The sequence below is a fragment of the Streptomyces sp. NPDC002730 genome (genome assembly GCF_042888805.1).
GTDB lineage: Bacteria > Actinomycetota > Actinomycetes > Streptomycetales > Streptomycetaceae > Streptomyces.
Map to the genome: position 1 here is coordinate 1 of NZ_JBIAQG010000009.1, position 57671 is coordinate 57671.

The 57671-nt window shown below is 68.9% G+C and carries 47 protein-coding genes (1 of these 47 running past the window's edge); 26 read left to right on the forward strand and 21 right to left on the reverse strand.

The window, feature by feature from the left end:
* Window positions 1-468, forward strand: a complete 468-nt coding sequence (locus ACFYXH_RS22785) for a hypothetical protein (RefSeq protein ID WP_389565845.1) — start codon at window positions 1-3, stop codon at window positions 466-468.
* Window positions 469-575: 107 nt separating this feature from the next.
* On the opposite strand, the gene ACFYXH_RS22790 is transcribed toward ACFYXH_RS22785, so the two are convergent.
* A complete protein-coding gene (locus tag ACFYXH_RS22790; RefSeq protein ID WP_389565848.1) occupies window positions 576-1103 on the reverse strand; it encodes a hypothetical protein in 528 nt (175 codons plus the stop codon).
* Between the two features lie 643 nt (window positions 1104-1746).
* Between ACFYXH_RS22790 and ACFYXH_RS22795 the strand changes: the two genes are divergently transcribed.
* From ACFYXH_RS22795 to ACFYXH_RS22805, 3 genes are all read left to right on the forward strand, one after another.
* Complete coding sequence (locus tag ACFYXH_RS22795) at window positions 1747-2739, forward strand: SCO0930 family lipoprotein (RefSeq protein ID WP_389565851.1); 993 nt, start codon at window positions 1747-1749, stop codon at window positions 2737-2739.
* A gap of 207 nt (window positions 2740-2946) precedes the next feature.
* Window positions 2947-3759 carry an SAM-dependent methyltransferase gene (locus ACFYXH_RS22800; protein WP_327327423.1) on the forward strand — a complete coding sequence of 271 codons (813 nt, stop codon included), beginning with the start codon at window positions 2947-2949 and terminating at the stop codon, window positions 3757-3759.
* On the forward strand, window positions 3759-5924 hold the full coding sequence (locus tag ACFYXH_RS22805) for a putative bifunctional diguanylate cyclase/phosphodiesterase (RefSeq protein WP_389566763.1): 2166 nt from the start codon (window positions 3759-3761) through the stop codon (window positions 5922-5924). The genes ACFYXH_RS22800 and ACFYXH_RS22805 overlap by 1 nt, the downstream gene beginning before the upstream one ends.
* A gap of 103 nt (window positions 5925-6027) precedes the next feature.
* Here ACFYXH_RS22805 and ACFYXH_RS22810 read toward each other — a convergent pair whose 3' ends face one another.
* Window positions 6028-6918 carry a LysR family transcriptional regulator gene (locus tag ACFYXH_RS22810; RefSeq protein ID WP_389565855.1) on the reverse strand — a complete coding sequence of 297 codons (891 nt, stop codon included), beginning with the start codon at window positions 6916-6918 and terminating at the stop codon, window positions 6028-6030.
* An 85-nt stretch (window positions 6919-7003) separates the two neighbouring features.
* Here ACFYXH_RS22810 and ACFYXH_RS22815 point away from each other — a divergent pair, with 85 nt between their 5' ends.
* The 5 genes from ACFYXH_RS22815 (at window position 7004) to ACFYXH_RS22835 (ending at window position 12004) form a co-directional block, all read left to right on the forward strand.
* Complete coding sequence (locus ACFYXH_RS22815; RefSeq protein WP_389565857.1) at window positions 7004-7708, forward strand: succinate dehydrogenase; 705 nt, start codon at window positions 7004-7006, stop codon at window positions 7706-7708.
* A 1-nt stretch (window position 7709) separates the two neighbouring features.
* Window positions 7710-9692, forward strand: a complete 1983-nt coding sequence (locus tag ACFYXH_RS22820; protein ID WP_389565860.1) for a fumarate reductase/succinate dehydrogenase flavoprotein subunit — start codon at window positions 7710-7712, stop codon at window positions 9690-9692.
* Window positions 9689-10435: a succinate dehydrogenase/fumarate reductase iron-sulfur subunit gene (locus ACFYXH_RS22825; RefSeq protein WP_389565862.1), complete on the forward strand. Its 747-nt coding sequence runs from the start codon at window positions 9689-9691 to the stop codon at window positions 10433-10435. Before ACFYXH_RS22820 ends, ACFYXH_RS22825 begins: the two co-directional genes overlap by 4 nt.
* 321 nt (window positions 10436-10756) lie before the next feature.
* Window positions 10757-11161: a tyrosinase cofactor gene (locus ACFYXH_RS22830; protein WP_389565865.1), complete on the forward strand. Its 405-nt coding sequence runs from the start codon at window positions 10757-10759 to the stop codon at window positions 11159-11161.
* 15 nt (window positions 11162-11176) lie between these two features.
* Entirely contained in the window at window positions 11177-12004 is an 828-nt protein-coding gene (locus ACFYXH_RS22835; RefSeq protein WP_389565868.1) for a tyrosinase family protein, read from the forward strand.
* Here ACFYXH_RS22835 and uvrA read toward each other — a convergent pair.
* The gene (uvrA, locus tag ACFYXH_RS22840; protein ID WP_389565871.1) at window positions 12001-14430 is read right to left on the reverse strand and encodes an excinuclease ABC subunit UvrA; all 2430 of its coding nucleotides are present in this window, start codon (window positions 14428-14430) and stop codon (window positions 12001-12003) included. The two genes, ACFYXH_RS22835 and uvrA, sit on opposite strands and share 4 nt — an antisense overlap.
* An 11-nt stretch (window positions 14431-14441) precedes the next feature.
* The gene (locus ACFYXH_RS22845; RefSeq protein ID WP_389565874.1) at window positions 14442-15461 is read right to left on the reverse strand and encodes an LLM class flavin-dependent oxidoreductase; all 1020 of its coding nucleotides are present in this window, start codon (window positions 15459-15461) and stop codon (window positions 14442-14444) included.
* A gap of 49 nt (window positions 15462-15510) precedes the next feature.
* Here ACFYXH_RS22845 and ACFYXH_RS22850 point away from each other — a divergent pair, with 49 nt between their 5' ends.
* Window positions 15511-16002: a hypothetical protein gene (locus tag ACFYXH_RS22850; protein ID WP_389565877.1), complete on the forward strand. Its 492-nt coding sequence runs from the start codon at window positions 15511-15513 to the stop codon at window positions 16000-16002.
* 67 nt (window positions 16003-16069) lie between these two features.
* Here the strand turns inward: ACFYXH_RS22850 and ACFYXH_RS22855 are convergent, their stop codons facing one another.
* Entirely contained in the window at window positions 16070-16285 is a 216-nt protein-coding gene (locus tag ACFYXH_RS22855; RefSeq protein WP_326654052.1) for a dodecin, read from the reverse strand.
* A 275-nt stretch (window positions 16286-16560) separates the two neighbouring features.
* Here ACFYXH_RS22855 and ACFYXH_RS22860 point away from each other — a divergent pair, with 275 nt between their 5' ends.
* From ACFYXH_RS22860 to ACFYXH_RS22870, 3 genes are all read left to right on the forward strand, one after another.
* Window positions 16561-17811, forward strand: a complete 1251-nt coding sequence (locus ACFYXH_RS22860) for an extracellular solute-binding protein (RefSeq protein ID WP_389565880.1) — start codon at window positions 16561-16563, stop codon at window positions 17809-17811.
* A gap of 180 nt (window positions 17812-17991) precedes the next feature.
* Entirely contained in the window at window positions 17992-18819 is an 828-nt protein-coding gene (locus ACFYXH_RS22865) for a GNAT family N-acyltransferase (RefSeq protein ID WP_389565882.1), read from the forward strand.
* A complete protein-coding gene (locus ACFYXH_RS22870) occupies window positions 18816-19685 on the forward strand; it encodes a lysophospholipid acyltransferase family protein (protein WP_389565885.1) in 870 nt (289 codons plus the stop codon). Before ACFYXH_RS22865 ends, ACFYXH_RS22870 begins: the two co-directional genes overlap by 4 nt.
* Here ACFYXH_RS22870 and egtD read toward each other — a convergent pair.
* Genes egtD through egtA form a run of 4 tightly spaced genes read right to left on the reverse strand, consistent with a single transcriptional unit; the run spans window position 19580 to window position 23881 of the window.
* The gene (gene egtD, locus ACFYXH_RS22875; RefSeq protein ID WP_389565887.1) at window positions 19580-20542 is read right to left on the reverse strand and encodes an L-histidine N(alpha)-methyltransferase; all 963 of its coding nucleotides are present in this window, start codon (window positions 20540-20542) and stop codon (window positions 19580-19582) included. The genes ACFYXH_RS22870 and egtD overlap by 106 nt on opposite strands.
* Window positions 20539-21294: an ergothioneine biosynthesis protein EgtC gene (gene egtC, locus ACFYXH_RS22880; protein WP_389565890.1), complete on the reverse strand. Its 756-nt coding sequence runs from the start codon at window positions 21292-21294 to the stop codon at window positions 20539-20541. Before egtC ends, egtD begins: the two co-directional genes overlap by 4 nt.
* Window positions 21294-22610 (reverse strand): ergothioneine biosynthesis protein EgtB, encoded by a 1317-nt coding sequence (gene egtB / locus ACFYXH_RS22885; RefSeq protein ID WP_389565892.1) that lies wholly within the window; start codon window positions 22608-22610, stop codon window positions 21294-21296. Before egtB ends, egtC begins: the two co-directional genes overlap by 1 nt.
* Window positions 22607-23881 carry an ergothioneine biosynthesis glutamate--cysteine ligase EgtA gene (gene egtA / locus ACFYXH_RS22890; RefSeq protein WP_389565895.1) on the reverse strand — a complete coding sequence of 425 codons (1275 nt, stop codon included), beginning with the start codon at window positions 23879-23881 and terminating at the stop codon, window positions 22607-22609. The genes egtB and egtA overlap by 4 nt, the downstream gene beginning before the upstream one ends.
* Before the next feature lie 126 nt (window positions 23882-24007).
* Between egtA and ACFYXH_RS22895 the strand changes: the two genes are divergently transcribed.
* On the forward strand, window positions 24008-24841 hold the full coding sequence (locus ACFYXH_RS22895) for a TIGR02452 family protein (protein WP_389565897.1): 834 nt from the start codon (window positions 24008-24010) through the stop codon (window positions 24839-24841).
* Here ACFYXH_RS22895 and ACFYXH_RS22900 read toward each other — a convergent pair.
* From ACFYXH_RS22900 to ACFYXH_RS22910, 3 genes are all read right to left on the reverse strand, one after another.
* Window positions 24826-25299: a type II toxin-antitoxin system PemK/MazF family toxin gene (locus ACFYXH_RS22900; protein WP_389566766.1), complete on the reverse strand. Its 474-nt coding sequence runs from the start codon at window positions 25297-25299 to the stop codon at window positions 24826-24828. The two genes, ACFYXH_RS22895 and ACFYXH_RS22900, sit on opposite strands and share 16 nt — an antisense overlap.
* Window positions 25300-25367: 68 nt before the next feature.
* Window positions 25368-26816, reverse strand: a complete 1449-nt coding sequence (locus ACFYXH_RS22905) for a flotillin family protein (RefSeq protein ID WP_389565899.1) — start codon at window positions 26814-26816, stop codon at window positions 25368-25370.
* Between the two features lie 72 nt (window positions 26817-26888).
* The gene (locus tag ACFYXH_RS22910) at window positions 26889-27107 is read right to left on the reverse strand and encodes a hypothetical protein (RefSeq protein ID WP_385308847.1); all 219 of its coding nucleotides are present in this window, start codon (window positions 27105-27107) and stop codon (window positions 26889-26891) included.
* Between the two features lie 160 nt (window positions 27108-27267).
* On the opposite strand from ACFYXH_RS22910, the gene ACFYXH_RS22915 reads away from it, so the two are divergent.
* The 3 genes from ACFYXH_RS22915 to ACFYXH_RS22925 all read left to right on the forward strand — a co-directional run bounded on the left by ACFYXH_RS22915 (window position 27268) and on the right by ACFYXH_RS22925 (window position 30015).
* Window positions 27268-28290: a LacI family DNA-binding transcriptional regulator gene (locus ACFYXH_RS22915; protein ID WP_389565902.1), complete on the forward strand. Its 1023-nt coding sequence runs from the start codon at window positions 27268-27270 to the stop codon at window positions 28288-28290.
* A 77-nt stretch (window positions 28291-28367) separates the two neighbouring features.
* Complete coding sequence (locus ACFYXH_RS22920; RefSeq protein ID WP_389565905.1) at window positions 28368-28637, forward strand: hypothetical protein; 270 nt, start codon at window positions 28368-28370, stop codon at window positions 28635-28637.
* A gap of 193 nt (window positions 28638-28830) precedes the next feature.
* The gene (locus ACFYXH_RS22925; RefSeq protein ID WP_389565907.1) at window positions 28831-30015 is read left to right on the forward strand and encodes a thiolase family protein; all 1185 of its coding nucleotides are present in this window, start codon (window positions 28831-28833) and stop codon (window positions 30013-30015) included.
* Window positions 30016-30048: 33 nt separating this feature from the next.
* On the opposite strand, the gene trxA is transcribed toward ACFYXH_RS22925, so the two are convergent.
* Window positions 30049-30444, reverse strand: a complete 396-nt coding sequence (gene trxA / locus ACFYXH_RS22930; protein ID WP_327327444.1) for a thioredoxin — start codon at window positions 30442-30444, stop codon at window positions 30049-30051.
* Between the two features lie 117 nt (window positions 30445-30561).
* Here trxA and ACFYXH_RS22935 point away from each other — a divergent pair, with 117 nt between their 5' ends.
* The 4 genes from ACFYXH_RS22935 (at window position 30562) to ACFYXH_RS22950 (ending at window position 39205) form a co-directional block, all read left to right on the forward strand.
* Entirely contained in the window at window positions 30562-31992 is a 1431-nt protein-coding gene (locus ACFYXH_RS22935; RefSeq protein WP_389565910.1) for a dihydrolipoyl dehydrogenase family protein, read from the forward strand.
* A gap of 399 nt (window positions 31993-32391) precedes the next feature.
* Complete coding sequence (locus ACFYXH_RS22940; protein WP_389565913.1) at window positions 32392-32955, forward strand: TIR domain-containing protein; 564 nt, start codon at window positions 32392-32394, stop codon at window positions 32953-32955.
* Complete coding sequence (locus ACFYXH_RS22945; RefSeq protein ID WP_389566769.1) at window positions 32955-38747, forward strand: tetratricopeptide repeat protein; 5793 nt, start codon at window positions 32955-32957, stop codon at window positions 38745-38747. The genes ACFYXH_RS22940 and ACFYXH_RS22945 overlap by 1 nt, the downstream gene beginning before the upstream one ends.
* Window positions 38748-38854: 107 nt before the next feature.
* Complete coding sequence (locus tag ACFYXH_RS22950; protein WP_389565915.1) at window positions 38855-39205, forward strand: VOC family protein; 351 nt, start codon at window positions 38855-38857, stop codon at window positions 39203-39205.
* 246 nt (window positions 39206-39451) lie between these two features.
* Here ACFYXH_RS22950 and ACFYXH_RS22955 read toward each other — a convergent pair whose 3' ends face one another.
* Together ACFYXH_RS22955 and ACFYXH_RS22960 are read right to left on the reverse strand one after the other, a co-directional pair.
* Entirely contained in the window at window positions 39452-40954 is a 1503-nt protein-coding gene (locus ACFYXH_RS22955; protein WP_389565917.1) for a hypothetical protein, read from the reverse strand.
* 282 nt (window positions 40955-41236) lie between these two features.
* Window positions 41237-42196, reverse strand: coding sequence for a (2Fe-2S)-binding protein (locus ACFYXH_RS22960; protein ID WP_389566772.1), 960 nt, complete (start codon window positions 42194-42196; stop codon window positions 41237-41239).
* 237 nt (window positions 42197-42433) lie between these two features.
* Between ACFYXH_RS22960 and ACFYXH_RS22965 the strand changes: the two genes are divergently transcribed.
* The 4 genes from ACFYXH_RS22965 (at window position 42434) to ACFYXH_RS22980 (ending at window position 48440) form a co-directional block, all read left to right on the forward strand.
* Window positions 42434-43627 (forward strand): acetyl-CoA carboxylase biotin carboxylase subunit family protein, encoded by a 1194-nt coding sequence (locus ACFYXH_RS22965; RefSeq protein ID WP_389566774.1) that lies wholly within the window; start codon window positions 42434-42436, stop codon window positions 43625-43627.
* A 2-nt stretch (window positions 43628-43629) separates the two neighbouring features.
* Window positions 43630-45396, forward strand: coding sequence for an IucA/IucC family protein (locus ACFYXH_RS22970; protein WP_389565919.1), 1767 nt, complete (start codon window positions 43630-43632; stop codon window positions 45394-45396).
* Between the two features lie 69 nt (window positions 45397-45465).
* On the forward strand, window positions 45466-47238 hold the full coding sequence (locus ACFYXH_RS22975) for an IucA/IucC family protein (RefSeq protein WP_389566777.1): 1773 nt from the start codon (window positions 45466-45468) through the stop codon (window positions 47236-47238).
* Window positions 47235-48440 carry a type III PLP-dependent enzyme gene (locus tag ACFYXH_RS22980; RefSeq protein ID WP_389565922.1) on the forward strand — a complete coding sequence of 402 codons (1206 nt, stop codon included), beginning with the start codon at window positions 47235-47237 and terminating at the stop codon, window positions 48438-48440. Before ACFYXH_RS22975 ends, ACFYXH_RS22980 begins: the two co-directional genes overlap by 4 nt.
* A gap of 28 nt (window positions 48441-48468) precedes the next feature.
* Here ACFYXH_RS22980 and ACFYXH_RS22985 read toward each other — a convergent pair whose 3' ends face one another.
* The 6 genes from ACFYXH_RS22985 to ACFYXH_RS23010 all read right to left on the reverse strand — a co-directional run bounded on the left by ACFYXH_RS22985 (window position 48469) and on the right by ACFYXH_RS23010 (window position 56619).
* Window positions 48469-49137 (reverse strand): hypothetical protein, encoded by a 669-nt coding sequence (locus ACFYXH_RS22985; RefSeq protein WP_389565924.1) that lies wholly within the window; start codon window positions 49135-49137, stop codon window positions 48469-48471.
* Between the two features lie 35 nt (window positions 49138-49172).
* Window positions 49173-50453, reverse strand: a complete 1281-nt coding sequence (locus tag ACFYXH_RS22990) for a DegT/DnrJ/EryC1/StrS family aminotransferase (RefSeq protein ID WP_389565927.1) — start codon at window positions 50451-50453, stop codon at window positions 49173-49175.
* A gap of 3 nt (window positions 50454-50456) precedes the next feature.
* Window positions 50457-51557 carry a thiamine-monophosphate kinase gene (locus tag ACFYXH_RS22995; RefSeq protein ID WP_389565930.1) on the reverse strand — a complete coding sequence of 367 codons (1101 nt, stop codon included), beginning with the start codon at window positions 51555-51557 and terminating at the stop codon, window positions 50457-50459.
* The gene (locus ACFYXH_RS23000; protein WP_389565933.1) at window positions 51554-52663 is read right to left on the reverse strand and encodes a Gfo/Idh/MocA family protein; all 1110 of its coding nucleotides are present in this window, start codon (window positions 52661-52663) and stop codon (window positions 51554-51556) included. Before ACFYXH_RS23000 ends, ACFYXH_RS22995 begins: the two co-directional genes overlap by 4 nt.
* 66 nt (window positions 52664-52729) lie before the next feature.
* Entirely contained in the window at window positions 52730-55990 is a 3261-nt protein-coding gene (locus ACFYXH_RS23005; RefSeq protein WP_389565935.1) for an AIR synthase related protein, read from the reverse strand.
* Between the two features lie 41 nt (window positions 55991-56031).
* Complete coding sequence (locus ACFYXH_RS23010; RefSeq protein ID WP_389565937.1) at window positions 56032-56619, reverse strand: GNAT family N-acetyltransferase; 588 nt, start codon at window positions 56617-56619, stop codon at window positions 56032-56034.
* 171 nt (window positions 56620-56790) lie between these two features.
* On the opposite strand from ACFYXH_RS23010, the gene ACFYXH_RS23015 reads away from it, so the two are divergent.
* A protein-coding gene (locus ACFYXH_RS23015; RefSeq protein ID WP_389566779.1) for an AEC family transporter crosses the window boundary here: on the forward strand, window positions 56791-57671 show its 5' portion. The gene runs 37 nt beyond the window's last position; the window shows 881 of its 918 coding nt (coding positions 1-881); it begins with the start codon at window positions 56791-56793; its stop codon lies beyond the right edge, outside the window.

The window sequence follows — 57671 nt, forward strand, 5'->3', positions numbered from 1 at the left end:
ATCCGTAACGACAACGGGATCCGTAACGACAACGGGATCCGTAACGACAACGGGATCCGTAACGACAACGGGATCCGTAACGACAACGGGATCCGCAATGACAACGGGATCCGTAACGACAACGGGATCCGCAATGACAACGGGATCCGTAACGACAACGGGATCCGCAATGACAACGGGATCCGTAACGACAACGGGATCCGTAACGACAACGGGATCCGCAATGACAACGGGCTCCTCGGCGACTTCGGGATCCGTAACGACAACGGGCTCCTCGGCGACAACCGGACGGTGGCGACCGCGCAGTTCACTGTCCTGCCGGGCCGAGGCGCGCTCGGCGGTCTCGGCGGCTCGGTCGGTCCTAGCGCCACCGAGATGGCGGTCGGCGCCGGCCTGGTCGCCACGGCGGCCGTCGGTGGCAGCCTGTTCATCGCCCGCCGCCGTCGTATGGCCGGCGGAAAGGTCTGACCGGCCGAACCTCCCGGTCGGCCCCCACGCCCGTCGCCCCGAGTCCTGGCCAGGACTCGGGGCGACGGGCGTATACGGGGTATGAGGAGCCGGTACAGGCGGTTGCGTCAGTGCTGACGGTTCAACGTACGCCGCCGTACGACATAGATGGTGGCGGTGGCCGCGGCGACGATCAGTGCGGTGCCTCCGGCCAGCTCCCCGGCGTTCAGTCCGCCGATGCTGCCGCCGAGACCGCCTCTGACGGCTCCGACGGCTCCGGGCCCGACGGTCGTGGTGGAGCTGATGGTCGGATTCGAGCCGCCGCCGGCGATGGCGAGAGCGAACGTTCCGACCTGCGATCCGCAGGTGAAGCGCACCGTGTACACGGTGCCCGGATTGGCGTCCGCGTCGACCGTGGTCGAGGTGGACGTGCCCGGGTTGACGGTGACGGGGTCGAAGACCCCGGACGTGGCAGTGGCCGTGGTGTTGCATCCGCTGGCGGACAGGGTGACCCGGCCGCCCGGCGGGACGCTAGAGGGGCTCACGGTGAAGAAGGGCTGCGTCAGCCGGCTGTCGGTCGCCGCCGCGGTGGGGGCGGTCAGTGCGAGTGAGGCCACTCCCAGCAGAGCGGCGGATGCGACACGAATCGCGCGCATGGTCAATCCTCCGGGTCTCCGAGGAGCAGCTGCGGAACTGGTTTCCACAAGGGTCGGGGAATGCACCTCGATGACCGAAACGCTAGGAGCGGCCTTGATCGCCCGCGATCGCTGTCGCGCGAATGGGGCATCGATGTCCCCCATGCGGCGGACAGCCAAGGGCGTCGCGGCGTTGGTTCCGGCGATGGATGCGAGGGGGCCGGCGGCAAGAGTGCGTACGACCGGCGTGTCGCGTCGCCGGAACACTTCCAGGCCGAGGGCTGCACCGAGGGTGCACGCGGATACTGCGACCCGGACCGCTACCGCGCTGTCCTCTTCGACAGCACGGCCGCGGGCGCAGCCCGCCGCATGCTGCCGAGGACCGGTGCGCCTGGGAGGACGCCGTGCGGTCCCAGGAGCCGAACGGCTCGCCGCATCGTTGCGCAGACGGAGTGACTGGTGGAGCCAGTGGTGCGGATGAGATCAAGCCAATCCGTCTTGGGGTGAATTCCCCTGATGGAAGCCGGATTTCTACGATTCGCGTTGGCGACTCCGAAGATTTTTTCAAACGGGTTGAACACGCGGAGCCCCCCTGTCCGTACCTAGGGCCATGAACACGGCGCACCTGGCGTCGCAACAGGCTCGATGGACAACAGGAGTGGACATGAACACCTGGCGTAACGCCTCGCTCGCGGTGACTGCGGCGGCCGTACTCGCGCTGACGACGGCGTGCGGTCAGGACAAGGGCACCGAGACCCCCAATGGTCAGACGGTCGGCGCGGCCAAGCCGGCCCAGCCCGGAAACGGCGGCTACGGCTCGGACTACGGCTCCGGCGCCGGCGCCGCGGAGCAGGCGGCGGCCAAGCCGGCCGGCCAACTCGCGGTCTGGGACAGCAAGGAACTCGGCAAGGTCGTCACCGACAGTGCCGGCTTCACGCTCTACCGCTTCGACAAGGACACCGCCAGCCCGCCGAAGTCGAATTGCGAAGCCGAGTGCGCGAAGGCGTGGCCCGCCGTGTCCGCCGGCGGCGCCTCGGCCGCGCCCGGCACCGACGCCTCGCTGATCGGCGAGGTCACCCGGGCCGACGGCAGTAAGCAACTCACCATCGGTGGCTGGCCGATGTACCGCTACGCCAAGGACGCCAAGCCCGGTGACGCGAAGGGGCAGGGCGTCGGCGGCACCTGGTTCGCGTCGGCCCCCGACGGCAAGAAGGCACTCGGCGGCGGCGAGGGCGCCGGGTCCGGATCGGGCTACGGCGACGGTGGCGAGGAGGCCGGCGGCGAGCCCGCCGACCTCGCCGGACTCTCCGTCCGCAAGGACCCCAAGCTCGGCGAGATCATCGTCGACAAGAACGGCATGACCGTCTACCGGTTCAAGAAGGACTCGGCCTGGCCGATGAAGTCGGCGTGCACCGGCGAGTGCCTCAAGAAGTGGCCTGTTGTCGCTCCGGTCGACAAGAACGACACCGAGGGAATCATCAAGAAGGGCTTCGTCACCTTCGACCGTCCTGACGGCATCAAGCAGCAGTCGATCGACTGCTGGCCGATCTACACCTTCGCGGGCGACAAGAAGCCGGGCGACACCAACGGCCAGGGTGTGGGCGGTACTTGGTACGTCGTATCGCCCCAGGCCAAGCTGGTCGGAGCGCCCAAGTAGTCCCCACGCTGCGCGTCCGGCCCGACCGGCCCGTCTCACGCCCCCCGCGTGATGGCGGGCCGGTTGCTATGCCACCGGCGTGTGACCAAGAACGGACCGCTAATTTCCGTTTGGGCTCGCTCTCTTGGCGGGCGATCAGTAGCCTCGGCTCGAACACCGGCCGTGAACATGGCCGAACTCCCCCGTGGCGACTTGTTGGAGACATCGATGGAGCGTCCCGCCTGGGCCCCGCAGGGCATCGACATATCGGTGCCGAGCGTGTCTCGCATTTACGACTACTACCTGGGCGGCTCGCACAATTTCGAAGTCGACAGGGAAGCCGCCCGCAAGGCGATGGAGTTCATGCCCGGCCTCCCCAAGATCATGCAGGCGAACCGGGCGTTCATGCGCCGGGCCGTGAATTACGCGGTGAGCGAGGGTGTCACGCAGTTCCTTGACATCGGCTCCGGGATTCCGACCTTCGGCAATGTCCACGAGGTGGCGCACAAGGCCGACGCCGCCTCCCGCGTGGTCTACGTCGACCACGATCCGGTCGCCGTCGCGCACAGCAGGGCCGTTCTGGACGGCGACGAGCAGGCCGTCGTCGTCTCCGCGGATCTGCGCAAGCCGCAGCAGATACTCGACAGCCCCGAGGTCGGCGGACTGCTCGACCTGGAGCGGCCGGTGGCGCTGCTCCTCGTCGCCGTACTGCACTTCCTCGAGGACGAGGACGATCCGCAGAGCGCCGTGGCCCAGCTCCGTGACGCACTGGCACCCGGCAGCCTCATCGTCATCACCCACGCCTCGTACGAAGGAATACCGCTGCCCGAGGAGCAGGCGGGCGGCGCGGTCGACGTCTACCGGAACATACGCAACCCGCTGGTCATGCGCTCGCGCGAGGAGATCGCGCGGTTCTTCGAGGGGTACGAGATGGCCGAGCCCGGTCTGGTGTCCATGCCCCACTGGAGGCCCGACGCGCCCGCCGAGCAGGAGGACCCATACGCCTTCTCGGGCTTCGCCGGGGTAGGGCGCAAGGCGTGATGGCGCCGACGGAGGTGACGGATTCCGCGGTGGACCCGGACGGCCTGGAGGACAGACTCCGGCGGTTCGCGACGATCTGGAGCCGGGCCATCTTCCCGGTGACGGCCACATCGATGACCCGGCCCGAGCTCGAGAAGCATCTGCTGCCGCTGGCCCGGCGGTTGAGGGAGTCGCTGCACGCACGGCCCTTCGACCCACAGGCCGCGCAGCGGGTCGGAGCGGCCCTGGTCGAGGCCCACTGCACGGACCCCGAAGCACTCAGCCGCACGCTCGGCGTCGTCGACGCCTATCTGGTCCTGTACTGCGGCGCCGGTGACCCGGAGCAGCCCGCCGAGGAGAGCCGGGCCCGCTGCGCCCGGCTGCAGCACGCGGTGGCCGCCGGCTTCGCGCAGGGACTGCGCGAGCGCACACTGGCCGAGCAGGAGGCCATCGCGCGCTCCTCGCTGGTGGCCCGCAGCGACGCGGTGCAGGCGCTGCACGCCACCGAGGCCCGCTTCCGTGCGGTGTTCGAGGGCGCTGCGATCGGCATCGGGATCGCCGACCTCGACGGCAATGTGCTCGAGGTCAACGAGACCCTGCTGCGGATGTTCGGCGGGCTCGAGCACCATGTGCGTGGCAGGAAGGTGACCGACTGGGCCCATCCTGAAGACCGGCCACACGTCTGGGAGTTGTACCGGGAGCTGGTGAGCGGCGAGCGCGACGACTACCGCGTGGAGAAGCCCTTCTTCCGCAACGACGGCACGGTCCTGTGGACCAATCTGACGGTCTCTCTGCTGCGGGACCCCGACGGCCGGCCGGAGTACCAGTTGGCGCTGATGGAGGACACCACCGAGCGCCGGCTGCTCAATCTGCGGCTGCGCTACGAGGCCACGCACGACGCGCTGACCGGGCTGCCCAACCGCACACTCTTCTTCGAACGGCTGGAGAAGGCGCTCTCCGCCGGCGACGGCGCCCGCTTCGGCCTCTGCTACCTCGACCTCGACGGCTTCAAGGCGATCAACGACAGCCTCGGTCACGCGGCGGGCGACCGGCTGCTGGTGGAGGTCGCGGACCGGCTGCAGAGCTGCGCCACCGCGCCCGGTGAGATGGTGGCACGGCTCGGCGGCGACGAGTTCGTGGCGCTGACCACCGGACCCGACACCCAGCGCGAGGTGGACGACCTCGCCGCCCGTATCCTCGCCGCGCTCGCCTCGCCCATCCGTGTCGACGGCCGGGAGTTCACCGTCCGCGGAAGCATCGGCATCGTCGAAGGGCCCGCGGGCGAGCGCACCACAGCCGAAGTGCTGCGCAGCGCCGACATCACCATGTACCGCGCCAAGTCGGCGGGCGGCAACCGCTTCGAGCTCGCCGACCCGGAGGCGGACGCCCGCGCCATCACCCGGCACGGGCTGACCACCGCACTGCCGGCGGCCCTGGAGCGCGGTGAGTTCTTCATCGAGTACCAGCCCTTGGTCCACCTGGGTGACGGAAGCGTGCACGGGGCCGAGGCGCTGGTGCGCTGGTGCCATCCGCAGCACGGCGTACTCGGCCCGGACCGGTTCATTCCGCTCGCCGAGCACACCGGACTGATCGTGCCGCTGGGCCGCTGGGTGCTCCAGGAGGCCGTGCGCCAGGCTCGCTACTGGCAGAGGCGGCACTCCGACGGCGGCCCGCTGCGGATCAACGTCAACCTCTCGCCCGCGCAGCTCCACCACCCCGGACTGGTCGCCGACACGGTCGACGTGCTCCAGCGCTCCGGCCTCGAACCGGGCGCCCTGTGCCTGGAGGTCACCGAGTCCGCGCTGATCGGCGCGGACGAGGATCTACTCAAACCGCTGCGCCAGCTCGCCGAGATGGGTGTGGACATCGCGCTCGACGACTTCGGCACCGGCTATTCGAACCTCGCCAATCTGCGCCGGCTGCCGGTGAGCGTGCTCAAACTGGACCGTTCCTTCACCCAGGGCATGCAGCGGCACCCGGCCGACCCCGTCGATCTGAAGATCGTCGAGGGGATCGTCTCGCTGGCGCACAGTCTGCAGCTGGCCGTGACGGTGGAGGGCGTGGAGACCGGCGCCCAGGCGGAGCAGCTGCGCGAGCTCGGCTGCGACACCGCACAGGGCTGGTACTACGCGAGGCCCGGGCCGCCGGACAAGCTGCACGCGCTGTCGCTGGCGGACGCGGTGTAGTTTTCCCGGGGCGCCGCCCCGGCCCCGCGCCTCAATCGCCGCACCATCAAGCCCGTCCGGCGATTGAGGACAACGGCCCAAGGCCGTGCTCCGACGACGGCGGTCAGTCGGCCGCTGCGCGCGAGTTCAGCAGCACCCGCTGCAGCTCGCGCGCGGCCCGCGGCGGGGCGACATCGCTGCGGTGGGCGAGCGCGATCGTACGGCGCAGTCCCGGCCGGGCGAGCGGGGTGACCCGCAGATCGCGCCCGGCGCGCTCCGCCACCATGCTCGGTACCACCGCGACGCCGAGCCCGGCCCGTACGAAACCGAGTACGGCGTCCATCTCGCCGCCCTCCACGGTGAAGGCCGGCTCGAAGCCCTCCGCGCGGCATGCGGCGACCGTCAGCTCGCGCAGGTCGTAGCCGTGCCGGAACATCACCAGCGGCTCGCCCTGCAGATCGGCGATCCGCACCGGCCGGTGCGGGGCCTTCGCCGCAGCCGGCGACACCACGACCAGATCCTCCCGCAGCAGCTCGACCGTGGTCAGCGCGGGGGAGGCGGGCGGCAACGGCAGCACGATCAGAGCCAGATCGAGCGACCCGCGGGCCAGCTCCCGTACGAGATCGTGCGAACCGCTCTCCTCGATCAGCAGCTGGATGCCCGGGTGCAGATCGTGGAAGGTCCGCAGCACATCCGGCAGCAGACCGGTGCAGAGGCTCGGCGTCGCGCCCAGCCTGACCCGGCCGCGGCGCAGCTGTGCGAGCTCCTGGACCTCATGGCGTGCGGTGTCGGTGTCGGCGAGGATGCGGCGCGCCAGCGGAAGCAGGGCCTCCCCGGCGTCCGTCAGGGCGATATTGCCGCGGGCCCGGCTGAACAGCTCCGCCCCGAGCTCCTTCTCCAGCGCCCGGATCTGCTGGGAGAGGGACGGCTGGGCGACATGCACCCGCTCGGCGGCGCGGGTGAAGTGGCGCGTCTCGGCGACCGCCACGAAGTACAGAAGCTGCTGGAACTGCATGCCATCCACGATAGGACATGTCTATGGAAATGAGCCGAATCATGTCTTGGACCTCTTGGGTCCTCCCGCCCTAGCGTCTCTGTACATGGCTCTGGCAACGCGGACGGATCGAAAACCGTCTCTCACGCGCACGTTCTGGGGATCGACGGTCGGCAAGAAGACGGTCATGGCCGTCAGCGGCCTGATCATGCTCGGCTATCTGGTCGCGCATGTGATGGGCAACCTCAAAGTCTTCTTCGGGGCGGGGGAGTTCAACGCCTACGGTCACTGGCTGCGCACCATGGGCGAGCCCGTCCTGCACTACTCCTGGGGGCTCTGGATCGTCCGCGTGGTGCTGCTCGCGGCCGTCGTGGGCCACGGCGTATCGGCGTACCAGCTCAGCAAGCGGGATCTGAAGGCCAGGCCCGTCCCGTACGCGCACAAGCGGCGCCGGGCCGGCTACGCCACCCGCACCATGCGCTGGGGCGGCATCATCGTGGCGCTGTTCATCGTCTGGCATCTGCTGGACCTGACGACGCTCACTGTCAACGAGAACGCCCAGCCGGGCCATCCCTACGAGAACGTCGTCGCGACCTTCTCCACCTGGTACGGCAACGTGATCTACATCGTCGCGATGCTCGCCGTCGGGCTGCACATCCGGCACGGCTTCTGGAGCGCCGCCCAGACCCTCGGCGTGGGCAACGCCACCCGCGACCGCGTCCTCAAGACCGTCGCAGACGTCCTCGCGCTGGTACTGACCGCGGGCTTCATCTCCGTACCCGTCGCCGTCATGACCGGAGTGGTGAGCTGACATGAACTACCTGAACTACACGACCGGCGCTCCTGTCGCCGACACCAAGGCCCCCCAAGGACCCGTGGCCGAGCGCTGGGACCGACGGCGCTTCGAGGCCGGACTGGTCAACCCGGCCAACCGCCGCAAACACACCGTCATCGTCGTCGGCACCGGCCTCGCCGGTGGCGCCGCGGGCGCGACCCTCGCCGAACAGGGCTACCACGTCGTCCAGTTCTGCTACCAGGACTCACCGCGCCGGGCGCACTCCATCGCCGCCCAGGGCGGAATCAACGCCGCCAAGAACTACCGCAACGACGGCGACTCGATCCACCGCCTGTTCTATGACACCGTCAAGGGCGGCGACTTCCGCGCCCGCGAGTCCAACGTCCACCGGCTCGCCCAGATCTCCGTGGAGATCATCGACCAGTGCGTGGCGCAGGGTGTGCCGTTCGCCCGCGAGTACGGCGGCCTCCTCGACACCCGGTCGTTCGGCGGTGTCCAGGTCTCCCGTACTTTCTACGCCCGCGGCCAGACGGGACAGCAGCTGCTGCTCGGCGCCTACCAGGCGCTCTCCCGGCAGATCGCCGCCGGCACCGTGGAGATGCACGCCCGGACCGAGATGCTCGATCTGATCGTCGTCGGCGGACGTGCCCGCGGCATCGTCGCACGCGATCTGATCACCGGCGAGGTCTCCAGCCACTTCGCGGACGCGGTGGTGCTCGCCTCCGGCGGCTACGGCAATGTCTTCTATCTGTCGACGAACGCCATGAACTCCAATGCCACCGCGATCTGGCGGGCCCATCGGCGCGGCGCCTACTTCGCCAACCCCTGCTTCACCCAGATCCACCCCACCTGCATCCCGCGCACCGGCGACCACCAGTCCAAGCTGACACTGATGAGCGAGTCGCTGCGCAACGACGGCCGTATCTGGGTCCCCAGGGCGCGCGGCGACGAGCGGCCGCCGAACGAGATCCCCGAGGACGAGCGGGACTACTACCTGGAGCGGATCTACCCCTCCTTCGGCAACCTCGTCCCGCGCGACATCGCATCGCGCGCCGCGAAGAACGTCTGCGACGAGGGCCGCGGCGTCGGCCCCGGCGGCCAGGGCGTGTACCTGGACTTCGCCGACGCCATCCGGCGGATGGGCCGGGACAAGGTCGCCGAGAAGTACGGAAACCTCTTCGACATGTACGAGCGGATCACCGCCGAGAATCCGTACGAGGTTCCCATGCGGATCTATCCGGCCGTGCATTACACGATGGGCGGCCTGTGGGTCGACTACGACCTGCAGACCACCGTCCCGGGGCTCTTCGCCATCGGCGAGGCCAACTTCTCGGACCACGGGGCGAATCGGCTGGGCGCGTCCGCGCTGATGCAGGGTCTCGCCGACGGGTACTTCGTCCTGCCGTCCACGATCAACGACTACCTCGCCCGCAATCCGCACCCGGAGAACGTCGACGCCTCGCACCCGGCGGTGGCAGAGGTGCTCGCCGAGACCGAGGACCGGCTGAACCTGCTGCTGGCCGTGGACGGCGACCGCACGCCCGATTCCTTCCACCGTGAACTCGGCCAACTCATGTGGGAGTTCTGCGGAATGGCCCGGACCGATGAGGGGCTGCGCAAGGCGCTCGACCGGATTCCGCAGATCCGCGAGGAGTTCTGGCGCCGCATCAAGGTGCCGGGCAGCGGTGAGGAGTTCAACCAGTCGCTGGAGAAGGCCAACCGCATCGTCGACTATCTGGAGCTCGCCGAGCTGATGTGCCTCGACGCACTGCACCGCGTCGAGTCCTGCGGCGGCCACTTCCGCGAGGAGTCGCAGACCCCGGACGGCGAAGCCGCGCGCAAGGACGAGGAGTTCGGCTACGCGGCCGCCTGGGAGTACCGGGGGCCCGGCGGTCGTCCCCCGGGAGAGCACAGCGGCGGGACCGGCGAGACGCCCGTCCTGCACAAGGAAGACCTCGTCTTCGAGTACGTCCACCCCACTCAGCGGAGCTACGCATGAAGCTCACCCTGCGCGTCTGGCGCCAGCAGAACCCCGACGCCCCCGGCGCCATGGTCACCTACGAGGTCGACGGCATATCGACGGACATGTCGTTCCTGGAGATGCTCGACACCCTCAACGAGGAGCTCATCCTCAAGGGCGACGAGCCGGTCGCCTTTGACCACGACTGCCGCGAGGGCATCTGTGGCGCCTGCAGCCTGGTCATCAACGGCGACGCCCACGGTCCGGAGCGCACCACCACCTGCCAGCTCCATATGCGGTCCTTCAAGGACGGCGACACCATCGACGTCGAGCCATGGCGGGCCTCCGCCTTCCCGGTGGTGAAGGACCTGGTCGTGGACCGCTCGGCCTTCGACCGGATCATCCAGGCCGGCGGCTACATCAGCGCCCCGACCGGCTCCGCTCCCGATGCCCACGCCACGCCGGTTCCGAAACCGGATGCCGACTTCGCCTTCGAGCACGCGGAGTGCATCGGCTGCGGCGCCTGCGTCGCTGCCTGTCCCAACGGCTCCGCGATGCTCTTCACATCGGCGAAGATCAACCACCTCAATGTGCTGCCACAGGGCGCGCCCGAGCGCGAGACCCGGGTGCTCGAGATGGTCGCGACGATGGACGAGGAGGGCTTCGGCGGCTGCACGCTGACCGGTGAATGTGCGACGGCCTGTCCGAAGGGGATCCCGCTGCCGTCGATCGCGGCGATGAACAAGGAGTGGCTGCGGGCGACCCGGAAAGTCCGTCGCTGAGGCCGATGTTGCGGTCGGAGCCAGGAGATTCAGGACAGCTTTCGTGTGTGAGGGCGCCCACGCTTCCCCGCCCCCGGCAACAAATTATTCATGTAACTGTCACATCAGCCGCAGGATTTACGCCCTGGGGAGCGATCGAGCCCGTGGACAGCAAGATCAACTTCGTTCAACTCTGCACTGTGTATCGCGACATGTCCGCATTGCAGCCACCCAGTACCCGGAGATTTCCCCGGCGTTCGGGTGAGCCGGTAGGCATGGCTGGGTAACGGGCGCCGACCACGCTCGTGCCCTACCAAAGCACTGCCAACTCTGGGGGTTGCCATGCCTGAACTCACCCGCCGACGCGCCCTGGGCGCCGCGGCGACCGCACTCGCCGGACTCGCCGTCGCGGATCTCGCGACCACAGTACTGTCACACCCGGCGGCGGCCGCCCCGAACGCCTCCGACCCCGCGCCGTTCGACGAGGTCTACCAGGGACGCCGCATACAGGGCGGGCCCTCGCACGGCGGCGGACACCACGGGAACGGGCACCACGGGAACGGACACCACGGCGCCGGCTACGCGGTGCGCATAGACGGCGATGAGCTGCATGTGATGCGCAATGCCGACGGCACCTGGATCAGCGTCGTCAACCACTACGAGACGTTTGCCACGCCCCGCGCGGTGGCCCGCGCCGCCGTGGTGGAACTCCAGGGCGCCGAGCTCGTCCCCCTCGTCCTCGCCTGATCCGGGAGCACCGCCATGACCGTACGCAAGAACCAGGCCCGGCTGACCGCCACCGAGAAGCGCCGCTTCGTCGACGCTCTGCTCGAGCTCAAGCGCAATGGGCAGTACGACACCTTCGTCACCACCCACAACGGCTTCATCATGAGCGACACCGACAACGGCGACCGGGTCGGCCATCGCTCGCCGTCCTTCCTGCCGTGGCACCGCAGGTTCCTCATACAGTTCGAGCAGCAACTCCAGGCCGTGGACCCCTCCGTGGCGCTCCCGTACTGGGACTGGACGGCGGACCGTACCGCGGGCTCCTCCCTCTGGGCGGCGGACTTCCTCGGCGGCACCGGCCGCAGCAGGGACGGCCAGGTGATGGACGGCCCGTTCGCGTCCGCCGCGGGCAAGTGGCCGGTGAACATACGCGTCGACGGTCGCGGCTATCTGCGCCGGGAGCTCGGCGCGGGCGGACGACAGCTGCCGACCCGGGCCGAAGTCGACTCCGTGCTCGCCATGGCCACCTATGACGCTCCGCCGTGGAACAGCGCGTCGGACGGCTTCCGCAACCACCTGGAAGGCTGGCGCGGCGTCAACCTGCACAACCGGGTGCATGTGTGGGTAGGCGGCCAGATGACCACCGGAGTCTCCCCGAACGACCCGGTGTTCTGGCTGCACCACGCCTTTATCGACAAGCTCTGGGCCGACTGGCAGGCCCGCCACCCGGGCTCCACCTATCTTCCGGCCGCCGGGACCGCCAATGTCGTGGACCTCCAGGACACGATGCGCCCGTGGAACAACGTGACCCCTGCCGACATGCTCGACCACACCCGCTACTACACATTCGACACAGCGGCCTAGCGGAGGGACCGCGCGAGGTAGGGCGCGGTACGGCTGCCGGCCGTGCCCGCCACTTCGCCCGGTGTACCGGCGGCGACGATGCGACCGCCTTCGTCGCCGCCGCCCGGACCGAGATCGATGACCCAGTCCGCGCCCGCCACCACCTCCATGTCGTGCTCGACGACCACCACCGAGTGGCCCGCGTCGACCAGACCGTGCAACTGCCGCATCAGCACCTCGACATCGGCGGGATGCAGCCCGGTCGTCGGCTCGTCCAGCACATAGAAGGTGTGCCCGCGCCGCACCCGCTGCAGTTCGGTGGCGAGCTTGATGCGCTGAGCCTCGCCGCCCGACAGCTCGGTCGCGGGCTGGCCGAGGCGCAGATAGCCGAGCCCCACATCGAGCAGGGCCCGCAGGCTGCGTTCGGCCGCGGGGACACCGGTGAAGAACTCCGCCGCGGCCTCGACCGTCAGGTCGAGCACCTCGGCGATGTTCAGGCCCCCGTAACGGACTTCGAGCGTCGCCGGGTTGTAGCGGGCACCGTGGCAGTCCGGGCACGGGGCGTACGTGCTGGGCAGAAAGAGCAGCTCCACCGAGACGAAGCCCTCGCCCTGACAGGTCTCGCAGCGCCCGCCCGCCACATTGAAGGAGAACCGGCCCGCCTTGTAGCCGCGTGCCTTGGCCTCGTCGGTCGCGGTGAAGAGTTTGCGGATGACGTCGAACAGACCGGTGTACGTGGCGAGATTGGAGCGCGGCGTACGGCCGATGGGGCGCTGGTCCACCTGGACCAGACGCTGCACGGCCGCCAGCCCCTCGACCGAGACGCACCCGCCCGCCGACGCCGCGTCCGTCCCGTCGCTGTCCGGCGCATCCGAGCCCAGCCGTTCCGCGAGAGCGCCCGCGAGCACCTGCCCGACCAGAGTCGACTTCCCCGAACCCGAGACACCGGTCACCGCGGTGAACACCCCGAGCGGGAACCGCGCGTCCACGTCGCGCACATTGTGCCGCTCGACCCCGTTCAGCCGCAGCCAGCCCGCCGGCGCGCGGGCCTCGCGCACCGGCGCGGACCGCCGCTCGAACAGGAACCGCCGAGTCGCCGACGTGTCGACCCCGGCCAGATCCGCCACCGGGCCGCTGTGCAGCACAAGACCGCCGTGCTCGCCCGCATGCGGCCCCACATCGACGAGCCAGTCCGCGCTGCGTACGACATCGAGATGGTGCTCCACCACGAAGACCGAGTTGCCCGCTGCCTTGAGCCGCTCCAGAACCACCAGCAGCGCCTCGGTGTCCGCCGGATGCAGACCGGCCGACGGCTCGTCGAGTACGTATACAACGCCGAACAGACCGGAACGCAGCTGGGTGGCCAGCCGCAGCCGCTGCAGCTCTCCGCTGGACAGGGTGGGCGCGGTGCGGTCCAGGCTGAGGTAGCCGAGCCCCAGTTCGGTGACCGTGCCGATCCGGGCGAGGAGATCGGCGGTCAGCACCCGTGTGGTCTCGGAGCCGCCACCGGCGCCCGATTCGAGCACCTCGGCGAGTCCGGTCAGCGGCAGCGCCGCCAGTTCGGCGATCGTACGGCCCGCGAACGTCACCGCCAGCGCCTCGGGACGCAGCCTGCTGCCCCCGCACGACGGACAGGGCGCACTGACCAGGAACCGCTCGGCCTTGGTGCGCAGCGTCTGGCTCTTGGAGTCCGCGAAGGTGTGCAGGACATAGCGCTGGGCGCTCATATACGTGCCCTGGTACGGGCGTTGGATACGGCCCGCCTCCCGTACCGGATGCACCGTGACGACCGGCTGCTCGTCCGTGAACAGGATCCAGTCCCGGTCCTTCTGATCGAGCTCGTGCCACGGCCGGTCGATGTCGTACCCCAGAGCGTCCAGCACATCGCGGAGGTTCTTGCCCTGCCAGGCCCCCGGCCAGCCCGCTATCGCGCCGTCCCGGATGGACAGCGACAGATCGGGGACGAGCAGCTCCTCGCTGGTGCGGTGGATGCGGCCCAGACCGTGGCACTCGGGGCAGGCCCCGGCGGCTGTGTTCGGCGAGAAGGCGTCCGAGTCCAGGCGCTGGGCCCCCTCGGGATAGTCACCCGCCCGCGAGAACAGCATCCGCAGCGAATTGGAGAGCGTGGTGACCGTGCCGACCGACGAGCGCGAGGTGGGCGATGAACGGCGCTGCTCCAACGAGACCGCGGGCGGCAGCCCGGTGATCTCGTCGACCTTGGGCGCGCCCACCTGGTGGATCAGCCGGCGGGCGTAGGGGGCGACGGACTCGAAGTAGCGCCGCTGCGCCTCGGCGTAGATCGTGCCGAAGGCGAGCGAGGACTTCCCGGACCCCGAGACACCGGTGAAAACGACGAGGGCATCGCGCGGGATGTCCACGTCGACGCCGCGCAGATTGTGCTCATGGGCGCCGCGGACACGGACGTACGGGTCGTGAGGGCTGTGCATACCAGACGATTCTAGGCGTCCGCGCTGGTCAGCCCGGCGATCCGGGCGAGGCGCCGGAACGAGTCCAGCAGAGCCTCGCGGTCGTACGTACTCGTCGTGACCAGCACCTCGTCGGCGGCACTGTCCTTCACCACCGCCTCCAGCGCCTCCGTGACCTGCTGCTCGGTCCCCGCGATATGGCCGGTGAGCCCGGACTCGTAGAACTCGCGCTGCTTCGCCGTCATCGTCAGCTCCTCGATCCGCTCCGGCGGGACGAGCGGCGGGAACACGCCGTGCGTACGGGAGTACGAGAGCGACCAGGCCTCCGGCATCAGCAGCCGGCGGGCCTCCTCCTCCGTGGCGGCGACCGCGACCGTGCCCGCAATGACCACATAGGGCCGCTCGGACCAGGCGGAAGGACGGAAGTCCTGCCGATAGCGGTCGACGGCGGTCAGCATCCGGTCACGGCCCCGGATGTCGCCGATGACCAGCGGCAGCCCGGCCTCGGCCGCGATCTTCGCCCCTTCGCCGGTGGCCAGGAGGTACGGCGGGACACGCAGACCCTCCGCCGGGCGGGCGTGCACCTGCGGATGCGCCGTCTGTTCACCGGTGAACCAGCCGAGCAGTTCCTCCAGCTGCCCGGCGAAGTCCTCCGCGTCCTTCTTGTCGCGGCCCAGCGCCCGGCGTATCCCGTCCGTGAAGCCGACCGAGCGGCCCAGACCCATGTCGATCCGGCCCGGGAAGAGCGACTCCAGCACTCCGAACTGCTCGGCGACGACCAGCGGTTGATGGTTGGGGAGCATCACGCCGCCCGTGCCGACGCGGATCGTCGAGGTCGCGGCGGCGACCGCCGAGGCCAGGACGGTCGGCGCGGAGCCCGCCACCCCCGGCACGCTGTGGTGTTCGGAGACCCAGAAGCGGTGATAGCCGAGCGCCTCCAGCTCCTGCGCGAGCCGCACGGTGTCGCGCAGGGCCTCGGGCCCCTCGTGCCCCTCGCGGGTGCGGGAACGGTCGAGTACGGAGAGGCGGGCGGACGCGATCACTGAGCTCACACCCGGTTACAACGCCCTTGGCACGCCAGGATTCCCTAGGCTGGGGGCCGTGACGCGAAGCAGCAGGCCACTGGCCGTATTCGACCTGGACGGGACGCTCGCCGACTCCGGGCACCGGCAGCACTTCCTCGAGCGCAAGCCGCGCGACTGGGGCGCCTTCTTCACGGCTGCCCCCGACGACCCGCCGCTGGCGAAGGGCATCGAGCTGTGCCTGCAGGCCGCTGAGGAGTGCGAGGTCAGGTACCTCACGGGCAGGCCGGAACGGTGCCGCAGGGACACCCTCGACTGGCTGGCGGCGCAGGGGCTGCCGGAGGGGAAGGTGTTGATGCGGCGCAACGACGACCGCCGCCCGGCCCGCACCACCAAACTGGAGATCCTGCGGCGGCTGGGCCGGGACCGGGAGATCCGGATGCTGGTGGACGACGACGAGCTGGTGTGCGACGAGGCCGAACGGGCCGGCTTCCCGGTCGTACGGGCCCGGTGGGCGGCCGGTACGACCGAGGCGCTGAAGGACGCTCAGGAGCGCGAGGGCCGTACCTGACCCACCCTGGTACCGACGTGAGCCGCCCTGATCCCGACGGCCGGCGGACGGTCCGCTCGTCAGCCGGTCACTCGCCGTCCTCGAGGCGGAAGCCCACTTTGAGGCCGACCTGATAGTGCTGGATCTGCCCGTCGACGATCTGGCCGCGGACCTGGGTCACCTCGAACCAGTCCAGTCCCCGGAGCGTCTGGGCCGCACGGGTGATGCCGTTGTGGATGGCCTGGTCGACGCCCTCCGGTGAGGTGCCGACGATCTCGGTGACCCGGTAGGTGTGATTCGACATGTGTGTCGCACTCCTCTCTGTACGTTCACTCAACGGTGCCCCACCAGGAGGCGCTGCGCGAGGCGTCGGGAACGGAACGGTCGTCCGCGGCCGGCCCGGGTGCGAGCCGGGGGACGATGCGGTAGCGGTCGCCGCGAGGGGCTCGATCACGCCGTTCGGGTCTTGACCGGCTCATTGGTACATACCAAAATCCAGCCACACCCGTGCAAGCGCGGAGCGCGCTTCCCCCCATGTCGGGTTCACGCTCCCGTGCTCTCACGCAGAAGGTGACCCCCGTGAAGAACCGCTCGCTCGCCGTGTCCGTCGCGCTCGTCTCCGCCGTCGCGCTCGGCGGCTGCGGCCTCCTCCCAGGCGGCGGGTCCGAGACCCGCACGGTCAGGATCTGGCTGATGAAGGACAGCGTCACCGGCGACTTCCTCAAACGCTTCACCAGCGCCTACCAGCAGGACAACCCTTCCGTGAAGCTGGAGTTCACCTTCCAGGAGTGGACCGGTATCGGTAAGAAGGTCACCGCCGCGCTGGAGAGCAAGCAGGCGCCGGACGTCATCGAGGTCGGCAACACCCAGGTCGCGCAGTACGCGGAGAGCGACGCCCTGTGGGACCTCACGCTCGAATCGGTCCGCGACCTCGGCAGCGACGACTGGCTGCCAGGCCTGGCGGAACCGGGCAGCATCAACGGCTCGCAGTACGGCATTCCCTGGTACGCGGCCAACCGTGTCGTCGTCTACAACAAGGACCTCTTCGCCGGCGCCGGGATCGAAGAGCCGCCCACGACCCGTTCCCAGTGGCTCAAGGTCTCCGGGAAACTCAACCGGAACGGCGTCCAGGGCATCTATCTCTCCGGCCAGGACTGGTACAGCCTGGCCGGCTTCATCTGGGACGAAGGTGGGCAGCTGGCCGTCGAGAAGGGCGAATGGCAGGGCGCGCTGGACACTCCAGCGGCGCTGAGAGGCATGGCTTTCTACAAGGAGCTGCAGTCGCACGGCGAAGGACCCAAGGACGCGGACGAGGAGACACCCCCGCAGGCCGAAGTCTTCGCCAAGGGCGACGTCGCCCAGATGATCGCGGTGCCGAGCGCAGCCACCGTCATCGAGAAGCGCAATCCCCGGCTCAAGGGCAAGCTCGGCTTCTTCCCCGTACCGGGCAAGACGGCCGGCCGGCCCGGCGCCGTCTTCACCGGCGGCTCCGATCTGATCATCCCGGCGAACGCCCGCGAGCGATCCGCCGCGGTCGACGTCGTCAAGGCGCTGGCGGGCGAGAAGTGGCAGACGGACCTCGCCCGGACGATGCACTACGTGCCCAACAAGACCACCCTCGCGGGTGTCCTCGGGGGTGAGGAGAGCACCGCGGCGATGGCCGCGGGAGCCGCGCAAGGCAGGGCCACACCAAATTCTCCGCAGTGGGCGAGCGTCGAGGCCGACAACCCGATCAAGCCGTACATGACGGCGGTACTCCAGGGCAAGGAGCCCGGACGAGCGGCGCGAGCCGCGTCCAAGCGCATCACCGTGGCGCTCACGCCCCACTGAGCCGCCCGCTCCTCCTACCCTCTGTGCACGCTCGGTGGCACCGTATTCCCCGCCATTCAGCCGTCGCACATCCAGTCTCCGCCGAGCGGTCATGTCGAATCCAGTCGGCCACGGAAGAAGTAAGGAGCCGGGCCGCCGCACCCGCGGTCCGTCCCTTACCGTCCGGCACAGGAGACTGCCATGCCCGCATCGCCAGCCGTCGTCCCCGCCCCTCTCCCCGCACAGCTCTCCGCGCCCATGCCCTCACCCCTGGCCGCTCCCGGCCCGGAAACCGACCAGCCCCGCTATGTCGTCGCTCTCGCCCGCGACCAGGAGGACGTACGGGCCGCGCAGCGGCTGCGTCACCAGGTCTTCGCCGGTGAGATGGGAGCCAGGCTCGAGGGCCCCGAGCCTGGCCTGGACATCGACGCCTTCGACGCGTACTGCGACCACCTTCTGGTCCGCGAGGCGGACACCGGTGAGGTCGTCGGCACCTACCGGCTGCTGCCGCCCGACCGCGCCCGGGTCGCCGGACGCCTCTACTCCGAGGGCGAGTTCGACCTCGCCAGGCTCTCCCCGATCCGCGACGACCTCGTCGAGGTCGGCCGCTCCTGCGTCCACCCCCTGCACCGCAACGGCGCCGTCATCGCGCTCATCTGGGCCGGACTCGCCCGCTACATGGTCCGCACCGGACACAACTGGCTGGCCGGCTGCTGCTCGATCCCGCTCGCCGACGGCGGCACCCTCGCGGCCGCCACCTGGGACACCGTGAAGGCCAAGAACCTCGCTCCCGAGGAGTACTGGGTCACGCCCCACAAGCTCTGGAACCCCGAGTCCGTCGAGCGGCCCGCCGGGCGCACCGAGCTGCCCGCCCTGCTCCGCGGCTATCTGCGACTCGGCGCCTGGGTCTGCGGAGCGCCCGCCCACGACCCCGACTTCGGCGTCGCGGACCTGTACGTCCTGCTCTCGCTGCGCCGCACCAACCCCCGCTACCTGCGGCACTTCCTCTCCCTCGCCCCGGCGCGATGAGCGTCTGGCTGCCCAGCGCACCCTGCACCCCGCGGGGCTGCGCGACACACCACGGCCCGGCGGCCGGCGCGCTCAGGGCGGCTGCCCGGCTGCTGGCGGGGACGCTGGCCGTCGTCGTGGGCCTGCTGCTCGCACCGTTGGCCGCACTGCTGGGCACCCTGTTCGGCGCCCGGGTCCGGGACGTCATGACCCGGAGCTGGGCGCGCGCGGTGGTACGCGCCTTCGGCGTACGCTTCCGGATCGTCGGCCTGCCGCACGGGCCCCGGGCCTCTCTGGTCGTCGCCAACCACATCTCCTGGCTGGACATACCGCTGATCGCGGCGGCCCTGCCCGGACGGATGCTGGCCAAGACCGAGGTGCGGCGATGGCCGGTCCTCGGGCCGCTCGCCGCCCGGGGCGGCACCCTCTTCCTGGAGCGCGACCGGCTCCGTACGCTGCCCGCCACCGTCCGCGAGATGGCGTCCGCGCTCGACGACGGGTCACGCGTCATAGCCTTCCCCGAAGGTTCCACCTGGTGTGGACGCGGTCAGGGCAGATTCCGGCCCGCCGTCTTCCAGGCCGCGCTGGACGCGGGCGCCGCCGTCCAGCCCGTGCGCATCAGCTATCTGCCCACCGGCGCGGCCGCGTTCGTCGGCGACGACCCGCTGGCCGCGTCCCTGTGGCGGGTCGCGGCGGCCGGCGGGCTCACCGCGGAGATCCGGCTGCTGCCGGTCATCCCCGCGGGGAGCTGCCCCGACCGCCGCTCACTGGCCCGCGCGGCTCAGCTGGCCGTCGCGAGAGAGAGCGCGAACCTGCCTTCCGTATCCGTCCACCAGTGCGTCAATACCATCCCGGCTTCGGCCAGTTCGGTGCGTACACCCTCCTGACGGAACTTCGCCGACACCTCCGTACGCATCTCCTCGCCCGCTTCGAAGGAGACCTCCAGATCCAGCTCGGGGATCTTCACGTTCAGCGCGGAACGGGCCCGCAGCCTCATCTCGATCCATTCCTGCTCGCGGTCCCACAGCGCCACATGGTCGAAGTCGTCGGGGTCGATGTCCGCGCCCAGCTCCCGGGCGATGACGGACAGCACGTTCTTGTTGAACGCGGCCGTCACCCCGGACGCGTCGTCGTAAGCCCTGACCAGGACTTCCTCGTCCTTCACCAGATCAGTGCCGAGCAGCAGCGCGTCGCCGGGTGCGAGAAGTGAGCGCACGGAGCGCAGGAAGACGGCGCGCTCGGCAGGGAGCAGATTGCCGATCGTGCCGCCCAGGAAGGCGACCAGACGCGGCCCCGGGGTGCCGGGCAGCGCAAGCCCGCGCGTGAAGTCGGCGATCAGGGCATGGACGTTCAGCCCTGGCCGCTCGGCGAGCAGCGACTTGGCCGCGCCCGTCAGCGCGCTCTCGCTCACATCGACCGGCACATAGCTGTGCAGACCGTTGAGCTCGTCCAGCAGATGCCGGGTCTTCTCCGAGGAGCCCGAGCCCAGTTCCACCAGGGTGCGTGCCCCGCTCACCGCGGCGATCTCGGATGCGCGAGCGGTCAGGATCTCCCGCTCGGCACGTGTCGGGTAGTACTCCGGCAGCCGGGTGATCTCTTCGAACAGCTCGCTGCCGCGGGCGTCGTAGAACCACTTCGGCGGCAGAGCCTTGGGCGTACGGGTCAGGCCGTGCAGCACATCCGCGCGCAGGGCGGCGTCCGTCGCGTCCTCGGGCAGGGTTCGGGTCAGCAGGAACGGGCTCACGCGGTGGGCTCCTTGAGCGGGGTCAGCAGGACATCGGTGCGGGTAGCGGCCAGCAGGGTGCGGTCGGGAACCTCGCGCCAGTGCGGATCGTCGTCGTACGGCTCCGAGGCAACGACCGTGCGGCGGCCGGGCTCGGCCAGATACCAGAGCGTGTCGCCCCACGCGGTCGCCGCGATCGTCTCGCCGTCCGTGAGAAGCAGATTGAGCCGGGACCCCGGCGCGGCCGCGGCGGTCTCCCGGACGGTGTCGGCCAGCGCCTGGCCCATTTCGTCGCCGTCGCGCAGCCGGTGCAGCAGCAGCGCCCACACCAGCGCGGAGTCGCAGCGGGCCTCGAGCGAGAGCAGCTCGGCCGCGGGCAGCGTCAGGGCGAGCCGCTCCAGGGAGCCGGGCCAGCCGCGGACCGCGCCGTTATGACTGAACAGCCACGGCCCGGCGGCGTACGGTGCGGCCGCCGCCTCGCCGTCCGCGCCCGCTTCGGTGGCGTCGCGGACGGCGGCGAGCAGGGCCCCGCTGCGGACCACGCGGGCGAGGTCGGCGAAGGAGAGATCGGCCCAGATGGGGCCGGAGCGCCGGTAGCGGGCGGGTACGGGATCGTCCTCGGCGTACCAGCCGACCCCGAAACCGTCGGCGTTGACCGTTCCGTGTCGCTGGTGGCGTGGCGCCCACGACTGCCGGTACAGGCCGTGCACGGGCTCGACGAGCAGCTGCCCGAGCGGCAGCGCAGGCCCGAGGAAGGCGAGATGGCGGCACATCAGGCGACGCCGTCTTCCTGCGGAGCCGCGTCCCGTGCCGTGCGGAACCCGGAGAAGATCTGGCGGCGCACCGGCAGATCCCAGTTGCGGAAGGTGCCGCGGCAGGCCACCGCGTCCACGGCGAACGAACCGCCGCGCAGCACCTTGTGCGCGCTGCCGAAGAAGACCTCGGAGTACTCGCGGTAGGGGAAGGCGGCGAAACCCGGATACGGGAGGAAGTCGCTCGACGTCCACTCCCACACATCGCCGATCAACTGCCGTACACCGAGCGGTGATTCACCGTCCGGATAGCTGCCGACGGGAGCGGGCCGCAGATGGCGCTGGCCGAGATTGGCGTGTGACGGTGTGGGATCGTCGTCGCCCCACGGGAAGCGGCGCGAACGGCCGGCGTCCGGATCATGCCGAGCGGCCTTCTCCCACTCGGCCTCCGTGGGCAGCCGCCGTCCCGCCCATCGGGCGTACGCGTCGGCTTCGTACCAGCTCACATGCAGCACCGGCTCGTCCGCGGGCACCGGCTCCGTCACGCCGAAACGGCGGCGGAGCCACTGACCGCCCTCACGCCGCCAGAACAGCGGCGCGGCGATGTCGTGCTGCCGGATCTGGTCCCAGCCCTCGGCCGCCCACCAGCGGCGCTCCGTATAGCCGCCGTCCTCGATGAAGGCCTGGTACGCGCCGCAGGTCACCGGCACCGTATCGATGAAGAACGCCGATACGAGACGCTGGTGCGCGGGCCGCTCATTGTCCAGCGCCCATGGCTCGGTGGAGGTGCCCATCGCAAACGGGCCACCGGGGACGAGGACTTCGGCCGGCAGGCCCCTGGTGCTGCCCGCCGGCGGCTCGGGCGCGGTGAGCGCGGCCGGCCCCTTCCTCAGCTGATGGGTGATCAGCATGGTCTCGTCGTGCTGCTGTTCGTGCTGGGCGATCATCCCGAACGCAAAGCCGGCATCGACGAGACGCCCGCCTTCCAGCGGGGTGCGGTCGAGGACGTCCAGGACCCTGCCGCGGACGTCGGAGGCGTACGCACGTGCCTCGGCCGGGGCCAGCAGCGGCAGCGTGGGGCGCAGTGCGCGCGGATGTTCGAAGGCGTCGTAGACGGAGTCGATCTCGGGCCGCAGTGCCTCACGCCCGGCGACCGTACGCAGCAGCCACTGCTCCTCCTGGTTGCCTATGTGTGCCAGGTCCCAGACCAGCGGGGACATCAACGGAGAGTGCTGCGCGGTCAGTTCATGGTCGTCGACGCACGAGGTGAGCGTGGCCGTCCGGGCTCTGGCGGCGGTCAGCGCGTCGAGGGCGCGCCGCCGGAGTTCTTCGGTCATGTGCGGAGTTCCTTCCCGAGGGAGGGGAAGCGCAGATCGTCGGCGGGACATCGGCCCCGCAGGACATGGCGCTCATTGAAGGCGGCGACCGCGTCCCGCACGGCGTCCGACGCGCCGATACGGGGGAGTGCCTCCAGTGCGACGGAGAAGCAGGTCACCGCGGCCGCGTGCAGCTCGGGATCGGCCAGTGCGTCCCTTGCGGCAGTGATCCAGAGCGGATTGCGCGGCGCGGGCAGCGGACCTGCCGTCTCTGCCAGCGGTTTGACGGCGCGATAGACCGTCTCCGCCGCCTCGGCGTCGTCGAACAGGGCCGTGGTGACGGCGAGCGGCACCATCCAGCCGTCCTCTCCGGACTGGGCGTCGATCATGCGCAGCTCGAGATGGCCGCGCGGCCTGACGGGTGGAAAGAGCGTGGTCAGGTGGTAGTCGAGATCCTCCCGGGTCGGCGGACGCGGCACCCCTGAGCGCATCCACTGCCGGAAGGTCAGTCCCTCCGGCAGCTCCCACGGCCCGTCGGCCGCCCGTACACACATCACCGGCGCGTCGAGCGCGTGGGCGGTCCAGGCGGAGTGCGGCTCCATGTACAGGGGCGGCGCCACCGGCCGTACGGCATCGAGCGCGGCCCACACGGCCTGCCGGGTCGACCGCCAGCCCGTGTAGCGCCCTTCCCGTGCGGGGGAGTTGGCGAAGGCCGCCATCAGCACCGCGCCCAGCAGATGCGCGAGCTGCCAGCGCCGGCCGTGCCCGAGCGGTCCCGGCTCCTCGTGGCCCGCGTCGAGGCAGACCTGGATGGATGCGGAGCTGCACATCATGGCGCGGCCGGACGGACCCGTCCGGTCGAAAAACGCCTCCATGGCGTCGTAACGGGGTTCATGGAGAAGCCGGCGCGGCGGATGCCACGGGTCGAGGCCGAGTCCGGTGAGAGCGAGGCCTGCCGGGCGGAGCGCGGCGCGAACGGCGTCCAGATCGGCGGCGGTGGAGTCGATGCACTCCATCAGGGAGGCGGCGGGTGGCGAGCTGAGCTCCAGCTGGCCGCCTGGTTCGAAGGTGAGAGCGGAGTTCAGTGGCAGGGAACGCACCTGGTCGAAGGCCGCCGTCAGGCGGTCGGCCCGGACCGGGCGCTCGGGTCGGTCCAGGTCATGAACGAGCCATTCCACCTCCACACCCACGGTGCGGGGCGGGCCGTTCTTGAAGCAAATACATCGGAGCAGGTCCTCCGCTTCATCCTCGGCGATCGGCCGGCCTTGGTCACCGGCATCGGGTGGATGCATGATCGACTCCTCCTGTCGAAGGCACTCTGCCAACCTAAGTCCACGGCCGCCGCTTCGCACAAGAGTGCCCTTGGCAGTCGGAAATACGCTTGCCGCGTCTCCTGCCGGTCACTGACGATGTCCCTCATGAGTGCACGACTGCGGGGGATCGCGAAGCAGACCGAGGCGATCGTTGAAACGGGAAACTACCTCGGACCTGATGGACGAGAGGTCCCGATCGGGCGGGCGGTGACCGCCGCCCTGGCCGGCACCAGGATGTACGGGCCCGAGGCCGTCCAGGTCACGCCGGACACGGACCGTACGACAGCCTTCGAGGTCACGGCCGAGAGCAGCACGGAAGCGGCCCGCCGGCTGACGGCCGCCGACCAGGCGCCGGTCGCCGTCCTGAACTTCGCCTCCGCGCGCAACCCGGGAGGCGGCTATCTCAACGGCGCACAGGCCCAGGAGGAGGCGCTCTGCCGCGCCTCGGCGCTGTACGCCACACTGCTGCGCGCCCCGGAGTTCTACGACCATCACCGCGCCGAGCGCAACCCGTTCTACACCGACCGGGTCATCCACTCGCCCGGCGTCCCGGTCTTCCGCGACGACCGCGGCCGGCTGCTGGGCGCGCCGTACACCGTGGGCTTTCTGACCTCGCCCGCGCCGAACGCCGGAGTGATCACCAGCCGCAGCCCCGATCAGGCGCACCGCATCCCGGCGGCCCTCGCCGCGCGGGCCGAGCGGGTCCTGGAGACGGCCGTGGAACACGGCTACCGGCGCCTTGTGCTCGGGGCCTGGGGCTGTGGGGTCTTCCGCAACGACCCCGCGGCGGTGGCGGACGCCTTCCACGCCCTGCTCACCGGGAGCGGCCGGTTCGCCGGACACTTCGAGGAGGTCGTCTTCGCGGTACTGGACCGTACGGCCGAGGGCCCGACACTCGAGGCCTTCCGGCGCACCTTCGCCGGTCAGCTCCAGCCGTAGCGCTCCCGCAGCCGCTGTACGACCACATCGAAACGCGGCCGGTCCAGCGCGCACGCCTCACGGCGCATACCGTCCTCATGCACCCGCAGCACCCGGTCGAGATCGACCCAGGACTCGCGTCCCGCGCGGTCCCACGGCCCGACACCGATCGCCACCCACTCGCGGTCATGGTCATGGCGCTTGCTGGAGAGCTGTACGGCCAGCAACGTGCCGGCCGCCTCACGGGCCACCACGAGCACCGGCCGGTCCTTGCCGCGACCGTCGTTCTCCTCGAAGGGCACCCAGGTCCAGACGATTTCGCCGGGATCGGGATCGCCGTCGCGATCCGGAGCGTACGAGGTACGGACCGGGCCCACCTCGGTGGGGTCGGCCTCGGTGGTGGCGGCGGGGCCGCTGCTGCCGGGAAGGTCGGAGGGGCCGTTGGATGCGCCGGATGCGCCCGCCGCGCCGGAGAAGATCGTCACCCGCCACACGGTAGGACCTGTGCGGTCCGTTCCGCAGGGCGGGTGCCGTTACTCAGCGGGACTCAGTCCTTCGGCTCGTCGGTCACCGGGATCTTCTCGGTGTGCGGTGCGGGCGGCACCATGCCGTTCACCGCGCCGCTCACAGCGCTCTGGCCGGCGCTCCGGCCACCGCCCTGGCCACCGTTCTGGTTCATGGTCGACAGCAGCTGGCGCGCCAGACCCAGCCCCGTACCGCCCATGGTCAGTGCCTTCGCGAACATGTCCGACATCCCGTCGGCCCCGTTCAGCAGGATCATGTGATCCACATTGCTGAACGCACCGGCGCCCGCCTCGACGATCTCCGGCCACTTCTCGGCCAGTTGCTGGGCTACAACGGCTTCCTGGTTCTCGGCGAGCGCGGCCGCACGCGCCTTGATCGCGTCGGCCTCCGCCAGACCCTTCGCCTTCACCGCCGCGGCCACCGCGAGCCCGCGGGCCTGGTTCGCCGCAGCCTCCGCCTCACCGGTCACCCGGGTCGCCGTGGCTTTCGCCGCGCTCGCCAGCTCGGTCTCCTTCGCCTCCGCCTGCGCCGCGGAGATGCGGGCGTCCCGCTCGCCCTCGGCCAGCGTCCGCTTCTCGTACGCCGCGGCGTCCGCGGGCTTGCGCACATCCGCCTGGAGCTGCTGCTCGCGACGGTGTGCCTCCAACTCTGCGACCCGGGTCATCTCGACCACGACCTGCTGGCGCGCGGCCGCGTCCGCGAGCGGACCGGCCTGCTTCGCCTTCGCCGAGGCTTTGTCACGCTCCGCCTGATAGCCCGCCTGCAGGATCTCGCTGTCCCTCGTCGCCTCCGACATCCGGGCCGCAGCCTGCTGTTCGGCCTCCGTGGCCCGCCGGTTCGCCTCGGCCTGCGCGATCCGGGCGTCCCGCTGGACCGCGGCGGCGTGCGGTGCCGCGAGATTCTTGATGTAACCGGTCGGGTCCTCGATCTCGTGGATCTGCAGCGAGTCCACGATCAGGCCCAGCTTCTCCATCTCGGTGCCGCAGGCCGCCCGCGTCTGACCGGTCAGCTTCTCCCGGTCGCGGATCATGTCCTCGACCGTCAACCCGCCGACAATGGACCGCAGATGGCCCGCGAAGACGTTGTGGACGCGCTCCGCCATCAGCTTCTGCTGATCGAGGAAGCGGCGTCCGGCGTTGGCGATCGACACGAAGTCGTCGCCGACCTTGAAGATGACCACCCCGCGCACCTTCAGTGGAATGCCCTGGTGTGTCACGCAGTCCACGGACAGTTCGGTCTCGTTGAGGTCCAGCGACATTTTGCGCACCGCCTGGATGCCGGGCAGGACGAGCGTTCCGCGTCCGGTGACGATACGGAACCCCATACCCTCGCCGAGGCCTTCGGTCCGGTGCGTGGAGCCAGAAATGATCAGCGCTTCGTTCGGCTCGGCGACTCGCCACATGAGCTTGAACAGGCTGATCAGGACAATGATGGCAGCGAGTACGAGTCCCGCCGCGACGCCGACAACCATCGGCACAGCCCCCTTCGCCCGGTGCCGTCCGGCACCGGATGACCGGGAGTGTCCTCCTGATCGGGAGGGGGCTCAACTGCCGTACGCGGATGTGACATAGACGGTGCGCGGCGGCAGATGTTCCACGACCGTCACCACCGTGCCGGTCTCGATGCGGTCCTGCGCGGAGGCCGGATAGGCGAGGAAGTGCTCGGCGCCGCCGCGGATATGAACGATGACCTCACCGACGAGCCCGGGTCCGACCGTGCCGGTCACCCGCCCGAGCAGCCCCACCATCGACTCGTCGTCCATGGCGGGGAGCCTACCCGCGCGGCTGGGGTCGGCGACCGTCACCAGCGAGGGAACCAGCAATGCGATACGGGTCGTTGACGCGTGTAAACGCTGTGCGGCATTCGTTTCCGGCCATCCGCGAAACCCGGCGCGGAACCGGTCTGGAAGGATGCGGAGAGCGATGAGCCAGACACCCAAGCAGTCCGCAGAACGCCCCGTTCCCACCAGTGCCGATGTCGCCCGGCTGGCCGGAGTTTCGCGCGCCACCGTCTCGTACGTGCTCAACAACACCTCGGCCGTCCGGATCAGTGAGCCCACCCGCCGGCGGGTCCACGAGGCCGCCGAAGAACTGGGCTATGTGCCGCACGCCGCGGCCCGCAGCCTGCGCGCCGGTCACACCCGGACGGTCCTGCTGCCCACCGCCCATGTCCCGGTCGGCCCGCTCTACAGCCGTTTCTTCAAGGAACTCCAGTGCGCGCTGCGCCGCCTGGACTACACCGTCGTGCAGTACGGCAGCCTCGGCCTCGAGGGCGACGAGGCCGCCCGCGCCTGGGCCGAACTGCGGCCCGTCGCGGTCGTCTCGCTCGGCGAGGTCGCGCTCACCCCGCACGGCGTCGACGTCCTCAAACGCTCCGGTGCGAAGGCCGTCATCACGCTGGGACCCGAGCGCGTCGACGGCGCGCACTCCCTCGTCATGGACCAGCGGGAGATCGGCGGCTGCGCGGCGACGCATCTGATCGGCCGAGGCTGCCGCAGCATCGGCGTCGTGCTGCCCGAGGAACCCGGCCTGGAGCTCTTCTCCCGCCCCCGGCTCGTGGGCGCGACCGAGGCCGCGACCCGGACCGGCGCCCGGATCGAGCCGCTGCCCCTGTCGTACGCCGAGGAGTCGGCCGGCGCACTCGCCGCCCGCTGGCGGCAACTGGGCCTCGACGCGGTCTACGCCTACAACGACGAGTACGCCATGCTCCTGATGCGCGCACTCCAGGACGCGGGCATCGACGTCCCGCGAGAGACCGCGGTGGTGGGTGCCGACGATCTGCTGCTGGGCAAGCTGTTGCGGCCACGTCTGAGCACGGTGCGGATCGACCTGGTCACCGGACAACGCCTGGCGGAGCTCGTCGACCGGGTCGTACGCGACCCGGGCGCCGAGCCCGAGCCGCACGATCTGATGGGGGCGCGGGCCGTCCACCGCGAATCCAGCTGAATCCGCGCGCCGAGGGCGGTATCCGGTCTGCCAAGAACGACATGCGGGCCGGGCGGGGCGTGTCTAGCGTCGCTTGCATGAGTACTCATCCGCAGCGCTTCGAGATCCTGGTGGTGCCCGAGCACATCGAGGGCGACGACGCGGCATCCCTGGCCGGGAGTGCCATCCGCTCGGCGGTCGTGGACGCGACGGGCCGGTACGGATCCTCCGGTTACCCGCGCTATGCGGGCGACGGCATGGTGGCCGACATCGATCCGGAGACGCGCACGGTCGAGGCGCTGCTGGTGGACGGGTCGGAGCTGGACTACGGGCTCTCGGCGAGAGTGGTCGACGCGGAGGACGCCTGACAGCCAGCTGTTGCCCGATGCCCGCGTTCCGGCGGATTCCTGTGTCGAGCGACAGCGGGCGCCTTCCGCCGTTGACCGTGGGTTCCTTCGGCCGTTGACAGCGGACGGCACCCGGCAGAGACTCGGGCGGGGCATGTGTGAACCATCGTTCACCAGGCAATAGCCGAACGGCCCAGGCCTTGGGAGAGATCCGATGAGCATCCGCGACGTCTACATAGTCGACGCCGTCCGCACCCCGATCGGCAAGTTCGGCGGCGCGCTCTCCCCCGTACGTCCGGACGATCTCGCCGCGCATGTCGTCAAGGCGCTCGTGGACCGTGCCCCGGAGCTCGACCCGGCCCGTATCGACGATGTGGTCTTCGGCGACGCCAACGGCGCGGGCGAGGACAACCGCGACGTCGCGCGCATGGCAGTCCTCCTCGCCGGGCTGCCCGTCTCCGTCCCCGGTGTCACCGTCAACCGCCTGTGCGGCTCGGGCCTGGAGGCCGTGATTCAGGCCGCGCGCGCGATCGCGCTCGGCGACGCGTCGATCGCGATCGCGGGTGGTGTCGAGTCGATGTCCCGTGCCCCCTGGGTGCTGCAGAAGCCCGAGCGGGCCTTCCCCGCCGGCCACCAGCAGCTGTACTCGACCACTCTCGGCTGGCGTATGACCAACCCGCGGATGCCCGCCGAGTGGACCATTCCGCTCGGCGAGAGCGCCGAACTCATCGCCGACAAGCACGGCATCACCCGCGAGGAGCAGGACGCCTTCGCGCTCGCGAGCCACCAGAAGGCCGCCGAGGCCTGGGGCAAGGGGCTGTACGACGGTGAGGTCGTTCCGTACGACGGAGTGGACCTGGCCCGCGACGAATGCATCCGCGACTCCACGTCCATGGAGGCGCTCGCCAAGCTGAAGCCGTCCTTCCGTGTGGACGGCGCTGTGACGGCGGGCAACTCCTCGCCGCTCAACGACGGGGCCGCCGCCCTGCTTCTCGTGAACGAGGAGGGCCTGCGCGCGACCGGCCGTGAGCCGCTCGCCAGGATCCGTACGTCCGCCGTCACCGGTATCGAGCCGCAGCTCTTCGGCCTCGGCCCGGTCGAGGCGGTGCACAGGGCGCTGGCCAAGGCCGGCAAATCCTTCGCCGACCTGACCACCTTCGAGCTGAACGAGGCCTTCGCCGCCCAGTCGCTCGGCTGCCTCGCCGAATGGCCGGACCTGGACCCGTCCCTGGTCAACCCGCGCGGCGGCGCCATCGCCATCGGCCACCCGCTCGGTGCGTCCGGCGCGCGGCTGGCCGGCTCCGTCGCCCATCAGCTCGCGGCCGCGGGTTCCGGGACCGGCCTTGCTGCGCTCTGTATCGGCGTGGGCCAGGGTCTCGCTCTGGTCCTCGAGCGCTGAGCCGGACTGCTGTCAGGCCTCTCCGGGCTGCTGTCAGACCTCTGTCGAGGGCTCCGTCTCGGCAGCGCCGGTCTTCGCCTCGTCGATCGACTTGCGAACCTCGTCCATGTCCAGCGCGCGCGCCTGACCGATCACGTCCTCCAGCGTGGCCTCGGGCAGCGCGCCGGGCTGGGCGAAGACCGCGACGTTGTCACGGACGATCATCAGGGTGGGGATGGAGCGGATCTCGAAGGCGGCGGCGAGCTCCTGCTGAGCCTCCGTGTCGACCTTCGCGAACACCAGGTCGGTGTGGCGCTCCGACGCACCTTCGTAGACAGGGGCGAACTGTCGGCAGGGACCACACCAGGAAGCCCAGAAGTCGATCAGAATGAAGTCGTTGTCGGTGACGACCTGATCGAAGTTTTCCTTGGTGAGCTCAACAGTGCTCATGACGTGCTACCTCTTCCTGATGTCCCACGGACTCGCCCCCGACAACGGTGCCCGGGGCCGTGCTATTCCTCCCCTGCCCATGTGGCCAGGACGCACACCCGGCACCAGACTGGCTCTATGACGGAACCTGTGGAGTACGACGTTGTGGTGGTGGGCGGCGGCCCTGCCGGGGAAAACGTTGCCGACCGGGTCAGAGCGGCAGGACTGAGTGCCGCGGTCGTGGAGAGCGAGCTGGTCGGCGGCGAGTGCTCGTACTGGGCGTGTATGCCCAGCAAGGCGCTGCTGCGCCCGGTGATCACCCGCGCCGACGCGCGCAGGGTCCCGGGCGTACGCCACTCCGTACAGGGACCGCTCGATACCGAAGCCGTCCTCACCCACCGTGACGAGGAGGCCTCCCACTGGAAGGACGACGGCCAGGTCGGCTGGATGGACTCGATCGGCGCCCGCCTCTACCGCGGACAGGGCCGGCTGCACGGACCGAAACAGGTCGTCGTGGACGGCCCCGAGGGCGAGCGCCATGTGCTGACCGCCCGGCATGCCGTCGCCGTGGCCACCGGCAGCCGCGCCGTCCTGCCCGACATCCCCGGCCTGGCCGGCGCCAAGGCCTGGACCAGCCGCGAGGCCACCAGCGCCCAGCGAGTGCCGCGGCGGCTCGCGGTCGTCGGCGGGGGAGTGGTCGGAGTGGAGATGGCCACCGCCTGGCAGGCACTCGGCTCGCAGATCACCATGCTCGTGCGCGGCGGGGGCCTGCTGCCCCGGATGGAACCGTTCGTCGGCGAGCATGTGGCCGACGCGCTGACCGAGGCCGGCGCCCAGATCCGTACGCACACCTCCGTCGCCTCCGTGGAACGCTCCGACTACTCCGGCCCCGTCACGCTCGTCCTCGACGGCGGCGAACGGATCGAGGCCGACGAGGTGCTCTTCGCGACCGGCCGCTCTCCGCGCACCGAGGACCTCGGCCTGGAGACGGTGGACCTGGAACCGGGCTCCTGGCTTCCCGTGGACGACAGCTGCCGCGTCGACGGCAGCAACTGGCTGTACGCGGTCGGCGATGTGAACCGCCGGGCGCTCCTCACCCACCAGGGCAAGTACCAGGCCCGTATCGCGGGAGCCGCCATCGCGGCCAGGGCCCGGCAGGTTCCGCTGCTGGAGACCGACCGATGGGGAGCGCACGCCGCGACCGCCGACCGTGCGGCGGTCCCGCAGGTGGTCTTCACGGACCCGGAGGCCGCGGCCGTCGGCCTCTCGCACGCCGAGGCCGAGGCGGCCGGCCACCGGGTACGCGCCGTCGACTACGACATCGCATCGGTCGCCGGGGCGGGCCTGTACGGCGACGGCTACCGCGGCCACGCCCGGATGGTCGTCGACCTGGACCGCGAGATCCTGCTCGGCGTCACCTTCGTGGGTCCGGGCGTCGGCGAGCTGCTGCACTCGGCGACGGTGGCGGTCGCGGGCGAGGTACCGATCGACCGGCTGTGGCACGCCGTGCCCGCGTACCCGACGATCAGCGAGGTATGGCTGCGGCTGTTGGAGACGTACCGCGGCTGAGCAGCACCGTACGGGGAGTGGGCGCTCCAGCTGCGCACCATGAGAACGGCTCTTGCTCCCCGGAACCGGGGTTGGCTGGAAAGAAGTACGCGGACGACTCGGCCCCGGCAGCGCGAAGGTGTTCAGGGAAACCGCCCAGGCACTTCCTCGATATTGCCCGAAACGGTCCTGGCTATACGGATTCCGGCTTACGTGGACGGTGACGTTCCGGGACGAGATCGAGGGGGGCCGCGTCAGCGTCGCAATGGTGGTAGCACATCAGAGCGAGAGTGAACAGACTTCTCTGAAGCCGTAGTTGACTTGTCGTCAACCCGATACACTCCCCTTCATCCGGCCTGTCGACGACCTGAGCAGCCGGTTTCGCAGCTGAACGGGGCAGGGGTGGACTACAGTTTCGACGTGTTCGTGAGCTACAGCAGAAGCGCGGGACACGTCAAAGAGTGGGTGTGGAACCACTTTTACCCCAACCTCAAGAAGTGCCTGGAAGATCAGCTCGGAGACACAAGAATCTTCATCGACAAACAGATGAACGAGAAGGTCGGCCTGCCCTGGCCCGAAATGCTTGCCGATTCTCTCGGTAAGAGTCGCCTCCTGGTCCCCGTACTCTCGCCTCCATATTTCCAGTCCGAATGGTGCGTGGCGGAGTGGGGCACGATGGAGAAGAGGGAGGAGCAAGTCGGCGCACCAGGGTTGATCTACCCCGTCGTCTTCGCGGACGGAAAGAGATTTCCGGAGAACGTGAGGAACCGACAGCTGTACAGAAGGTTCAAGAAATACAACAACCCGTACCCCAGCTATAAAGACACCCAGTCCTACGACGATTTCTACCGCGAGGTCGGGCGACTGGCTCAGCGAATCTCCAACCGCCTCAACGATGTACCTCCATGGTGTGACGACTGGCCGGTACTGAGACCCCCGGCCGGAAAGCCCCGCGCTGCCCAAATGCCACGACTTGGAGCGTGATGGAGCCCGGACAGATCGTCACCTTCTACTCCTACAAAGGCGGAGTCGGCCGCAGCTTCGCGCTGGCCAACACCGCCGTCATGCTTGCGCAGTGGGGCTATCGGGTGCTGTGCATCGACTGGGATCTGGAGGCTCCGGGCCTCACCTACTTCTTCAAGGACCACATGGACCCGCCCATGGCGGGGTTGCTGGAAATGGTCGAGGAGGTTCGTGCATCACCCCACCGGCCGCCAGGTGCCCTGAAGAACCGCACCGCAGTCAATCTGCCCAAAGGTGTCCGGCTGGACCTGATCGCCGCGGGCAGAACCGACAGAACGTACGTCTCCCGCCTTCAAGAGATCAACTGGGAGCGGCTCTACTCCGAGTGCGACTTCGGCGCCGTCCTGGAGAGTTGGCGAGAAGAATGGATGGACAACTATGACGTTGTCCTCGTCGACAGTCGCACCGGCATCACCGACGCGGGTGGCATTTGCACCGCACAAGTACCCGACATCCTGGTCCTCGCCTTCACGGCAAATCAGCAGAACATCGACGGAGTCCTGGACATCGCCGATCGAGCCATGAAAGCGAGGGACGACCTCCCTTACGACCGTCCGCGTCTGATGACAGTTCCCCTGCTCAGCAGATTCGACGCCCAACCCGAGTATGAGCAGGGCGAATCCTGGCGCCGGATCCTGGCCAAGCGCTTTAAGCAACGGCTGCGCGACTGGGCTCCTAAGGCGAGCAGCAGCGGCGAGTTGCTGCAGCGTCTGACCATTCCCTACTTCCCGATCTGGTCCTTCGGCGAGGCCCTGCCGGTCATCGCCGAAAGTCACCGGAACCCTGAACAGGTCAGTTACAGCATCGCCACTCTTGCCGCGCTGCTCGCGCGCCGCCTCGCCGACGTGCGCCTACTGCTGGAGAACCGCGACTCGTACGTCGACACCGCGGTCCAGGCGGCCAGGCGCTCCTACGCAACGGATGTCTTCCTGAGCCATGGCCGGGCAACCGCGGATCTGGCCCGACAGATCATTCCCCTGCTGCACGAGAGGCAGGTGAGTACCTATCCGGCGAGCGCCGATGAGGTTACCCACTTCCCCGTTGACCGACGCGAGATCATCGACTCCTGCCGCCATTTCGTCCTGCTGGCCGACGAGTTCGGAGATGCCGGACAGGAGCAGGACCTGCAGTACTTTCTCCGGCATTCGGTCAATTCCGTGACGCAACGGCTCACTCTGCCCGTTGTGACGTCCTCCAACGCTCTGCGCGTGCTGCCACCCGTCGTACGGAACGTTCAGTGCTTCAATCTCGCGCGGGACACCCTTTCGAACGCGGCCGATGCCATCGCCACCCAGATCGCCGATGAATCAGGTGAGTTCGAGTTCGGTGCCGGCCGTCCCCAGATGGCCTCGCGGTTCGACGTGGTCATCTCATACGCCCACACGGACCGACTGTGGGCGAGGACGCTCGCGGAGAATCTGCATCGACTGGGCCTCGATGTGTGGCTGGATTCCTGGGAGCTGCTGAGCGGACAGCGGGTGGCCTCGCGTTTGCGGGACGGCCTCGCGAGGGCCGACGCCCTCGTGGCCGTGGTAAGTCCGGAGTGGTTGGCCTCCGAGCAGTCCGGCGAGGAATTCGCGGCGGCCATCGCGGCCACGGCGGCGGGGCGGCAGCGGCTGATCCCGGTACTGCTGGGAGAGGTGGATCTGCCGCCGTTCATCGCGTCGCGGCAGTATGTGGACTTTCGTACGGTGGCTTCGCCCATGCAGTACGAGGACCTTGTCCGACAGTTGGTACAGGTCGTACGCGGCCGCCCCTCGCTGCCCCACTCGGCTCGCGCGGGTGAGCTTGTGGTGCCGGCGGACATCGTGGCCGGCGGCATGACCGGTCCGGTGCACGCGATACTGCGCGTGAGTGCGGAGTCGGTGGTGTTCTCCACTGCTGGATCCGAGACGTCGTTCACACCACGCGGTGTGGACCACGAGATGGAACAGCTGATGTGGACACTGTGGCGCGAACGAACGCGGGTGGCCGGCGGACTGATCACTCGAGATGCACGGCCGGCGGGACGACCGATGTCGTTCGGAGGAGTGTCCGAGACCCTGACCGCCATCGGTACGGCGCTGGGCGAGCGCTTCGCGGGAGGTGAGGTCGCGGCCGCCCTGGGCCATGAGATCCAAGCAGCGCGAGCGCGCCATGCTGCGCTGCGCCTGGGAATCCAGGTGGACGAACCGCAGTGGGCGGATCTGCCGTGGGAGACGCTGGTCGTCCCCGGTACGGATCGGCCGTTGGCGCTGTCCGAGCAGGTCGAGTTGTACCACACAGTCCGGCGAGAGACCGCTCCGGCGACAGCACACCTCCCCGGTCCGCTGCGGATCCTGGCTGTCGTTGCCAGTCCCCACACCGACCGGAATGAACTGCTTGACTACGAACGGGAGTTGGCTCAGATCCTGAACGCCGTCGACCCGGCCCGGTCCGGGCACGGGGCGTACGTACGCGTGCTGAACTGGGGCACCCTGGCCGAGATCCACGCCGCTCTCGAGCAGGAGCGCTTCCACATCCTCCATCTGTCCTGTCACGCCCAGCCAGGTGCGCTGCTGCTGGAGAACGACGAGGGCGGGCTGGAGGAGGTGGACGCGCAGCGATTCCTGGACGTGGCACTGCCGACCGGGCGGGGCGTTCCACTCATGATGCTGGCAGGCTGCTCCACCGCCCGCGCACCCGGACCGCTCGCCGTGGACATCACTCGCCGCGGTGCCGGCGATGATGTCCGCACAGTGTCGGAGCAGCCGCGCGCCGGCCTTGCGCGGGAGCTGATGAGGCGGGGGGTGCCGACGGTACTGGCCATGACCGACGTGGTCACCGACCAGTACGCCACCGAGCTGGCCGCTCGCGTGTACGAGGAGCTGGCACGGGCCGAACGCCCGGACCCACTGGCTGCCTTGTCCCGAGCGCGCCGCCTGCTGGAGACCGAGCGGGAGCGACTGGCGAGCGAAGACCCACGTGCGGCCTGGCCCGAATGGCCCACCCCGGCCCTCTTTGTCGCTGGACCGCCCTTGCCCTTGTTCGAGCGCGGGCACGGCGGCGACGAAGAGAGAGTCGTACGGGAACCCGTGCTGGAGGAGGGCATGGTGATGCGCAAGGTCGGCGAATTCGTCGGCCGTCGCGCCGAACTGCGGTTGCTGCTGGCCGCGTTACGTGAACCAGGCAAGGCCGGCGTACTGATCCATGGCATCGGCGGGGTCGGCAAGTCGACGCTGGCTGCCGAGCTGTTGCATCACCTGGGCTCCCGGGCCGGTCTCGTCGTGCCGGTCTCGGCGGCCACGACCCGTACCGTCGATGCCCTGCTGGAGGCTGTGCGGCAACGCCTGGCCATGCACTGCCTGGCGGAAGTGCTGCCCGAGAGCGACCCCTTGCGCCAAGTCGTGGGTGCCCTCACGGATGCCTCTCCGCCGTGGCAGCAGCGGTGGGAGATGATCCGCCAGCTTGTACTTCCACGACTGCCGCTCCTGCTCGTTCTCGACAACGCCGAAGATCTCCTTGACCGTTCCGACGCCGGCTGGTGGTTGTCCGACCCGGAGCTGGCAGGTCTCCTGTCGGCCTGGACGACGGCAAGCCCTCGCACGCGACTGCTGATCACCAGCCGCCACCCCTTCGATCTGCCCCAACGAGCGCTCAAGCGGATGGTGGTGCATCATCTGGGCCCGCTCTCGCTCGCCGAGACCCGGAAGCTGATCTGGCGGCTGCCCGGTCTGGACGCCCTCGAGCCAACCGACCAGCAGCGTGCCTACGCCGACGTCGGCGGGCATCCGCGAGCGCTGGAGTACCTCGACGCGCTGCTGCGCGGCGGCCAGGCCCGCTTCCCCGACATAGCCGACCGATTGGAGACCGCCCTCGAACAGCGGGGCATCCAGGCCCCGGAACGGTGGCTGGCCGGTGTGAAGGGGGACTTGGACACGGCGCTGGCCGAGACGGTCACACTTGCCGTGGACGACACTCTTCTCGACACCTTGCTGGGCCAGCTGGACAGGGCGCCCACGGCACGGCGGCTGCTGGAGGGCTTGGCCGTCTACCGCATGCCGGTCGACCGCACCGGGGCGGCCTGGCAACTGTCGGACCTCACGGCTCCGCCCCGGCCCGACCCCGCCCTGATGCAGCGCCTCTCGACCGTGCAGGCGCAGATCGATGATGTCCGCACCTCCCGGCTCGCAGCAGGGGACGACTACGGCCTGTCGTCCGAGACGATCGCCCGGTACCGGCGGGACTTGGAGGAGGTGCGCAGGGCGCCCGCCGTACTGGACGGCGAAGCCGAGCGCGCCCTGCGCCTGCTACTGGAGCTGGGACTGGTTTCTCCGGCCCCCGCAGCCCAGGACGAACCCGGCAACAGCCGGGCGAACGGATTCCTGGTGCATCGTTGGACAGCAGAGGCCCTCCAGCAGTGCACCCACCACGACACCCTCACAGCTGCTCACCGCCGCGCCGCTGCCTATTGGCGATGGCGGGCCTATGTATGGCCGCAGGACAGCACCGCTGACATCATCCAGCTCATCGAAGCCCGCCATCACCATCACCAGGCCGCCGACCTTGATGAGGCAGACGGTGTTACTCAGTACGTGTGTGGTCAGCTGCACACCTGGGGTGCCTGGGACTGGGAGCGACGGCTGTTCGAGGAGAGTCTCACCTGGTATCCGACCGGCTCCCCGGTCGCCGCCGCCTACATGCACCAGCTCGGTGTGATCGCGGAGATGCGAGGAGAATACCGGGAGGCCGAACAGCACTATCGCACCGCCCTGGCCACCGCCGAAGAACTCGGCAACCGCGCGAGTATCGCCACCACCTACCACCAACTCGGCACTCTCGCGCAACTGCGGGGGGAGTACGACGAGGCCGAACAGCACTACCGCACCGCCCTGGCCATCGCAGAGGACCTCGGCAACCGCGCGAGTATCGCGGGCGGCCACCATCAGCTCGGCATGATCGCGCAACTGCGGGGGGAGTACGACGAGGCCGAACAGCACTACCGCACCGCCCTGGCCATCGCAGAGGACCTCGGCAACCGCGCAGGTATCGCGACTACCTACCATCAACTCGGCTGGATCGCACAGGACCGAGGTGACTACGAGGCAGCCGAACAGCACTACCGCGCCTCGCTGGCCATCAAGGAAGAGCTGGGCAACCGCGTTGGCATCGCCACCGGCTACCACCAGCTCGGCATGATTGCCCAACTACGGGGAGAATACCGGGAGGCCGAACAGCATTACCGCACCGCCCTGGCCATCGCAGAAGACCTCGGTGACCGCGCCGGAATCGCCGCCAGCACCAGCCAACTCGGGGCGATCGCAGAGTTGCGGGGGGACCACTCGCAAGCAGAAAAACATTACCGCACCGCCCTGGTCATCGCCGAGGAACTCGGCGACCGCCCCGGTGTCGGGCGTGCTCACCACCAACTCGGTGTACTCGCACAGGACCGAGGTGACTACGACCGGTCCGGAGAGCACTACCGCACCGCCTTGTCCATCGCCGAGGAACTCGGTGACCGCGCCGGAATCGCCGCCGGCATCAGCCAACTCGGCGCCCTGCACACGGAACAACAGCACCCCGAGCAAGGCATTACATACAACTTGCAAGCACTCGCCCTGCGCTTGGAGCTCGGTGCGTCACCCCGGACAGACCTTTACTGGCTCGGCCGGCAGAGGGCCCTCCTGGGAGACGAGCTGTTCCGAAGTGCCCTTCGTCAGCAAATGTCCGAGCCGGATGCGAACACCTTGTTCAGCCTCACTCAGACGGTCGACACCGAGCACCTCCGAAGCTGAACAGGCGCCCCCTCCAGTGCTGTTGGTCGCGTCGCGAGCGATCAGGCGTGTCCGCCACACGGGAGATCACCGGAGACCAACAGATGTCGAACAAGTAGGAGATACCGATGTCCGTGCGCCGTGTTGTGCCCGACATTCGAACCAAGGCCATGGAGGAGAGCCGGGACTTCTACGGCCTCATCGGTCTTGAGGAGGTCATGAACCACGGCTGGGTCATGACGCTCGCCTCTCCGTCCAACCCCACCGCCCAGCTCACCCTCGCCACCCACGACGAGACCGCGCCGGTCGCGGCCGATATGAGCATCGAGGTGGACGAAGTCGACGCGGTTTACGCGGCGATGGTGGAGCGGGGCGCGGAGATCGTGCACTCATTGCGGGACGAGGAGTGGGGCGTGCGCCGGTTCTTCGTACGCGATCCCAACGGCCGGGTCGTCAACGTCGTCAGCCACCGGCACTGAGCTTGTTCTCTATCTACGGGTCGCTTGAAGCGCGGCGATGGTGACTTCGCTTTTGACGGTTTTGCCGACGTCGTAGCGGGGTTCGTCGTGGTCACGTGCACCTTGGTCGGAGCACCTGATCAGACGAAGGCGCCCCCGCATCCGGCGAACTCCCAGGTGGGCGACTCAGTGCGAGACGCCGTTCGAGGCCGTCGAGGCCGGAGGTTGAAAAACAAGTCAAGAGCCTGTGTCTGAACCCGGCGGGCCTCACTCACCCAGGTCGAAGCGGACGATCGTGGCCCTGTTCCCGGCCTCCTGGGGCCAGGTCGCGACCAGCCGCTCCAGCAGCTCCCGGTGGGCGTCGATCAGGTGCTCGAAGGTGAGGCCGATCGCCGCCTCCACCTGGATGGGCAGCTCCGGGGAGCGGGTGGCGCGTACCAGAACGGCGGTGGCCTGCGGCGCGGTGGGCAGGTCGAAGAGCGCGATGACCGCCTCCGAACGCTCGTCCACGTCCAACGACCCGTCGTGGATGAACTCCTCCAGCGCGGCGATGACCCGGTCGTCCGGTGCCTCCCAGCGCGTGAGGCAGCTCTTTGCCGTCTGTACGGCACGCTCGCGAGCCGCCTTCGCGCCGCCCCTCCTTCGCAGTGCGGCCGCGAGCGCCTCCACATCCTCTGGCCCGGCGAGCTCCTCCATCAGGTGCAGCGCGCTCGCATGGTTCGCCCCGGCCTCAGGGTGCCCCAGCACGTCCCGGGCGACGGCAAGCACCTCGGGCGCCCACTCCCGCGCGTCCAGCCCGAAACGGGTGAGTCCGTCGTCCTGGTGGAAGTGATCGAGCGCGATCCCCACGGCCACCGGCTGTCCGCTGTGGAGCATCGTGCGGTACGCGCTCCGGTGCGCGGCCTCGTCGGTCGGGGAACGCAGCTCGCGGTGCGCCGCGCGCAGCTCCTCGGTCTCCGGCTCGTGCCCTTCCCAGTACAGGCTGTGCGGCCCGTCGGCGAGGGCCTGCCGAGCCAAATCCCCCCACCAGGACCGTTCGTCGTCCGGCCAGGTCTCGATGAGGCCCTCCAGCAGCTCCCGATGGGCGTAGAAGCGCCCGCCCACTGTCAGCGCCCAGGCGGCCTCCTGCTGAATCTTCCATTCGTCCTCACCGGTCGCGCGGACCAGGAGGGCGGTCACCTCGGCGCCCGGCGCCTCGCGTAGCGCGCCCAGCGCTGCCAGCCGGTCCTCGCAGTCCGACGACCGGTCGAACACCAGCCCACCGACCAGCTCGACCAGCCGCGGATCGGGCACCGCCGAGCTCTCCAGCACGACGCCGGCCACCACCAGCGCGTTGTCGTGCAGGTTTATATCCGGCGTCCGTTCCAGGAACCGCTCCAGGATTCCGACGATCGCGTCCGCGTCCTGGGGGCCCGCGGCGTTCTTCAGCCCGAGCAGCGCGCTCGCGTGGTTGGCGCCCTCGAATGTGTACTCGTCCTCGGGCCTGGGCGGCTGCCGCAGCAACTCCCGGGCGACGGACACGACTTCGTCCGTGTGCGCGTCGAACGGGCTCTCCTCCCCGAACCGGCTCGTGGCACCCGCCCGGTCGTAAAAGTCCAGCGCGGTCCCCCTGGCGACCGTGTCGTTGCTGCGCAGCAGCACCAGGAACGCCTGCTCGAACTCCTCCGGGGTCGTCGCGGTGCCCGTCGCATCGTAGGCGGCCGTCAGTTCCGGGTCGTCGAACTCGCAGTTCCAGTACCAGGATTCGAACTCCTGCAGGAAAGTCGTCATGAACACCACAGGAGTAGAACACCCCGACCGGCGCGCACGCCACCTATTCATAGACGCCTCGGCGCGCCCGGGCACTCCGCCTCACCGGCGCCGTCCTTCACCGTCGCCAGCCGCTTGCGCAGCCACCGTTCCGTGCGCCACTGCCTGGCACGACACGCCCCGGAGCGCAACCGGGCATCAGGCCGGCTCCCGGCTTCCGCCGTTCACCGCAGGCCCGACAGTTCCGTTCCCCGGTCCGTCCGGTGCCCTCGGACACCAGGCCACGATAGGCCCCCAGGCTACTCAGGACCGGGGATCAGAAACAGAAACAGGTACAGACACTGCACCGGCACCGCCACCCGCATGCACACCGGCACTGTCACCGGCAAGGGGGGGTGTGTCGCCCTCAAGCCGGCGCAGCCGCTCGGAGTCGCAGGTTCGCGGGCAGGTGCCGCACGCCTCGGCAGGGCGGATCGCGTAGTAGAGACAGCAGCCGAGACGGGTCCGGGTGAGATACGACTGCCCTTCCCGGCCTGTCAGCCGCCGGAAGTCGGCGCCGCCGGGGAACGGTGGCACGGGTCCCGGAAGCAGCTCGCCGGCTGCCCGCACGGCATGCTCCTCCTGGTCCAGCATGCGGCCGAGGTACCAGATGCCGGAGACCAGGTCGTCGCCGACCATGCCCCACAGCGCCCGCGCCCCGCGCCGCACCTGCGGGCCGATCGCGGCGAGCAGCGGCCGTACGTGGTCGGCGACGGCAGCGCGCAACTCCGCCCGCAGCGCCTCCTCATGTACCCGCACCCGGGCCCCGGGGAGACCGGCCGCCGGATCGTCGGGGAGGCAGGCGAAGCCGCCGGGGACGATGCCGAACGCTCCGGTGGTGAGACTGATCCGGACGTCGCGCGGGCGGATCCGCGGCACGCGTCGCTCCAGAAACCAGGGGCCGCTCATCAACAGGCAGACGGACCAGAGGTAGTCGTGCAGGGCCCGGGATGCGGCGACGTCCCGCCGAACCGGGTGCGCGTGACGTTCCTGGATACGCCAAGCCTCGGCGTCGAGGAAAGCGTCGAGGAATTCCGGACGCTCCGCCAGTTCGGTGCCGTCGGCCCATCCTTGGGCGGCCTGCGAACCGGGGGCCACGACGTCCACCCTCAACGACTCGCAGAGGGTGGTGAGCCGTTGATAGGTCGAGGCGAGCACGGCGGAGCAGCTCACGGTGGGTCCGGCCGGGGGAAACGCCGGGTTCAGGGGAAACGCCGGAGCCAGGGTCACGGGTACTCCTCAACACCGAGATCGAGGACAGGGGAGATCACACGGGAGGCCACAGAGTGATAAGGCAAGGCTCACCTTAACCCTACTGATGGGTTTGACTGTGAACCGGGGCCGCGTGGCGGCGAATTGACAGAGTTAGGCATACCTAACTTAGGCTCTCCGTTTGTGTCCCAGCACCATTGGTTCACCTTCTCGGACGGTCCGAACCTTGCGCGCGGAAGTGATCCCTTCATGCAGCTGTACCTGCTTGCCCTCAACCCGACCGACTCGGTCGCCGAGGGATTCCTCCCCGCCGCCCGCCGGCTCGGCCTCGACATCACCCTGCTCACCGACCAGCCCGAGGCGCACCGGATCGCCTGCCCGGACATCGAGCTCATCGAGTGCGATGTGCGCGACTTCCGCGCGGTCATCTCCCGGATAGCGACCCATCGCCCGCCGGACGCCCTCTTCACCAACAGCGACCATCTGCAGACCCAGACTGCCCTGGCCGCCGACTACTTCGGCCTCCCCGCCAAAAGCTGGCAGGCCGCGCTGCGCACCAAGGACAAGGCGGAGATGCGCCGCCACCTCGCCGCCACCGGCATGGACACGGTCCGCTCGGTGGAACTCGCCGCCGGACAGGACCCACTCGCCACCCTGGCCGCCCTCGATCTGCCGTACCCGTGCGTCGTCAAGCCGCGTGAGGGTGTGGCCAGCGAAGACGTCGTCCTGGTCGACGGCCCCGACGATCTTGTGCTGCGGTGCAAGGAGATCCGGGCACACCGGCCGGGGGCCGCCCTGGTCGTGGAGGAATACCTGCCCGGCGAGCTGTACACCCTGGAGACACTCGGCGACGGCACCAGCCTTCATGTGCTGGGCGGCTTCCACACCGAGCTGTCTCCACCCCCGTACTTCATCGAGGAGCGTCTGACCTACGTTCCGGCCCATCCGGAGCCCGTCGTCGCGCAGGTCCTTGCGCAGCTGGAAGCGCTCGGCGTCGGATTCGGAGCCTGCCACACCGAGTTCGTCGTGCACGAAGAACGCGCGCGCATCATCGAGGTCAACTACCGCGCCATCGGGGATCAGTGCGACCTGCTCCTCGCGCGGCTGCTGGACATTCCGCTCTTCGAGCACATCCTCCGTACGCACCTGGGCGAGCCGCTGCCGGCGGACCTGGGGGCACGGACCGGCGGCGCGGCGCGGCTCGACTATCCGTGCGCCGAGCGCTCCGGCACGCTCACTGCCGCCCCTACCGCGACCGAACTGACGGTCGGTGACGTGCAGTTGACCTACCGGCCGCTGCGGCGGACCGGTGAGCGGCACGAGCTCCACCACACCAACCGCGATCTCCTGGGCGTCGTCCGGGCCGTCGGCAGCGATCAGGAGACCGTGGACCGGGCTGTGACCGACTTCCTCGCCGCTCAGCGCTGGGAGATCACCCCGTGACGGTGACGAACACAGTCGCTTGCCCGGCCGAGAAGGACCTCCTCCTTCGCCTGCTCAGCGCGCTGCTGCGGGAGGATGTCGTCGGCCTGCGCACGCGCTCCACCGCACTGGAGCGCCCGGACGGGGCCTGGTTGCGTCTGCAGGCCGCCGACGGGGACGCGCTTGAGCTGCCCATTCGCGAGGACGGATTCCAGTACGAGACCCGCGCCCGTCTGCCCCTGCTGCGCCGGGAGTCCGACGGCATGGAACTGAGCACCGCCGACGACATCCTGGCCGCGCTCGGCGCGCTCGCCGACCCCGTGGACCACGACGGCTTCGACGCCCTCGCCGACGAATGCCGCCAGACTCTCGCCACCCTGCGGCTGCACGCCGTCACACACCATGAGGTCATCGCGATGCTCGGGGCCCGGCACGGCACCGATCCCGCGGACTGGACCGGACTCGCGGGCGGACTCGCCCACGACACCCTCGCCGCCCGCCTCGACCACCCCGTCTACCCCACCGCGCGTGGCCGCCTGGGACTCACGACGGCGCAACTACGTGCGTATGCACCGGAGTTCAACCCACGATTCGCCCTGCGCTGGATCGCCCTACCCAAGGACGCGGTCACCGCACAGGGCGTGAACGGGCCCGCGGACCCGGCCGACCCATGGCCGACGCCGTCGGTGCTCGGCCTGCCGGACCTCGACGACAGTCACCTCGCCATCCCCGTCCATCCGCTGACCGTGGGCGAACCGCTGCGGGACGCACTGCGCGCCACCGGACTCGACAGCCGGGCGGTGCTGTCCGACCGTCCGTACCTGGAGGCCGTACCGACCCTGTCGATGCGGACCGTGGCACTCGCCGCGTACCCCGGAATCCATCTCAAACTACCCCTGGCCACCGCCACGTTGGGCATGCGCAACCGGCGCACGATCAAGCCTGGCACACTGGTCGACGGCGCGGTGGTGCAGCGCCTGCTGCAGACCGTGATCGACCACGAGCCGCGCTTTCGGGACAGCATCCTGAATGCCGACGAGACCCGCTTCGCCCACGCCGGTCATGAACTTCTCGCCGTACTGCTCCGGCGCTGTCCGGCAGGCCTGGACGACGCTGTCGTCGTGCCGATGGCGGCGCTGCTGAGCGAAGCCCCCGGCGGGCGGCTGCTGATCGACCGTCTCGCCGACCGTTTCCACGGCGGCGATCCACTCGCCCTTCTCGACGCCGTACTCACCCTGCTCTTCGACTGGCAGACAACGCTCTTCGGGTACGGAATCGCCCTGGAGTCCCATCAGCAGAACATTTCGCTGGTGCTGGACACGCAGGCGGGCCGCACCCGGATCAGACTGCTGCTCAAGGACAACGACGGACCGCGCATCAACACCGTACGGATGCGCGCCGCCCTCGGCGTGGAAGCGCCCGACCCGTCCGAGTTCGACGACGCGCGGATTTTCGGAGACAGCGACGCGCCGGTCGTCGATCTGTTCACCACCATCACGGTCCATCTGTGCGCGGGGGCGTATGCCTTCGGTCTCGCCCGCCATGGCCGCGCCCCGCTCGACCGGCTGCTGAATCTCGTACGCGACCGACTGGCTGAGGCCGTGGAGCGGCTCGGGACCCGGCCCGGGCAGCCCGGCGCCGTACTGCGCGAACACGTCCTTGACGCGGCGCGCCTGCCGGTCAAGGCGATGGTGACCGCGGGCACCCTGCTCACCAAGGAGCGCTCGGGCGCGGTCGACATCAACAAGCACTACACCACCGGTCCCAACTACTTGTTGCGGGAGGTGTGAGCGGCGATGCCCGGCACACAACCCACCTGCCGCTCGCCGCATCCGCCGGAGCCGTTGATGTCACTGCCCATGGGTACTGTCTCCACCCACACTGTCTCCACCTACTCCTCCACTCATGCCGCGACCCATTCCGCCGCCCCGACCGGGCTGCCGTGCGCCGACGAGGCCGTGGCCCACACCCTCCTCAACTGTCTCCTCCGCGAGGTCTCCGGCCCCGAGCACGAGACCGCCGTCATCGACGGCCATCTGCTGCTGCGCCTGCCACGCCGCGGGGTGCTGCTGAAAGTGGCCCTTCGCCGTACGTCCTTCATCGGAGCGCACCGCTTCAGGGGCCCGGTCGCCGAACAGACCGGCACCGGCTGGTCCGAGCTCGGCTGGCGCCGCCTCGCCGAGTACACCCATGCCGAGCTCTCGCTCCGTACCGGCGCGCGCAATGACGAATTCCTGGCCCAGGTCGACGCAAGCCATCAGGGCGTCCGCGCCGCCCTGGCCGCGCCGCGTCCCGCCCTCGACGGTGGCCGGCTCGCCACGTACCTGGCATCCGAGCAGTCACTCAGACTCGGCCACCGCTTCCACCCCACCCCCAAGGCCCGCAGCGGCGACCCCGCCCTCTGGTCCGCCTACGCCCCCGAAGCCGCGGCCGCCTTCCCGCTCCACCTGCTCGCCGTACGCGAGCATCTGACCGTCCAGGAGTCGGCCGAGCCGGGCGCCACCGACCCGCTGGACCGGCTGCACGCGGTGCCCGAGGGATACCGGCTGCTGCCCGCACACCCCTGGCAGTACGCACTGCTCCACGAGCACCCGTCGCTGCGGGCGGCCATCGCCCGGCGCGACATCCTGGATCTCGGCCGCGGCCGAAGCCGGTTCACCGCCACCGCGTCCGTACGCACCCTCTACGACGGCGACACCTTCCTGAAGTTCAGCCTCAACGTCCGCATCACCAACTGCCTGCGCAAGAACGCCAGTTACGAACTGGCCGGCGCGGTCGCCCTCACCCGCCTGCTCGGACCGGCCCTCGCCGAACTGGCCACCCGCTTCCCCGGCAGCGGCATGCTCCGCGAACCCGCCTACCGCAGCCTCGCCATCCCCGGCCCGGACGGCCGGCCCGACCTCGCTCTTCTCGAAGGCTTCGGTGTGATCGTCCGCGAAGGGCTCGATGTCCATCTCCGGCCCGGCACGACACCTCTGCTGGCGGCCGCCATCGCCGATGAGTACCCCACGGGCCCCGCCCATATCTCCAGGCTGCTGGCGGACTCGGACCCCGGCAGCGCCCTGAGGTGGTGGCGGGAGTATCTGGCGCTGCTCCTCCCGCCCGTCCTGGCCGCCTACTTCGACCATGGTCTTGTCCTCGAACCGCATCTTCAGAACGTCGTCGTCTGTGTCGACGCCGACGGCAGACCCGCGCAGGTCCTCTTCCGTGATCTCGAAGGCACCAAGCTCCTCCCCGAGCACTACGCCGACACACTTGCCACGCTGCCGCCCGAGGTCGCGGGCCCGCTGACGTACGACGCCGAGCGAGGCTGGAACCGAGTCGTCTACTGCCTCGTGGTGAACCATGTGTCCGACATGCTCGCCGCGCTCGCCGATCTGCACCCGGAGACCGAACCCGCGCTGTGGGCCGAGGTCCGCCGGGTGCTGCAGGAGTACGCGGACGAGCACGGCTGTCCGGCCCGTCTCGGTGCCCTGCTGGCCGGTGCGCCGCTGCCCGCCAAGGCCAATCTGCTTACCCGCTGGGAGCGCACGGCCGACCGCGAGGCGGGCTATGTCCGCCTACCTTCCCCGTTCGCCGAGGACGTGCTGTCCCGAGCGACCCGCACCGACGACGTCTGGAGCGCCCGATGACCGCCCCCACCGAGCCGGTGCGCGACCGCGCCCTGTCGCTCCCGGCCCAGAGTCTGCCCGCCTATCTGTACGACCTCGGCGCTTTGCGCGAGCATGCCGCGTCCGTCCGGTCGGTACTGCCCGAGCGCGTCGAGTTGTACTACGCCGCCAAGGCCAACCCGGAACCTGAGATCCTGGCTGCGCTCGGCCCGTATGTGGACGGCTACGAGGTCTCGTCGGGCGGTGAACTCGCCCATGTCGCAAAGGCTGTTCCGGGGCGTCCGCTGGCCTTCGGCGGCCCGGGAAAGACGCCTGCCGAGATCGCCGCGGCGCTGGACCTGGGCGTGGAGCGCTTCCATGTCGAGAGCGCGTACGAGCTCCGGATGCTGGCGGAACTCGCCTCCCGGCGGGCTTCCGATGCGCCTGTCGGAGTTCTGCTGCGGTTCAACCTTCCCCTGGCCGACGGTTCGTTGGCGGCCAGCGCCCTGTCCATGGGCGGCCGGCCGACGCCGTTCGGTCTCGACCCGACCCAGGCGGATGACGCGATTCGCCTCCTCACTGACGGCACCTGCCCGCACCTCGAGCTGCTCGGCATCCACGCCCATCTGGCCAGCGGCCTTCAGGCCCCTCAGCAGCTCGCCGCCGCCGAGTCCATTGTGACCTGGGCCGCGAGTCTCGCCGCACGCCACGGCATCGACCTGCGCGAGGTGAACGTGGGCGGCGGCATGACCGTCGACTACACCGACCCCGACGCCCGCTTCGACTGGGCCGCCTACGGGGCGGGCCTCGCCCGTCTCACCGCGGCCCAGCCCGGCCTGACGCTGCGCATCGAGCCGGGCCGCGCGCTGACCGCGTACTGCGGCTGGTACGCCACCGAGGTGCTGGACGTGAAGCCGAGCCACGGCGAGGAGTTCGCGGTCGTCCGGGGCGGCACGCACCATCTGCGCACCCCGGCGACGAAGGGCCACGACCAGCCCTGCACGGTGCTTCCGGTGAACGACTGGCCGCACCCCTGGCCGCGGTCCACGGCCCAGCAGGAGTTGGTCACCCTGGCCGGCCAGCTCTGCACTCCCAAGGACGTCCTTGCCCGCCGGGTCCCGGCGGCGGGTCTTCGGGCGGGTGACCGTGTGGTGTTCTCGCTGGCCGGGGCGTACGCGTGGAACATCTCCCACCACGACTTCCTGATGCACCCCAAGCCGGGCTTCCACTTCTTGTGTCCCTGACTGTTGACACCCGGTGGTCCTGCGTCTGTCAGGGGGCGCCGTCGATCAGAAGCTGCCCCTCCTTGACGCCTGCCAGTCGCGCGAACCCCAGCGCGTAGCTGCGCAAGTTCGCTTGTACGAGACGGAGTTCGGCACGGCAGTCTGCGTTGTCCGGCCAGGCCGACTCAGGCCCGTCCGGGGTCGCGTTCTCGTAGGCCAGCAGGCGCGGATGCCAGCTGGACAGGAACGGGCGGAGCTCCCGGTTGAGCATGGTGATGGCGAGATACTCGACGGTCGGGCCTCCGGAGACCGGCACCGAGGGGCGTGCGCCCTTCAGCGCCTCACGCGTCGTGGCGAACAGCCCGTACAGCGAGGTGAGAGTCTCGCGGATCAGGCCGTCGTCGTGTTTGAGGGGCTGGGTGCTCACCCGTGTGACAGTCTCGACGAACAAGCGCCATGCCACTTGCCGGGACTCGTCGTTGACTATGAAGGTCAGCTGACTGAACTGCGGCACTGTGACGGTCACTTCGGTCAGTCGCGCGGCGCGGCCGTAGACCTGGAACATCAAGACGCTGACCGCACCGGCGATGCCGCCGGTGACGACGAAGAGATCGCGGCCGGAGAGTCGGGTGACCCCGAAGAGAACGAGTCCTGTGGTGGCGCCTATCAGTACGGAGAAGAGCACTCGGGCGACCGAAGTGCGTAAGAGTTGGCTCATGCGGTCCGTTCGATGTGGTGCGGCGGGCTGTCGATTCACAGCAGGTCCTGCCATCGGTCGGCGACTTTGGCGAACGCCTCACCGTACTGGCGTACGACGGGAAAGCAGTCCCCGGAGAACGTGGGCAGGCTCAGCAGCTCCGGATACACTCCGTCGGCCACGGGGCAATCCCATAACGGCGGAGTCGACTCCGGCAGAGAGCCGGCCCAGGAGAGTCCGAGACGCTGGGCCTCCGTGCGGGTGATGCGGAAGACGGGAACCCGGTGCAGCGGAGGCGAGCCGGGCCGTTTCACCTGCACTCCTTCGGCCTGCAGGGCGTCCATGAAACGCGGGAGAGGTAGGCCGCCCAGTTCGGCACTCAGATACCGGGCCTTGAACCCGTACCAGCCGCCCCGCGCCACTCCGGGAAGTGTTGTCGGCGGACGGATTCCCGGTACTGGGCTCAGTACCTCGCACAGCAGATCGAGGTTGGCACGACGGCGCTCGTTGCGCGCGTCGAGTCGGCGCAGCTGCTGAAGGGCTATCGCGGCCGCCAGCGGATGCATACGGTACTTGTGGCCGAACCCGGTCTGGATAAAGGGAACCAGGTCCTTGTGCATGACCTCGTCCTTGGCTCGGCGTCCGAAGTGACCCAGCATGAGCGCGCGTTCGTAGACCTCGCGCGAGCGCGTCACCAGGATTCCGCCCTCACCCGCTGCGACTGCCTTGTGGCCTTCGAGACTGAAACAGCCCACCGATCCGAACGTGCCGACCTTCTGGTTCCCAATGGTGGCTCCGTGGGCGTGCGAGCAGTCCTCGACCACGGGCAGAGCGTGACGCTCGGCAATGGCGAGCAGCGCCGCCATGTCTGCGGGATGCCCCCACATATGGGTGACGACGATGGCGCGGGTACGCGGAGATATGCGGGATTCGACCGACCGCGGGTCCATGGTCAGCGTGACCGGGTCCAGATCGGCGAAGACCGGCAGCGCGCCCATCTGGAGCAGCGGGGTCACGGTGGCGAGGAACGTGTAGGTGGGGACGACGACTTCGTCGCCAGGCCGGATGCCGAGTCCGAAGTATGCGGCGTGCAAGGACGACGTGCCGGAATTGTGGGACAGCGCATACGGGACGCCCTGCTCCTCCGCGTGGTAGTCCGCGAAGGCCTGCTCGAATTCGGCCACGATGCCAGAACGGTCGTAGATGGAGATGACGCCGCGTTCGAGCAGATCGGTCACCGCGGCGACCTCTTCCGTGCCGATGTACGGCCAGTCCTGGCTCCATTCCACCGTCACGGCGGGCGGGCCTCCATGCAGCGCGAGTTCGTCCTTCCGCATCGCTCATCCTTTCAGGTCGAGTCCCTTGATGAAGTCGGACCAGGCTTCCATGGTGGTGGTCTGACGGAGGTTGTCGTCCCAGAACGGCGGAATTTCGCAGATGTTCCGGTCCGTCTTGAGCAGGACGGCCGGGTCATCGGTCACCTCACCGATGACATGCAGTTCGGAGCCGTGCTCGCTGAAGTGCTGCGATGCGTCGGCAAGGGCCTCGGGGCGAACCGTGAACGCGTGCCGCAGCGGGGAGTCGTAGCCCGGATCGAAGGAGAGGAGAAACGGAAACTTCTCGACGATACCGAGCGACGAGTCGAGCCGGCCGAGAAGAGGGGCGTTGCGCCGGCTCGCAGCAGACACCGGAAGGAGGTCGGCGTCGATCAGGCATCCGACGTTGTTTCTGGTTTTCACGGTGTACAGGAATTCGATCAGCCCGTCGCTCAGGTCCATGCCTGAGGTGAAGCATTCACTCTCGGCGGCTGCGGCGACGGCCGATGCGGCACCGATCGGCATCGACTTGTAGGTGCGGAATTTCTCCTTGTCCGCTTCGTCGATCAGATGCTCCAGGTGATTCTTTCTGATCTGGTACTCGAGCCATCCGAAACCGAGTTCGCCCGTGACAACGATTCTGTCACCGGGGCGAGCACCCGACCGCCGGACAATTCCATGTCTGGGCACGGTGCCCCAGGCGAACCCGACGGTCGCCATGTCGCCGTTGTGGAAATTACCCCCCTCGTATGCCGAGCCGATGCTCGTCAGCACATCGTTGATGCCGAGGGCAATGGACCGGATGTCATCTGCGGGGGTCTGAGGGGGTGCCGCCAGAGCGAGTGAGAAGCCGCGGCACCTGGCGCCCATGGCGATGATGTCATTGCAAGTGGTGCCCGCGATCCAGCGGCCGTAGAAGCGCTGGGGGGCAAGGGAGGCGTCGGGCTGCTGGATGAAGTAGGGCTGGTCCATCGAATAGACAAGAAAAGGGGCATCATTCTGTCCGGTCATCTTCGCCAGGTCGAGCACCACCGCATCCTCGAAGTTCCCTGCCTGGGCCGTGCTGGCGAGCGGCCCCAAAATTTCCTGGATGAATGTCTTCTCCTGATAGTTCAGCAGATTCATAAGAAGCCCCTTCTGGTGTTCGCATGTTCGTAGAATGCTTCGAGCAGCCGTACCGTCGCCACATGACGGTCGAGTGATGCCTCAGATATTTTTCCGGCCATGAAGTCCCTCAGAGAACGGGTGTCGTGCGCGTTGTCGAGGTGGTGACGGGTGATGCGTGTTCCGGATTTCTGAGTGTGCACGGCGACGAGTGATATGGAGCCGTCCAGGCGTTCCCTTCTGACCCGCACGGAGGCTCTTGTTCCCTCGATCAGGAGAAACTCGCCCGGACATGCCGCATCGAGACCGATGCGCAACCGCAGTTCCATTTCCTGACCCGTGCAGGATATGCGGGCACTGTCCTCGACGGAGAATTTCCCCCGGCCGAGACGAACGAAGCGCGGCACGAGGTCGTGACAGCTACTGTCCAGGAGCCACTGCAGCGTATTGATCGTGTGATATCCGAGATCGAATAGAACCCCTCCGCCCGCCAGCAGCAGATCGTTGCGCCAGCTCTTGCCGAACGAAGGAACGGGAGCGACGGTATCGTGATAGGTGATCTTCGTGACTCTGCCGATGCCGCCGGACGAAATGCACTCCCGTACGAACTTGAGATCTGTGCGGTGCACTCGCTGCTCCGAGACGGCGAGCCTTCTTCCGCTCATGCTTCTCAGTCGGTCCGCCTCCTCCGCACAGCGCGCCAGAGGTTTTTCCACGAATGTCATCATTCCCGATGCAAGCGCCATCCAGGCGTGCTCGAAATGGAGTCCGCTGGGGGAGGCCACGATGACCGTGTCCGGCCTGCTGTCGCGCAGGACGGTCGCCGACAATTCTTCGGACGTCACCGGAGTGGGTTGCCCGAGAAGACCGGAAATTACGCTGTCGCGCGCATGACGGTTTGGATCGATGACGGCTACGAGTTGGGCCTCGCACTCCTTGAGGACGGGAAGTATCGCAGTTCCGAACCTTCGGCCGCACCCGACCACAGCCACCCGTGACGGGGTGGTCCCTTTCGGGTCCTCCGGTTTCGGCTTCAGAATATCATTACCCGTCTGCAATGCTTCACCAACCTGATATCCGAACAGCGGAGGAGTGAGTCCCCGTGATGCTCGGTAGTTCGAAGCCATTGATATGCTGATGGCGTTTTACCGGAAATCGGTTGAGTGGTCGGCGGCGACCGCCACGGCGGATTCTCATTCGACGCCGGACTGATCATCCGGAGCGAATCTATGGGCGAAAGTCAGCCACTGAGAAGGGCGATCCTGATATCTGCGAGGGACAAACTTCTCGTCCGTGTAGTACTGCAGCAATCGCTCTTCGCCATTCGTCCGCCGAATGCGAACACCGCTTTCGTCCTGCTCGGTGCGCTGCACCGCTGTGCCGATGCGGACCACTCGGCCGTTCCCCCGCAGATCGTGCTCGACGGCCGCCGCCAGGGCTGCAAAATCTGCTTCCTCGCAGGCGAAGACCACTTCCCAGTCATGACCGGCACTGAACAGGAACAGCCCCGTCGGAAGACCGAGGATGCCGGCGAGCGTGCGTGCCTCGTCGCCGATGATGTCGGAGATCGCCGCCTCGTCGAGTTCGAAGCCCACACTGCTCTCCCGCCCGAGAATTTCCAGGCAGGCCAGTACACCGTCGCTGGTGTCCATGGCGGACTTCATGAGGCCGGTGCGTACGGCGCTTGCCATGACTCTGTCCGGCAGATACAGCAGCTCGTACTTCGCCTTGGGGTCGACGACTTTCCGCAGCTGGGGGAAGTCACGCATGACGCCGGAGCGGTCCATACGGTAGTACTCGACCAGCTCCTGAGCCCATCGAGTGCCGATCGGGCGGCACCCGCCGGTGGGGCTGGAAGCGAGTGTGATGCCGATGGCATGCCCCTGGCGCACTGAATTCCTGGTGAGGATGCGGGACTTGTCGACGTATCCGATGCCCACACAGCCCACCGACTGCTCGCTGCGCTCCTTGGCATCTCCCCCGATGACGGCGACGCCGTAGCGAGCGGCCTCGCGCACCACAGCCTCGATCAGACGCCGGGCATAGCCGACCGAGACGGAACGCGACAGGAAGAGATTGAGGAGCAGCCCGACCGGCTGGGCACCCATGGAAATGATGTCGGCCAGCGTCTGGACCACCGTGAAACGGCCCACGTACTCGGGCGACTTGCCGGGTTCGGCCAGCGATCCCGGAGCAGAGTCCGTTGTGTACACAAGGCCTTGACCGTTGGCCGCTCCGTCGAACGACACGACCGCGGCGTCGTCACCGATGCCTACGGTGAGGCTGAAATTGCGGTCCAGCTCCGGGCCGTGCGTAGCGGTGTGCTCGCGGATCCACTTGTGGAAGTGGTACTCGCCGACGGAGATGAGTGGGGTGTTGTCCGGAACCTCGTGCATGGCCCGACGGCCGCTGTGCTCCAATTCGAAGCGCAACTCCATGCCTTCTTTGGCGAGCCGGATCTCCTGATAAAGCCTGTCCGCGTGTTCCAGATGCTCGCGGTACAGGGTCCCGGCGTCGTCGTCCGGACTGCGGGACATCCGGAAGTAGCCGCGGGCCAGGGCCGCGTGCGCCCGTGCCAGAGCCGGACGGAGGCCCCGCTGGTTGAAGACCTGACGGCCGAGCTCATAGCTGTCGAGCGCCCGCTCCATGTTCCCCAGCACTTCGTACAGCCCGCCGAGCGACAGATGCGAGAGACCGAGGGTGTAGCTGTGCCCGTGGACCTCACGCATGCGCAGCGCCTTGCGCAGATACTCTTCCGCGCGGGTCAGGTTCTCGCGCCTGCTGGGGACATGCCGGGTCCAGGCCCGGCCCAGCCAGTCGTAGATCGTTGCCAGCCGGATCGGGTTCTCGAAGCCGGAAAGGATCTCCAGCGCGCTGTGAGCACGCTCGGTCGGCGGGTCTGCATGGGTGTGCGTCCCGTCGCGGTCGTCGATCGTCGCGTCGACGTACATCAGCACGGCCGAGAGGTAGCGCGCGGCTCCATGCGTCTCCTCGCCCCGGACGGCGAGCAGTTGTTTGGCGTCCTTGAGGCTGCTGCGGGCTCGGGTGAAGTCCATCCGTGCCACATACAGCTGCGCCAGCTCCCGCAGGCAGTCGGCGAGCACCAGGTCGCCGTAGCTGCCGTCGGTGGATTCCGCGAGATACTCCGCGACGCCGATCGTGCGCTGGATCACGCGCTCACCGGCGTCGAACTTGCCGCGCTCGCGGAGCACGTTCCCGAGGACACGGCCGGTCTGCACATAACCGGGCAGCTCGCCGGCGGCCCGGAACTCCAGCTGCAGATTCGTGATCTCCTGCTCGATACCGGCCGACCGCCGGTCGCCCAGCTCGTATTCGAGTGACATTCGCTCGAGCGTGAGATGCAGCCGAAGGTTCTCGGCCTGTGCGGTCAGATCGGAGGGCGTGGCCAGCAGCTCGTTGTGGATCAATTCGACGGCCTGCCGCCAGTCACCGCGGAATCTGAGAGCGAGCGCCTGGTTGTAGACCGCGGAGAGCCTCAGATGGTCACCCGCATTGAGCTCACTCACAGCGATGCGGTAGGCCTCAGCGGCCAGTTCGGCGACTCGGGGCGAGCAACAGAGGCGGTCGACCAGCACATTGATCGGCGTTCTGTCGTTGGCGGCGAGCACCTGCTCGTTCAGCTTGGCCACCCGGGACTGGGGAGCGGCCTTCCGTCCGGGCCGGCTCGCCACCCTGCGGGCCTGGGGGATGAATTCGTTCACCGAGAACGAGGGCGCGTCCAGCTCGGGAGCGGGAGGGGGAGCGTCTCCGGCGACTGCGAGATACACCGGAGACTCGGCAGCGGCATGCTCCAGTTCCTTGCGTCCCAGGCTGTAGGTTTCGGCCGACGCGACCGTCCACAGGAGAACGTGCGGGATTTCCGTGGCATTCGCCTCGCCCGGTCCACCCTTTCTCCGCCATCCGGGCCGGGCCTGAATAATGAGGTCGGCCAGCGCCCTGTCCTCGATGTCGTACAGCAGGACCGCGTTCTCCAGGGGAACACCCGATGGACTGTTCCGCGGGCTCGGCCTTGAGGGCGGTGAGGCCTGCACCTCTTGATGCAGCAGCCGTACGAGCAGCTCGTGGACCTGACGCCACTGGGCGTCGGTGTCCTCCCAGGTCTCGCTGATCTCCAGGCGGCGGTACGCCGTGTACGACTTGGCCGGTGCACTGCGGGACGACAGCCCGGTGAAGACCGCGACGACCTTCTTGCCGAACGCCTCGGCGAAGTCGAGCTCCCGTTGCGTGGCTCGTGCGTGGGCGTAGGCGCTGGTGACCAGGGCCACGACGAGGTCGCAGTCCTGAATGGCGTTGGCCATTTCCACGCGCGGTGAACTGGCCCCGAAATCGTCCTCCATGATGACCCGGAAGCCGGATGCGGCGAGTTCTCGGCCGAGCCAGACAGCCCGGTTCTTCTGGTGGTTCTCAAAGCTGAGGAAAACGGTGAGCTGCATCCTTGTCCCCCCAGACGGATGAGGTGTTTCTTCCGTCAGCTTCAGCCCTTGTCGCTGTGAATGCGTGCGTGCAGGTGCATGTCGTGCCAGCCGTCCAGGTGTCTCGTCTGACTGCGCATCGTGCCTTCGAACGTGAACGCGGCCTTCGTGGCAACGCGGCACGACGCGGTGTTGACGGTGGAATGCGCCGCCGTCACCCGATGCAGCCCTATGTCCTCGAAGGCCCATCGGGCGATTTCCTGAAGCGCCCGTGCCGCGATGTCCTGCCCGCGGGCCGGCGGGAGGACCCAGTAGGTGCAGTCGCCTCGTCCCGCGCGCAGATCGATGTAACGCAGTCCGGCACGGCCGACGATATCCCCGGTCTTCGCGTTCGTGATGGCCCAGTTCGCCCCGGACTCCCGCTGCCAACTCCGCTGCCGGGCAATGATCCACTGGCGGGCATGCTCCTCCGTGGTCACCTCCAGCATGTGCCACTTCTGGATCTCGGGATCGCTGAAGGCCTCGATGACCTGCGGAGCGTCGTCGGTTTCCCACGGCCGGAGCACGAGTTCGTACGAGGCCTGGAGCACTGGTTGGGGCGTGTCCGCCATTCTGCCGGGAGCCACGGCAGGAGGCACGAGCGAGAGCATGAGCCATATGCTGACACGTCGGACGCCTCGGGGCACTCCTTTGGGCGAACCTGGCTGACATGCGACGCAGTGCCGAGAACGCCCAACTCTCCCTGCCTCAGGGGTGTACGCGGCACTGCCGGGGGCGGCCGAGGTGTGATGATCGCGGTCATGCATGCTGGCCGGGTGACCATGCTCTCCGGCTTCCTGCCCATCTGGGCGATCACCGCCGTCGGTTGGGCGGCGGGCCGGTTCAATGTGCTCGGCGCTCAGGCGCAGACCGTGCTGGGGCGGTTCGCCTTCGCGTTCGCCATGCCGGCGTTGCTGTTTCTGACGCTGTCCAGGTCACGGGTGTCCGAGCTGGCCGGCCCAGGCGTGGCGGTGTTCGCGGCCAGCCTCGTCATCGTGTTCGGGGTGGGCCTGCTGCTTGGCCGGTGGGTGTTCCGCCGCCGCCAGGCCGACCGAGCCATAGGCGCGATGGCCGGGGCCTATGTCAACTCCGCCAATCTGGGCATCCCCATCGCCGTACACGTCCTGGACGACGCATCGTTCGTGATCGCGGCGGCGCTGTTCCAGACGCTGTTCATCACGCCGGTGATCCTGGTGCTCATCGATCTGGATGTACGGCGCGGAGCGCGCGACCGCTGGGGCCGGATCCTGAAGCTGCCCCTGCGGAATCCCATCATCGCGGCGTCGGCCGCCGGGGTGACGGTCGCCGCGGCGGGCTGGCGGCTGCCCGCCGAACTGACCGCTCCGGTCCAGATGCTGGGCGGCGCGGCCGTGCCCGCCGCGCTGTTCGCCCTCGGGATGTCGCTGAACGCGCGGGTGCAGCGGCCCGACGCCATGGGCCGCACCGAACGGCGCGTGCTGGTCGCGCTCAAGATCGCCGTCCAGCCGCTGCTCGCCTATGCGCTCGCGCGCTGGGGCTTCGGTCTCGACGGGCACGAGCTGTTCGCCGTGGTGCTCTGTGCCGGTCTGCCGACGGCGCAGAACGCCTTCATCTTCGCTTCCGAGTACCGGCTGAACACGGATCTGGCCAGGGACACCGTCCTGCTGTCCACGCTGCTGTCGAT

What these genes read in the sequence shown, in the direction of transcription:
- ACFYXH_RS22790 (WP_389565848.1), bottom strand. Translation starts at nt 1,103, where the DNA reads ATGCGCGCGATTCGTGTCGCATCCGCCGCTCTGCTGGGAGTGGCCTCA.
- ACFYXH_RS22795 (WP_389565851.1), top strand. Translation starts at nt 1,747, where the DNA reads ATGAACACCTGGCGTAACGCCTCGCTCGCGGTGACTGCGGCGGCCGTA.
- ACFYXH_RS22800 (WP_327327423.1), top strand. Translation starts at nt 2,947, where the DNA reads ATGGAGCGTCCCGCCTGGGCCCCGCAGGGCATCGACATATCGGTGCCG.
- ACFYXH_RS22805 (WP_389566763.1), top strand. Translation starts at nt 3,759, where the DNA reads ATGGCGCCGACGGAGGTGACGGATTCCGCGGTGGACCCGGACGGCCTG.
- ACFYXH_RS22810 (WP_389565855.1), bottom strand. Translation starts at nt 6,918, where the DNA reads ATGCAGTTCCAGCAGCTTCTGTACTTCGTGGCGGTCGCCGAGACGCGC.
- ACFYXH_RS22815 (WP_389565857.1), top strand. Translation starts at nt 7,004, where the DNA reads ATGGCTCTGGCAACGCGGACGGATCGAAAACCGTCTCTCACGCGCACG.
- ACFYXH_RS22820 (WP_389565860.1), top strand. Translation starts at nt 7,710, where the DNA reads ATGAACTACCTGAACTACACGACCGGCGCTCCTGTCGCCGACACCAAG.
- ACFYXH_RS22825 (WP_389565862.1), top strand. Translation starts at nt 9,689, where the DNA reads ATGAAGCTCACCCTGCGCGTCTGGCGCCAGCAGAACCCCGACGCCCCC.
- ACFYXH_RS22830 (WP_389565865.1), top strand. Translation starts at nt 10,757, where the DNA reads ATGCCTGAACTCACCCGCCGACGCGCCCTGGGCGCCGCGGCGACCGCA.
- ACFYXH_RS22835 (WP_389565868.1), top strand. Translation starts at nt 11,177, where the DNA reads ATGACCGTACGCAAGAACCAGGCCCGGCTGACCGCCACCGAGAAGCGC.
- uvrA (WP_389565871.1), bottom strand. Translation starts at nt 14,430, where the DNA reads ATGCACAGCCCTCACGACCCGTACGTCCGTGTCCGCGGCGCCCATGAG.
- ACFYXH_RS22855 (WP_326654052.1), bottom strand. Translation starts at nt 16,285, where the DNA reads ATGTCGAATCACACCTACCGGGTCACCGAGATCGTCGGCACCTCACCG.
- ACFYXH_RS22865 (WP_389565882.1), top strand. Translation starts at nt 17,992, where the DNA reads ATGCCCGCATCGCCAGCCGTCGTCCCCGCCCCTCTCCCCGCACAGCTC.
- ACFYXH_RS22870 (WP_389565885.1), top strand. Translation starts at nt 18,816, where the DNA reads ATGAGCGTCTGGCTGCCCAGCGCACCCTGCACCCCGCGGGGCTGCGCG.
- egtC (WP_389565890.1), bottom strand. Translation starts at nt 21,294, where the DNA reads ATGTGCCGCCATCTCGCCTTCCTCGGGCCTGCGCTGCCGCTCGGGCAG.
- egtB (WP_389565892.1), bottom strand. Translation starts at nt 22,610, where the DNA reads ATGACCGAAGAACTCCGGCGGCGCGCCCTCGACGCGCTGACCGCCGCC.
- egtA (WP_389565895.1), bottom strand. Translation starts at nt 23,881, where the DNA reads ATGCATCCACCCGATGCCGGTGACCAAGGCCGGCCGATCGCCGAGGAT.
- ACFYXH_RS22895 (WP_389565897.1), top strand. Translation starts at nt 24,008, where the DNA reads ATGAGTGCACGACTGCGGGGGATCGCGAAGCAGACCGAGGCGATCGTT.
- ACFYXH_RS22905 (WP_389565899.1), bottom strand. Translation starts at nt 26,816, where the DNA reads ATGGTTGTCGGCGTCGCGGCGGGACTCGTACTCGCTGCCATCATTGTC.
- ACFYXH_RS22910 (WP_385308847.1), bottom strand. Translation starts at nt 27,107, where the DNA reads ATGGACGACGAGTCGATGGTGGGGCTGCTCGGGCGGGTGACCGGCACG.
- ACFYXH_RS22915 (WP_389565902.1), top strand. Translation starts at nt 27,268, where the DNA reads ATGAGCCAGACACCCAAGCAGTCCGCAGAACGCCCCGTTCCCACCAGT.
- ACFYXH_RS22920 (WP_389565905.1), top strand. Translation starts at nt 28,368, where the DNA reads ATGAGTACTCATCCGCAGCGCTTCGAGATCCTGGTGGTGCCCGAGCAC.
- ACFYXH_RS22925 (WP_389565907.1), top strand. Translation starts at nt 28,831, where the DNA reads ATGAGCATCCGCGACGTCTACATAGTCGACGCCGTCCGCACCCCGATC.
- trxA (WP_327327444.1), bottom strand. Translation starts at nt 30,444, where the DNA reads ATGAGCACTGTTGAGCTCACCAAGGAAAACTTCGATCAGGTCGTCACC.
- ACFYXH_RS22935 (WP_389565910.1), top strand. Translation starts at nt 30,562, where the DNA reads ATGACGGAACCTGTGGAGTACGACGTTGTGGTGGTGGGCGGCGGCCCT.
- ACFYXH_RS22945 (WP_389566769.1), top strand. Translation starts at nt 32,955, where the DNA reads ATGGAGCCCGGACAGATCGTCACCTTCTACTCCTACAAAGGCGGAGTC.
- ACFYXH_RS22950 (WP_389565915.1), top strand. Translation starts at nt 38,855, where the DNA reads ATGTCCGTGCGCCGTGTTGTGCCCGACATTCGAACCAAGGCCATGGAG.
- ACFYXH_RS22955 (WP_389565917.1), bottom strand. Translation starts at nt 40,954, where the DNA reads ATGACGACTTTCCTGCAGGAGTTCGAATCCTGGTACTGGAACTGCGAG.
- ACFYXH_RS22965 (WP_389566774.1), top strand. Translation starts at nt 42,434, where the DNA reads ATGCAGCTGTACCTGCTTGCCCTCAACCCGACCGACTCGGTCGCCGAG.
- ACFYXH_RS22975 (WP_389566777.1), top strand. Translation starts at nt 45,466, where the DNA reads ATGGGTACTGTCTCCACCCACACTGTCTCCACCTACTCCTCCACTCAT.
- ACFYXH_RS22980 (WP_389565922.1), top strand. Translation starts at nt 47,235, where the DNA reads ATGACCGCCCCCACCGAGCCGGTGCGCGACCGCGCCCTGTCGCTCCCG.
- ACFYXH_RS22985 (WP_389565924.1), bottom strand. Translation starts at nt 49,137, where the DNA reads ATGAGCCAACTCTTACGCACTTCGGTCGCCCGAGTGCTCTTCTCCGTA.
- ACFYXH_RS22990 (WP_389565927.1), bottom strand. Translation starts at nt 50,453, where the DNA reads ATGCGGAAGGACGAACTCGCGCTGCATGGAGGCCCGCCCGCCGTGACG.
- ACFYXH_RS22995 (WP_389565930.1), bottom strand. Translation starts at nt 51,557, where the DNA reads ATGAATCTGCTGAACTATCAGGAGAAGACATTCATCCAGGAAATTTTG.
- ACFYXH_RS23000 (WP_389565933.1), bottom strand. Translation starts at nt 52,663, where the DNA reads ATGGCTTCGAACTACCGAGCATCACGGGGACTCACTCCTCCGCTGTTC.
- ACFYXH_RS23005 (WP_389565935.1), bottom strand. Translation starts at nt 55,990, where the DNA reads ATGCAGCTCACCGTTTTCCTCAGCTTTGAGAACCACCAGAAGAACCGG.
- ACFYXH_RS23010 (WP_389565937.1), bottom strand. Translation starts at nt 56,619, where the DNA reads ATGCTCTCGCTCGTGCCTCCTGCCGTGGCTCCCGGCAGAATGGCGGAC.